The sequence below is a fragment of the Amycolatopsis ruanii genome (genome assembly GCF_003385175.1).
In the GTDB taxonomy this organism is placed as follows: Bacteria; Actinomycetota; Actinomycetes; order Mycobacteriales; family Pseudonocardiaceae; genus Amycolatopsis_E; species Amycolatopsis_E thermalba.
On the sequence record NZ_PQHY01000009.1, the window covers coordinates 113,013 to 156,609 of the forward strand.

The 43,597-nt window shown below is 72.8% G+C and carries 47 protein-coding genes, 1 pseudogene and 1 riboswitch (1 of these 49 running past the window's edge); of the genes and pseudogenes, 19 read left to right on the top strand and 29 right to left on the bottom strand.

Features of this window, described 5'->3' with window-relative positions; all coding sequences use genetic code 11:
• A protein-coding gene (locus tag D0D28_RS37290) for a helix-turn-helix transcriptional regulator (RefSeq protein ID WP_116110151.1) crosses the window boundary here: on the bottom strand, nucleotides 1–1,141 show its 5' portion. Its footprint begins 1,463 nt before the window's first position; only the first 1,141 of its 2,604 coding nucleotides appear in the window; the start codon lies at nucleotides 1,139–1,141; the stop codon falls past the left edge of the window.
• Between the two features lie 142 nt (nucleotides 1,142–1,283).
• Between D0D28_RS37290 and D0D28_RS07275 the strand changes: the two genes are divergently transcribed.
• Genes D0D28_RS07275 through D0D28_RS07285 form a run of 3 tightly spaced genes read left to right on the top strand, consistent with a single transcriptional unit; the run spans nucleotide 1,284 to nucleotide 2,617 of the window.
• A complete protein-coding gene (locus tag D0D28_RS07275) occupies nucleotides 1,284–1,946 on the top strand; it encodes a hypothetical protein (RefSeq protein ID WP_094005332.1) in 663 nt (220 codons plus the stop codon).
• Nucleotides 1,946–2,404 (top strand): cupin domain-containing protein, encoded by a 459-nt coding sequence (locus D0D28_RS07280; protein ID WP_116110152.1) that lies wholly within the window; start codon nucleotides 1,946–1,948, stop codon nucleotides 2,402–2,404. The genes D0D28_RS07275 and D0D28_RS07280 overlap by 1 nt, the downstream gene beginning before the upstream one ends.
• Nucleotides 2,405–2,407: 3 nt before the next feature.
• On the top strand, nucleotides 2,408–2,617 hold the full coding sequence (locus tag D0D28_RS07285; RefSeq protein WP_094005330.1) for a hypothetical protein: 210 nt from the start codon (nucleotides 2,408–2,410) through the stop codon (nucleotides 2,615–2,617).
• 46 nt (nucleotides 2,618–2,663) lie between these two features.
• Here the strand turns inward: D0D28_RS07285 and D0D28_RS07290 are convergent, their stop codons facing one another.
• The 6 genes from D0D28_RS07290 to D0D28_RS07315 all read right to left on the bottom strand — a co-directional run bounded on the left by D0D28_RS07290 (nucleotide 2,664) and on the right by D0D28_RS07315 (nucleotide 6,685).
• Entirely contained in the window at nucleotides 2,664–3,125 is a 462-nt protein-coding gene (locus D0D28_RS07290) for a DinB family protein (RefSeq protein ID WP_198958212.1), read from the bottom strand.
• Entirely contained in the window at nucleotides 3,122–3,913 is a 792-nt protein-coding gene (locus D0D28_RS07295) for an ArsR/SmtB family transcription factor (RefSeq protein ID WP_094005329.1), read from the bottom strand. The genes D0D28_RS07290 and D0D28_RS07295 overlap by 4 nt, the downstream gene beginning before the upstream one ends.
• A complete protein-coding gene (locus tag D0D28_RS07300; protein ID WP_205413200.1) occupies nucleotides 3,913–5,136 on the bottom strand; it encodes an MFS transporter in 1,224 nt (407 codons plus the stop codon). The genes D0D28_RS07295 and D0D28_RS07300 overlap by 1 nt, the downstream gene beginning before the upstream one ends.
• Nucleotides 5,137–5,338: 202 nt before the next feature.
• The gene (locus D0D28_RS07305) at nucleotides 5,339–5,695 is read right to left on the bottom strand and encodes a hypothetical protein (protein ID WP_116110154.1); all 357 of its coding nucleotides are present in this window, start codon (nucleotides 5,693–5,695) and stop codon (nucleotides 5,339–5,341) included.
• 67 nt (nucleotides 5,696–5,762) lie between these two features.
• On the bottom strand, nucleotides 5,763–6,299 hold the full coding sequence (locus tag D0D28_RS07310) for a sugar O-acetyltransferase (RefSeq protein WP_116110155.1): 537 nt from the start codon (nucleotides 6,297–6,299) through the stop codon (nucleotides 5,763–5,765).
• A gap of 41 nt (nucleotides 6,300–6,340) precedes the next feature.
• Nucleotides 6,341–6,685 (bottom strand): MmcQ/YjbR family DNA-binding protein, encoded by a 345-nt coding sequence (locus D0D28_RS07315; RefSeq protein ID WP_094005326.1) that lies wholly within the window; start codon nucleotides 6,683–6,685, stop codon nucleotides 6,341–6,343.
• A gap of 148 nt (nucleotides 6,686–6,833) precedes the next feature.
• On the opposite strand from D0D28_RS07315, the gene D0D28_RS07320 reads away from it, so the two are divergent.
• Complete coding sequence (locus D0D28_RS07320) at nucleotides 6,834–7,817, top strand: GlxA family transcriptional regulator (RefSeq protein WP_094005325.1); 984 nt, start codon at nucleotides 6,834–6,836, stop codon at nucleotides 7,815–7,817.
• A 71-nt stretch (nucleotides 7,818–7,888) separates the two neighbouring features.
• Nucleotides 7,889–8,488, top strand: a complete 600-nt coding sequence (locus tag D0D28_RS07325; RefSeq protein ID WP_116110156.1) for an isochorismatase family protein — start codon at nucleotides 7,889–7,891, stop codon at nucleotides 8,486–8,488.
• 25 nt (nucleotides 8,489–8,513) lie between these two features.
• Here D0D28_RS07325 and glpK (D0D28_RS07330) read toward each other — a convergent pair whose 3' ends face one another.
• Both glpK (D0D28_RS07330) and D0D28_RS07335 read right to left on the bottom strand, forming a co-directional pair.
• Nucleotides 8,514–10,418: a glycerol kinase GlpK gene (gene glpK / locus D0D28_RS07330; protein WP_116110170.1), complete on the bottom strand. Its 1,905-nt coding sequence runs from the start codon at nucleotides 10,416–10,418 to the stop codon at nucleotides 8,514–8,516.
• Between the two features lie 30 nt (nucleotides 10,419–10,448).
• Nucleotides 10,449–11,210 (bottom strand): IclR family transcriptional regulator, encoded by a 762-nt coding sequence (locus tag D0D28_RS07335; protein WP_116110157.1) that lies wholly within the window; start codon nucleotides 11,208–11,210, stop codon nucleotides 10,449–10,451.
• A gap of 153 nt (nucleotides 11,211–11,363) precedes the next feature.
• Between D0D28_RS07335 and D0D28_RS07340 the strand changes: the two genes are divergently transcribed.
• Genes D0D28_RS07340 through glpD form a run of 3 tightly spaced genes read left to right on the top strand, consistent with a single transcriptional unit; the run spans nucleotide 11,364 to nucleotide 15,414 of the window.
• The gene (locus tag D0D28_RS07340; RefSeq protein ID WP_094005322.1) at nucleotides 11,364–12,179 is read left to right on the top strand and encodes an MIP/aquaporin family protein; all 816 of its coding nucleotides are present in this window, start codon (nucleotides 11,364–11,366) and stop codon (nucleotides 12,177–12,179) included.
• Nucleotides 12,180–12,197: 18 nt separating this feature from the next.
• A complete protein-coding gene (gene glpK, locus D0D28_RS07345; RefSeq protein ID WP_116110158.1) occupies nucleotides 12,198–13,709 on the top strand; it encodes a glycerol kinase GlpK in 1,512 nt (503 codons plus the stop codon).
• A 19-nt stretch (nucleotides 13,710–13,728) separates the two neighbouring features.
• Entirely contained in the window at nucleotides 13,729–15,414 is a 1,686-nt protein-coding gene (gene glpD, locus D0D28_RS07350; protein WP_116110159.1) for a glycerol-3-phosphate dehydrogenase, read from the top strand.
• A gap of 49 nt (nucleotides 15,415–15,463) precedes the next feature.
• Here glpD and D0D28_RS07355 read toward each other — a convergent pair whose 3' ends face one another.
• Genes D0D28_RS07355 through D0D28_RS07365 form a run of 3 tightly spaced genes read right to left on the bottom strand, consistent with a single transcriptional unit; the run spans nucleotide 15,464 to nucleotide 17,551 of the window.
• Nucleotides 15,464–15,964: a hypothetical protein gene (locus D0D28_RS07355; RefSeq protein WP_094005319.1), complete on the bottom strand. Its 501-nt coding sequence runs from the start codon at nucleotides 15,962–15,964 to the stop codon at nucleotides 15,464–15,466.
• 23 nt (nucleotides 15,965–15,987) lie between these two features.
• Nucleotides 15,988–16,563, bottom strand: a complete 576-nt coding sequence (locus D0D28_RS07360) for a class F sortase (RefSeq protein WP_116110160.1) — start codon at nucleotides 16,561–16,563, stop codon at nucleotides 15,988–15,990.
• Between the two features lie 4 nt (nucleotides 16,564–16,567).
• Complete coding sequence (locus D0D28_RS07365) at nucleotides 16,568–17,551, bottom strand: Lrp/AsnC family transcriptional regulator (RefSeq protein ID WP_240323119.1); 984 nt, start codon at nucleotides 17,549–17,551, stop codon at nucleotides 16,568–16,570.
• A gap of 175 nt (nucleotides 17,552–17,726) precedes the next feature.
• Here D0D28_RS07365 and D0D28_RS07370 point away from each other — a divergent pair, with 175 nt between their 5' ends.
• Nucleotides 17,727–19,214, top strand: coding sequence for a peptide MFS transporter (locus tag D0D28_RS07370; RefSeq protein WP_233157244.1), 1,488 nt, complete (start codon nucleotides 17,727–17,729; stop codon nucleotides 19,212–19,214).
• A 10-nt stretch (nucleotides 19,215–19,224) separates the two neighbouring features.
• Here D0D28_RS07370 and D0D28_RS07375 read toward each other — a convergent pair whose 3' ends face one another.
• Complete coding sequence (locus D0D28_RS07375) at nucleotides 19,225–20,436, bottom strand: acetyl-CoA C-acetyltransferase (RefSeq protein ID WP_116110161.1); 1,212 nt, start codon at nucleotides 20,434–20,436, stop codon at nucleotides 19,225–19,227.
• Between the two features lie 101 nt (nucleotides 20,437–20,537).
• A complete protein-coding gene (locus tag D0D28_RS07380) occupies nucleotides 20,538–21,131 on the bottom strand; it encodes a TetR/AcrR family transcriptional regulator (RefSeq protein WP_094005315.1) in 594 nt (197 codons plus the stop codon).
• 83 nt (nucleotides 21,132–21,214) lie between these two features.
• Here D0D28_RS07380 and D0D28_RS07385 point away from each other — a divergent pair, with 83 nt between their 5' ends.
• Nucleotides 21,215–22,537, top strand: a complete 1,323-nt coding sequence (locus D0D28_RS07385; RefSeq protein ID WP_094005314.1) for a flavin-containing monooxygenase — start codon at nucleotides 21,215–21,217, stop codon at nucleotides 22,535–22,537.
• Nucleotides 22,534–23,622, top strand: coding sequence for a serine hydrolase domain-containing protein (locus tag D0D28_RS07390; protein ID WP_094005313.1), 1,089 nt, complete (start codon nucleotides 22,534–22,536; stop codon nucleotides 23,620–23,622). The genes D0D28_RS07385 and D0D28_RS07390 overlap by 4 nt, the downstream gene beginning before the upstream one ends.
• Here the strand turns inward: D0D28_RS07390 and D0D28_RS07395 are convergent.
• From D0D28_RS07395 to D0D28_RS07405, 3 genes are all read right to left on the bottom strand, one after another.
• Nucleotides 23,589–24,761, bottom strand: coding sequence for a GDSL-type esterase/lipase family protein (locus tag D0D28_RS07395; protein WP_116110162.1), 1,173 nt, complete (start codon nucleotides 24,759–24,761; stop codon nucleotides 23,589–23,591). The genes D0D28_RS07390 and D0D28_RS07395 overlap by 34 nt on opposite strands.
• The gene (locus D0D28_RS07400) at nucleotides 24,758–25,336 is read right to left on the bottom strand and encodes a TetR/AcrR family transcriptional regulator (protein WP_116110163.1); all 579 of its coding nucleotides are present in this window, start codon (nucleotides 25,334–25,336) and stop codon (nucleotides 24,758–24,760) included. Before D0D28_RS07400 ends, D0D28_RS07395 begins: the two co-directional genes overlap by 4 nt.
• 141 nt (nucleotides 25,337–25,477) lie before the next feature.
• Entirely contained in the window at nucleotides 25,478–25,948 is a 471-nt protein-coding gene (locus D0D28_RS07405; RefSeq protein ID WP_094005310.1) for a nitroreductase family deazaflavin-dependent oxidoreductase, read from the bottom strand.
• Between the two features lie 160 nt (nucleotides 25,949–26,108).
• On the opposite strand from D0D28_RS07405, the gene D0D28_RS37580 reads away from it, so the two are divergent.
• Nucleotides 26,109–26,561, top strand: coding sequence for a transposase (locus D0D28_RS37580; protein WP_429727768.1), 453 nt, complete (start codon nucleotides 26,109–26,111; stop codon nucleotides 26,559–26,561).
• Nucleotides 26,562–27,030: 469 nt separating this feature from the next.
• A pseudogene (locus D0D28_RS07415) lies at nucleotides 27,031–28,016 on the top strand (IS481 family transposase).
• Here D0D28_RS07415 and egtD read toward each other — a convergent pair.
• From egtD to D0D28_RS07435, 4 genes are read right to left on the bottom strand one after another with little or no spacing between them, the layout of a single operon-like run.
• Entirely contained in the window at nucleotides 28,013–28,987 is a 975-nt protein-coding gene (gene egtD, locus D0D28_RS07420; RefSeq protein WP_116110164.1) for an L-histidine N(alpha)-methyltransferase, read from the bottom strand. The pseudogene D0D28_RS07415 and the gene egtD sit on opposite strands and share 4 nt — an antisense overlap.
• Nucleotides 28,987–29,745, bottom strand: a complete 759-nt coding sequence (gene egtC / locus D0D28_RS07425) for an ergothioneine biosynthesis protein EgtC (protein ID WP_116110165.1) — start codon at nucleotides 29,743–29,745, stop codon at nucleotides 28,987–28,989. The genes egtD and egtC overlap by 1 nt, the downstream gene beginning before the upstream one ends.
• 1 nt (nucleotide 29,746) lies before the next feature.
• Nucleotides 29,747–31,108, bottom strand: a complete 1,362-nt coding sequence (gene egtB / locus D0D28_RS07430; RefSeq protein WP_205413201.1) for an ergothioneine biosynthesis protein EgtB — start codon at nucleotides 31,106–31,108, stop codon at nucleotides 29,747–29,749.
• Complete coding sequence (locus tag D0D28_RS07435; RefSeq protein WP_116110166.1) at nucleotides 31,105–32,358, bottom strand: glutamate-cysteine ligase family protein; 1,254 nt, start codon at nucleotides 32,356–32,358, stop codon at nucleotides 31,105–31,107. The genes egtB and D0D28_RS07435 overlap by 4 nt, the downstream gene beginning before the upstream one ends.
• A gap of 166 nt (nucleotides 32,359–32,524) precedes the next feature.
• Between D0D28_RS07435 and D0D28_RS07440 the strand changes: the two genes are divergently transcribed.
• From D0D28_RS07440 to D0D28_RS07455, 4 genes are all read left to right on the top strand, one after another.
• On the top strand, nucleotides 32,525–33,118 hold the full coding sequence (locus tag D0D28_RS07440; RefSeq protein WP_094005306.1) for a TetR/AcrR family transcriptional regulator: 594 nt from the start codon (nucleotides 32,525–32,527) through the stop codon (nucleotides 33,116–33,118).
• 191 nt (nucleotides 33,119–33,309) lie between these two features.
• The gene (locus D0D28_RS07445; protein ID WP_094005305.1) at nucleotides 33,310–34,644 is read left to right on the top strand and encodes a hemolysin family protein; all 1,335 of its coding nucleotides are present in this window, start codon (nucleotides 33,310–33,312) and stop codon (nucleotides 34,642–34,644) included.
• Nucleotides 34,641–35,684: a hemolysin family protein gene (locus tag D0D28_RS07450; protein WP_094005304.1), complete on the top strand. Its 1,044-nt coding sequence runs from the start codon at nucleotides 34,641–34,643 to the stop codon at nucleotides 35,682–35,684. The genes D0D28_RS07445 and D0D28_RS07450 overlap by 4 nt, the downstream gene beginning before the upstream one ends.
• Nucleotides 35,684–36,544: a 3-methyladenine DNA glycosylase gene (locus tag D0D28_RS07455; RefSeq protein WP_116110167.1), complete on the top strand. Its 861-nt coding sequence runs from the start codon at nucleotides 35,684–35,686 to the stop codon at nucleotides 36,542–36,544. Before D0D28_RS07450 ends, D0D28_RS07455 begins: the two co-directional genes overlap by 1 nt.
• A 392-nt stretch (nucleotides 36,545–36,936) precedes the next feature.
• Here D0D28_RS07455 and D0D28_RS37295 read toward each other — a convergent pair whose 3' ends face one another.
• Nucleotides 36,937–37,068 (bottom strand): hypothetical protein, encoded by a 132-nt coding sequence (locus D0D28_RS37295; RefSeq protein WP_275895889.1) that lies wholly within the window; start codon nucleotides 37,066–37,068, stop codon nucleotides 36,937–36,939.
• 85 nt (nucleotides 37,069–37,153) lie between these two features.
• On the opposite strand from D0D28_RS37295, the gene D0D28_RS36605 reads away from it, so the two are divergent.
• Complete coding sequence (locus tag D0D28_RS36605) at nucleotides 37,154–37,840, top strand: substrate-binding domain-containing protein (RefSeq protein ID WP_116110172.1); 687 nt, start codon at nucleotides 37,154–37,156, stop codon at nucleotides 37,838–37,840.
• 91 nt (nucleotides 37,841–37,931) lie between these two features.
• Here D0D28_RS36605 and D0D28_RS07465 read toward each other — a convergent pair whose 3' ends face one another.
• Nucleotides 37,932–38,696 (bottom strand): helix-turn-helix transcriptional regulator, encoded by a 765-nt coding sequence (locus tag D0D28_RS07465; protein WP_094005469.1) that lies wholly within the window; start codon nucleotides 38,694–38,696, stop codon nucleotides 37,932–37,934.
• 124 nt (nucleotides 38,697–38,820) lie between these two features.
• On the opposite strand from D0D28_RS07465, the gene D0D28_RS07470 reads away from it, so the two are divergent.
• Nucleotides 38,821–39,183 carry a nuclear transport factor 2 family protein gene (locus D0D28_RS07470; RefSeq protein ID WP_094005302.1) on the top strand — a complete coding sequence of 121 codons (363 nt, stop codon included), beginning with the start codon at nucleotides 38,821–38,823 and terminating at the stop codon, nucleotides 39,181–39,183.
• A gap of 162 nt (nucleotides 39,184–39,345) precedes the next feature.
• A riboswitch (glycine riboswitch) is annotated at nucleotides 39,346–39,446 on the bottom strand.
• Nucleotides 39,447–39,488: 42 nt separating this feature from the next.
• Here the strand turns inward: D0D28_RS07470 and D0D28_RS07475 are convergent.
• The 6 genes from D0D28_RS07475 to D0D28_RS07500 form a co-directional block, all read right to left on the bottom strand.
• Entirely contained in the window at nucleotides 39,489–40,055 is a 567-nt protein-coding gene (locus D0D28_RS07475) for a MerR family transcriptional regulator (protein ID WP_094005301.1), read from the bottom strand.
• A 375-nt stretch (nucleotides 40,056–40,430) separates the two neighbouring features.
• Nucleotides 40,431–40,904 carry a bifunctional nuclease family protein gene (locus D0D28_RS07480; RefSeq protein ID WP_017988091.1) on the bottom strand — a complete coding sequence of 158 codons (474 nt, stop codon included), beginning with the start codon at nucleotides 40,902–40,904 and terminating at the stop codon, nucleotides 40,431–40,433.
• 247 nt (nucleotides 40,905–41,151) lie between these two features.
• Nucleotides 41,152–41,901: a transcriptional regulator FtsR gene (locus D0D28_RS07485; RefSeq protein WP_162831004.1), complete on the bottom strand. Its 750-nt coding sequence runs from the start codon at nucleotides 41,899–41,901 to the stop codon at nucleotides 41,152–41,154.
• Nucleotides 41,898–42,362, bottom strand: a complete 465-nt coding sequence (gene garA, locus D0D28_RS07490; protein ID WP_017988089.1) for a glycogen accumulation regulator GarA — start codon at nucleotides 42,360–42,362, stop codon at nucleotides 41,898–41,900. The genes D0D28_RS07485 and garA overlap by 4 nt, the downstream gene beginning before the upstream one ends.
• A gap of 104 nt (nucleotides 42,363–42,466) precedes the next feature.
• A complete protein-coding gene (gene gcvH, locus D0D28_RS07495; RefSeq protein WP_094005300.1) occupies nucleotides 42,467–42,850 on the bottom strand; it encodes a glycine cleavage system protein GcvH in 384 nt (127 codons plus the stop codon).
• Between the two features lie 58 nt (nucleotides 42,851–42,908).
• Nucleotides 42,909–43,520: a CDP-alcohol phosphatidyltransferase family protein gene (locus tag D0D28_RS07500; RefSeq protein ID WP_094005299.1), complete on the bottom strand. Its 612-nt coding sequence runs from the start codon at nucleotides 43,518–43,520 to the stop codon at nucleotides 42,909–42,911.
• Nucleotides 43,521–43,597: the final 77 nt, after the last annotated feature.

Consider the following 43,597-nt stretch of genomic DNA (forward strand, 5'->3'; position numbering starts at 1 on the left):
CGTCGACGGCCGCCCGCGCCAGCCGGGCGGCGAGCGGGACGTCGAGCAGCGCGATGGCCCGCTGCGCGGCGAGCGTGTGCAGCCGGGGGTCCGGATCGAGGTCGGAGTCCACGACGAGCACTGCCCGCCGCATCGTGTCGTCGGCGCGCCGGGCGCCGGTGTCCTGCAGCGCCCGCGCGATCCGGCCGCGCAGCCGCCGCGCCCGCAGCACGCCCAGCGCCTCGCGGCGCACCTCGCCGTAGAGCGGGTGCGCCAGCCGGGCCTCCAGCCGGCGGCCGTCCGGTTCGACCGCCACCAGGCCCTCGGCTTCGGCCTGCTCCACGCCGTCGGCGCTGGTCAGGGCCACGAGCACGGGCACGCCGAGGGGTTCGCCGAGCGCGAGGACGTCCACCACGTCGCGGACCGCGCCGGACAACCGGCCCATGCGGGTGTTGACCAGGTCGGCCAGGCCGGGCGAGAGCGCGGGCCGCCCCGACCAGCGCCACACCCCGCGAACCAGGCGCAGCCCGCCGCCGGCCACTTCGCCGTCGACGAGCTGGCGCAGGTAGAGCGCGTTGCCGCGGCAGAGCGTCCAGAGCCGGGCCGCGCCGGCGCTGTCCACCGGGCCGCCGAGCACCGCCTCCAGCAGGGCCACGGTCTCCGCCTCGGACAGCGGCTGGACCTCCAGCCGGTCGAGGTGACCGTCCTTCCACAGCGCGGTCACCGCGTCCGGCACCGGTTCCCCGCTGCGCACCGTGAGCACCACGGTGGCGACCCGGCGCAGCACGAACTGGTGCACCAGCGACGCGGACAGCGCGTCCAGCAGGTGCGCGTCGTCCACCGCCACCACGACGTCACCGCGGGCGGTTCCGGTGAGCGCCTCGGCGGCCTGCCGGAGCAGCTGGGTCGCGTCCCCGCTCACGTCGGTGAGCACGGCGGCGAACGCCCCGAGCGGGACGGCACGGGCCGACGCGGTCGCGGCGACCCACACCGTCCTCGCGTGCCGCCGCCTGGCCGCCGCCACCGCTTCCCGGGTGAGGCGGGTCTTGCCGACCCCGGCCGCGCCCGCCAGCACCACGCCGTGGCCCGCGCCGCGCCGCACGACCGCGTCGACGAACCGCAGCTCTTCCGCCCGGCCGGTCAACGGCCAGTTCAGGCCCACGACACGGGACGGTAGACGGCCGCTGTCCCGGCGTCTTCCACCCCGCGGGCGATTTCCGAGTACCGCACTACTCGTGTGCCCGGCCCGAGGCCGGATCAGGCTGGGCGCGTCAGGGTTCCGCCGTTCCCGAAGGAGGGACGTCATGGTCGCTGTGCACACCGGGCCCCGGTCCGGCCTCGCCCTGCCGCCGGTGGCGAGGTACCTCATGGGCGCGTCCGCCGTGCTGGCCCCGCTGCTGGTCGCCGTGAGCCTGGCGCTGGACCTGGACATCGCCGGCACCAGCAACACCGCGATCGCGCAGCGGATGGCCGCCGATCCGGACGGCTACCCGGCGACGGCCTGGCTGGCCGCGGTGTCCACGCTCCTGTGGGTGCCGGCCGTGCTCACCGCCGGCCGCGTGGCCCGCCGGAACGCGCCCACGCTCGGTCTGGCCGGCACCGTGCTGGCGTTCGGCGCGGCGCTCCCGGTCGGTCTGGACACCGAGGCGCTGGCCTACGTCGCGCTCAAGAGCGGCGTGCCGGTGTCCACGACGGTGACCATGATGGACACCGCGGAGGACATCCCGTCCGGCATCCTCGGTTTCGTCTTCTTCGCCGGGCTCGCCGGCCTGATCCTGCTCGGTGTCGCGATCGTGCGCGGGCACGCGGCGCCGGTGTGGGCCGGTGCCGCGCTCATCCTGGCCGCGGTGGCGATCCCGGTCTCGTGGTTCTCCGGTTCCGGCATCGCGGCACTGGTCGCCTGGCTCGTCCTCGCGGCCGGCTTCGCCGGGTGCGCGCAGGCCCTGATCACCCAGCAGGAGGCGTGATGACCGGCAAGATCCACCTCACCGGGCCCGGCGCGGGTGTGCCGCTCGCCATGCCGGACGGGGTGCACACGGTCAAGGCGGGCGCGGAACACACCGGTGGGGTGTACGAGGTGTTCGAGGTCGAGGCGCCGCGGGCACCCGCGGGACCGCCGCACCGGTCGCCGTGGGCGGGGACGATGTACGTCGTCGAGGGGGACGTGACGGTGCACGCCGCCGGCGAGGTCCACGACCTCGGCCCGGGCGCGGCCATCACGATTCCGGCCCGGTGCCCCTTCACCTTCGAGGTGACGAGCAAGGCCGCACGGGTGCTCGCGATCACCACCGGCGACGGCGCGGGCCGGTTCTTCGCCGACTTCGCGGCGACGGTGCCGGCGGGCCGGCCGATCGAGGAGGTGCTGCCGGCGGTGCTGGAGGTGATCCGCCGGCACGGCGTCAGCCTCCTGGAACCGGGCAGCTGAGAGGTGGCAGGGCGCCCGTCCGGCGATCCACCGTCCACGCGGGACGCGGCGATCGCGCGGCTGCCGGACGCCTACGCCGAGGCGCTGCGGCTGCGCGACGCCGGCGTCCCGCGAGCCCGGATCGCCGCGCGGTTGCGGGTGGAGCCCCAGTCGCTGGACGCGTTGTTCGCGATCGCGGAGGCGAAGCTGGGCACCTTGCTCGACGACGCTTGAGCCGGGGTCCACGAGGAACGCTTCGCGTCATCCTCGTCGCACTGTCCTAACCGGACCGCAGCGCGAGCAACTGCTTGGTGTGGCCCGGCAATTCGGTCTCCGCCAGGCCGGTGATCAGATCCCGCAGCGGCAGCGGCCGGTCCACCAGCACCGCGTCACCGGACACCAGCCGCGCCGGGACCGGGGTGTCCAGCTCGGCCTCGCTCAGCGCCGAGGTGAGGGTGCACAGCGCCTCGCCCTGGCGGTGGATGCGCTCGCGGAGCCCGGCGCTCCCGCCGGCCAGCTCGATGATCCGGGACAGCGTCCAGCGGTCCTGGGCGACGCGGTTGTCGTAGGTGGTGTGCTCACCCGCGGCGACGGCCGAGACCGCCCCGATCGTCACCGCGCTGACGATCGAGACGTGGGCCAGGATCTGGCCCGCGCTCCACTCGCCCGCGGGCGGTTCGGTGAACCGCCCGGCGGCGGCGTCGAGCAGCCCGCGGCAGGCGTCGCGCAACCCCGCGATCACGCGTGCGCCGCCGACATCTCCCACGGCGCCTGCGGCAGCACGTCGCCGGTCTCCAGCAGCGACTTCAGGTTCGCCAGCACCGCCGGCCACCCGGCGGAGATCCCGTTCAGCATCTCCCGGTTGGGCAGCTTCTCGTGGGTCACGGTGAGCCGCACGATGTCCTGGTGCGGTTCGACGAGGAACGTGACCACCGACGGCTCCCGCGACTCTTCGGGTGAGTCCTCGAACGTGATGACCAGACGCGTCGGCGGCTCGGACTCGATCACCTTCCCCACGACGTCGGCCGCGCCCGATCCGTCCGTGCGGCGGTGCTCCCAGGGCGAGCCGGGCTGCCAGTCGGAGACGTTGGAGTGCCCCCAGTACCGCGCGGTCAGGTCCGCGTCGGTGAGGGCGTGCCACACCTGCTCGGCGCCGGCGCGGATGTAGGTGACGTAGACGTAGGTCGGGATGGTCATGGCGGACTCCTCTGCCTGGGCTTTGATGGCCGCGAGCGCGCGCAGCCGGGGCTTGTCGAACTCGGCGATCCAGCGCTGCTCGATCTCGTGGATCGGCGCCGGGTTCAGGTAGTGCAGGCGCTGCCGCCCGCGGCGCACGACGGTCACGAGACCGGCCCGCACCAGGACGTCGAGGTGCTGGGTCGCCGACTGGCGGGCCATGCCGAGCCGCTCGCACACCTGGCTCAGCGTCTGTCCGTTCTGTTCCCGCAGGCGGTCCAGGAGCAACCGCCGGGTGGGGTCGGCCAGCGCCTTGAACACCGCGTCCATCGCTTCCGCGCTCACGCCGACCATTATGCAGGTAAATACCTGCCTTTTGTCAACCGTCCGGGCAGCAGGACCGGCGTGGCGAGCAGGACGACCCCCGCCAGGGCCAGCGCCGCGCGCGGTCCGACGGCCTGGGCGAGCAGCCCCCACAGCACCGTGACGACGGCGATCGCGGCGCTGGAGCTGATCGACCACGCGGTGAGCACGCGGGCGTGCCGCCCGGTCTCGACGTGGTTCAGCCGGTGGGCGGCGAGGACGGAGTTGTAGACGCTGAGGCAGACGATGAGCCCGAACTGGGTGCCCATGACGATCACCAGCCCGGCCGGTCCCGGCTGGACGGCGGCGAGCCCCAGCGGCCAGACCACGCGAAGCGTGCCGAAGACCCGCAGCACCCGGTGTTCCCCGAGGCGGGCGGCGATCCGGCGGGCCAGGCGCGACCCGATCAGGCCGCCGAGGCAGGGCACCGCGAACGCCAGCCCGTACTGCCAGGCCGGGAACCCCAGGTGGGCGAGCATGAGCACGGACACGATCGGCTCGCCTGCCATGATCAGCGCGTTGACGGCGATGGTGTTGGCGAAGAGCCGGCGCAGCGTGGGGTGGGCGAGGATGAGGCGCCACCCCTCGGCGAGGTCGCGCCACCGGCGGGTGGCCGTGGTCCCGCGCGGGGGCGGTTCGCGGTGCCGGATCGCGGCGAGGCCCAGCGCGGACAGCAGGTAGCTCACGGCGTCGGCGAGGACGGTCACCACCGGGCCGAGCACCCCGATCGCCGCGCCGCCCAGCGGCGGTCCGACGACCGTGGCCGACCAGGTGGTGGACTCGAACCGGCTGGTGGCGACGAGAAGCCGGTCGGCGGGGACGAGGGTCTTGAGGTAGGCGCCGGCGGCGGCCATGAACGCGATCTTCGCCGCGCCCGCGATCACCGCGACCACGAGCAGCTGCGCGAAGGACAGCACGCCGAGCCAGTGGGCGAGCGGGACCGAGGCCAGCGCGGCGAAGCGGACCAGGTCCATCGCGATCATGACCGGCCGCTTGGCGCGCCACTCCATCCACGGCCCCAGCGGCACAGCCAGCAGCGCGCCGATCGCGAGCCCGGACGCCGACAGGGCCGAGACCTGCGCCGGTCCCGCGTGCAGCACATCGACGGCGACGACCGTGAACGCGCCGAAGCCGAGCCCGGTCCCGTAGGCGCTGACCGCGTAAGCGGCCCACAACCACGCGAACGGACGGCCGAGGTTCGTTGATTTCCGCACCGGGACAGGCAAGCCGAACCCGGGGTGGCACCACCAACAACGCACCGGGCGGCGTGTCACAACCGGCCGTTGTGACAGGAGGTCCACGGCTCGCTCGACGTGGGGAGACCTTCGCCGCCGCCCAGGCCGGGCCGGCTCGTGGTTCGGGACGTGGCGGCACCTTGCGGCGCCGCCCGGGCGGGACCGGCTCGCGGTGTGACCGTCAGGCGGCGCGCCGCCTGGCGCGGGTCGCCGCGGTGAGGCTCGCCTCGCAGGCGGTGATCAGCTGGGCGTCGGCGCGGGTGTGGCTTCCGCGGGCGCACCCGGGGCAGCGCAGGGTGACCGTGCCGAGCACCTCGTCGACCGCGACCTCCAGCGCCCGCCGGCACGGGCGGCACCAGCGGTGCCCGCTGACCTGGCTGACGTGCAGGTCGCTGTGGCAGCACTGGTGGATCCAGCGGCGGTGCACCGGGCAGGTGATCCGGTCCAGCGGGTCCAGGAAGCCGCTCTCCTCGGCGTGGTCCTCGGCGACGAGCGCGTCGTCCAGGGCGATCCGGCTCAGCAGTGTCGTGGTGGTCATCGCTCTCGTCCTCCTCCTCGTGCCTGATACCGGTACGTCGAACCACCACGCGCCGGATCGACAGGACTCAGAGCGTTTTCACCACCCGCGCCGGGTTGCCCACCGCCACCACGCCCGGCGGCAGGTCGCGCGTCACCACCGCGCCCGCGCCCACCACGGTGTCCGCCCCGATCGTCACGCCGGGGCACACGATCACCCCACCGCCCAGCCAGACGTTGTCGTGCACCGTGACCGGCTTCCCGGCCTCCCACTTCGCCCGCCGCAGCTCCGCGTCGAGCGGATGCGTCGGGGTCAGCAGCTGGACGCCGGGGCCGATCTGCACGTCCGCGCCGATCGTGATCGGGGCGACGTCGAGCAGCACCACGCCGTAGTTGAGGAACGTGCGCGGCCCGATCGTGACGTGCGAGCCGTAGTCGACGTACAGCGGCGGGCGGACCTCGACGTCCTCCCCCACCGACCCCCCCAGCTCCCGCAGCACCGCCGGGTCCGCGTCCGTGTTGAACCGCCGCTGCAACCCGGCCGCGCGGCACAACCCGGCCTGCAGCTCCGGGTCGTCGGCGCGGTACAGCTCGCCCGCGAGCATCCGGTCCCGCTGATCACCCACGCGTCACCACACTGCCAGTGGCCGCACCGGCGCGCCAGCCGCTACCGCGGCAGCGGCTGCGCGTCGATCAGCTCCTCCGGCGCGGACAACCGCCACGCCTCGTAGACCAGTTCGGCCAGCTCGTCGGCGTCGATGCCGGCCAGGTGGACCACCACCCAGCCGAAGCCGCCCGCCGTGAACTGCTCCTCGAACACCTCCGGCCGCTCCGCGACCAGCGCCTGCTGCTCGATCAGCGTCTGCTTCAGGCCCACGGTCTCCGTCCGCGGCCAGTAGTAGCCGAACCGCTTGCCGCGCACGCTGAAGGACGTGTACTCGCTGCCCTTGCCGCGCTGGACCTCCGCCAGCGCGTCCACCATCCGGTGGAACTCCGCAGCACGCACGCTCATCCGCACACCCCCACTGTCCGGTCCCAGCCTAGACAAACCGGGCGCCGCGCCAGGATTCGGTCCAGGGCCGAGGTCTCTTCGCCACGTGTCCGGATCTGACAGAACACCGTCATTGCCGCCACGCCCCTCCAGCGGTCACGATGGGTACATGGCAACCACCCGCCGCATCGTGATCGCGGTCTTCCCCGACGTCGACCTCCTCGACGTCACCGGCCCGGCCGAGGTGTTCGCGCTGGCCAACCGGGAGACCGGCGGCGCCGCGGGCTACCGCGTCCAGCTCGCCGGGCCGGACTCCGGCGTGATCACCACCTCGGCGGGCGTGCGCCTGGTGACCGACCTCGCCTTCGCCGACGTGGACGGCGCGCTGGACACGCTCCTGGTGCCCGGCGCGGTCGACCTGCACCCGGACGGGCCGGTCGCGCGGATCGACCCGGAGGTGGTGGCCTGGGTGAAGGCGACCGCGCCGCTGGCCCGCCGGGTGGCGTCGGTGTGCGTGGGCGCGCACGTGATGGCGGCGGCCGGGCTGCTGGACGGCAAGACCGCCACCACCCACTGGTCGACCGCGGCCCAGCTGGCCGCCGACCACCCGGCGGTGCGGGTGGACCCCGACCCGATCTTCGTGCGGTGCGGCAACGTCTGGACCGGCGCCGGGATCAGCGCCTGCATGGACCTGTCGCTCGCGCTGGTGGCCGAGGACCTGGGCGAGGAGGTCGCCCTGGCGGTGGCCCGGCAGCTGGTCATGTACCTCAAGCGCCAGGGCGGGCAGAGCCAGTTCTCGGTGCCGCTGAGCCGGCCACCGGCCTCCCGCCGGGACATCGACGAGCTGCGCCTGTTCATCGCCGACCACCTCGACGGCGACCTGTCCACCGCGGCGCTGGCGGCCCGGATGTGCCTGAGCGAGCGGCACTTCGCCCGGGTCTTCCGGCAGGAGACCGGCGACACCCCGGCCGCCTACGTCGAAGCCGCCCGGGTGGAGGCGGCCCGGCGCCTGCTGGAGAGCACCGACGAACCACTGGACCGGGTCGCCGCGGTCTGCGGGCTCGGGTCGGTGGAGACCCTGCACCGGGCGATGCGCAAGCAGATCGGCACCACCCCGGCGGCCTACCGCCGCCGTTTCCGCACCACCGTCTGACCCGATTCCCCAGTCTCCGGGCCCGGCAATCCCGCCGCACCCGTCGTTTCCCCTGCCCAGAAGGAGTTCACATGATCGTGTCCGCGACCCTGCGTGAGGTGATGGGCCTCGGCAAAGAGCTGCCCCGGCTCGCCGACGCCACGCTGGTCCTGATCGACTACCAGAACACCTACCGCACCGGCGTGATGGCCCTCGCCGACGCCGAACCCGCCCTCGCCGCCGGCGCCCGCCTGCTCGCCGCCGCCCGGCAGGCCGGATCCCGGGTGGTCCACGTCGTCAACGACGGCGGCCCGGGCAGCCCCTACGACATCCGGGCCGAGATCGGCGCGATCAGCCCGGAGGTCGCCCCCGCCGACGGGGAACCCGTGGTGGTCAAGCAGATGCCGAACGCGTTCCACGACACCGAGCTGGACAAGACGCTGCGCGAGCTGGGCGCGGGGCCGGACCTGGTGCTGGCCGGTTTCATGACCCACATGTGCGTCATGTTCACCGCCCAGGGCGCCTTCAACCTCGGCTACCGCCCGACGGTCGTCGCCGAGGCCAGCGCCGCCCGGACCCTGCCCGGCCCGGACGGCACCCCCGTGGCGGCCGGCGCGCTCCACACCGCGGCCCTGACCACGATCGGCGACCTGTTCGGCACGATCGCCCCCACGGTGGACGACCTGATCTGACCGGTCACCGGCGCGGGCTGCCCCGTCACAGGCGCAGCCCGCGCCCCGGATCCGGCGTCGCGTCCAGGCGGCGCGCTCGTTCCGCCGCGTACGCCCGGCCCAGGCTCAGCCGCTCCGCCGGGGACACCGTGCGGCGCAGGTCGTTGAGCAGCCCGCGCTCCTCCGCGCGAATGTGGTCATCGACGGCGGATTCCAGGCGCAGCAACGCTTTCTCCGAACCGGACTCCACCAGCGCGAGCACGTCGGCGGCGAGGTCCACCCCCGGCTCGGCCGGGTGGAGCACACGCGAAGTCGCCGCGGCGTGGGCGGTCAGCAACGCGGCCAGCTCGCCCGCCAGCGCCGCCCGGTCGGTTTGGTCGTTGCGCAGCTCCCGGAACAGCTCCTCGAACCGCCGGTGGTCGGCCTGCACCAGCTCCGTCACGTCGGTGCCGGGGGTCGCCGCCGGGGACGGGCGCGTCCAGCCGAACGTCAGCCCGACCGCCTGCCGCCAGTGCGCGTACTCCCGCTCGCGGCGGGCCGGGTCCATCTCCGGCAGCCACTGGCCCGCGCGGTGCCAGTTGCGCCGCAACCCCTCCAGGTCCGGCCAGTACCCCACCGACAACCCCGCCGCGTACGCCGCGCCCAGCGACACCGTCTCGGCCACCATCGGCCGCACCACCGGCACGTCCAGCACGTCCGCGACGAACTGCATGAGCAGGTTGTCCGCGGTCATCCCGCCGTCCACCCGCAACGTGGACAGCGCGATCCCGGAGTCGGCGTTCATCGCCTCGACCACCTCGCGCGTCTGCCACCCGGTGGCCTCCAGCACCGCCCGCGCCAGGTGCCCCTTCGTGATGTAGGAGGTCAGCCCGGCGATCACGCCCCGCGCTTCGCTGTGCCAGTGCGGCGCGAACAACCCGGAGAACGCCGGCACGATGTAGCACCCGCCGTTGTCCTCGACCGTCCGCGCCAGCGTCTCGATCTCCGGCGCGCTGCCGATCAGGCCCAGCCCGTCGCGGAACCACTGCACCAGCGACCCGGTGACGGCGATCGAACCCTCCAGCGCGTACACCGCGGGCTCGTCCCCGATGCGGAACCCGACCGTGGTGAGCATGCCGTGGGTGCTCAGCACCGGCGTGGTCCCGGTGTTGAGCAACAGGAAACTGCCGGTGCCGTAGGTGCACTTCGCCTCTCCGGGCGCGAAACACGTCTGCCCGAACAGCGCGGCCTGCTGGTCACCGAGCGCCGCGGCGATCCGGATCCCCGGCACCACCCGCGACGTCGTCCCGTACACCTCGGTCGACGAGCGGATCTCCGGCAGCATCGCGCGCGGCACGTCGAAGAACTCCAGCAGCTCGTCGTCCCAGGACAGCGTGCGCAGGTTCATCAGCATGGTGCGGGAGGCGTTGGTGACGTCGGTGACGTGCACGCCGCCCTCCGGCCCGCCGGTGAGGTTCCAGATCAGCCAGCTCTCGATGGTGCCGAACAGCACGTCACCGCGCTCGGCCCGCTCGCGCAGACCGGGCGTGTGCTCCAGCTGCCAGCGGATGCGCGGCGCCGAGAAGTAGGTCGCCAGCGGCAGCCCGCACAGTCGCCGGACGCGGTCCGCGCCCGGTTCGCGGGCCAGCGCCTCGACCATGCCGTCGGTGCGGGTGTCCTGCCACACGATCGCCCGGCCGACGGGCACGCCGGTGTGCCGGTCCCACAGCACCGTGGTCTCGCGCTGGTTGGCGATCCCGAGCGCGGCGACCTGTTCCGCGCCGATCCCGGCGTCGGCCAGCGCCTGCGCCACGATCCGGGCGAGGTTGCGCCAGATCTCGGTGGCGTCGTGCTCGACCCAGCCGGGGCGCGGGAAGTGCTGCTGGTGCTCGCGCTGCGCCACCGACACCAGCCGCCCGCGGGCGTCGAACAAGATGCACCGGGTGGACGTGGTGCCCTGGTCGACCGCCATCACGTAGTGCTGCACCGCCTCACCTCCTCCTCACCGGGACGCGACGAGGTCGCGCGACACCGCCCTGGCCGCGTCGCGGACCTGCTCGGCCAGCCGCGGTTTCGGCGTCCCGCTCGGCTCGCAGATCCGGTCCTCGGCGCCGGAGACGCCGATCGCCCCGACCACGATGCCACCGTGGCCCCGGATGGGCGCGGCGATCCCGGCCTCGCCCGGCACCATCTCGCCGCGCTCGGCCGCCCACCCGGCCCGGCGGACCTCGGCCGGTGCCCGGGTGAGCGCGGCCGGCGCCAGCGTGCGGCGGGTGTAGGCCTCCGGCTCGGCCGAGCGCCACGACGCCAGGAGCGCGGCGTCGTAGGCGAGCAGGACCTTGCCCAGCGCGGTGGCGTGCAGCGGCAGCAGCGAGCCGGTGTCGAGGGTCTGCGGGCTGTCGTCCGGGCGGAACACGTGGTGCACCACCAGCACCCGGCCCTGGCGCGGGGCGCCGATCCGCACCGCCTCACCGCTGCGGGCGGCCAGCGCGTCGGCCCAGTTGATGGCCCGCGAGCGCAGCTCGTTGACGTCGAGGTGGCTGCTGCCCAGGTGCAGCAGCGCCGCCCCGAGCCGGTACTTGCCGGTGTCGCGGTCCTGTTCGACGAACCCGACGCCGGCCAGCGTGCGCAGGATGCCGTGGGCGGTGCCCTTGGCCAGCTCCAGCGACTCGGCGATCTCGACGACGCCGAGGCGTCCGGAACCGCGCGCCAGCAGCCGCAGGATCGCGGCGGCGCGTTCGATGGACTGGATCGGACCGGGCACAGCGGGACCCTAACGCGGCGGGACGGAGTTCGACAATGTCGAACCGCCTCTCCGGGTGTTCGGCAATGCCGACCGCGGCGCGTTGCCCCGGTCTCCCCGCGGTCATAGCTTCGGCGTCACCAATGGGGGAACCGGTCCTTTGTGGAGGAAGCAATGACGCGAAGCCTCAAGGCTCACGGGCTCGCCGGCGAACTCGCCGCCGAGTTCGTGGGGACGATGATCCTCATCCTGTTCGGATGCGGGGTGGTGGCGCAGGTCAGCGCCGCCGGAATCGGGGACCACGACAGCATCGCCTGGGCCTGGGGCATCGGCGTCACGCTGGGTGTCTACGTCGCCTCGCGGATCAGCGGCGCCCACCTCAACCCCGCGATCACCGTCGCGCTGGCGGTGTTCCAGGGGTTCTCGTGGCGCAAGGTCGCCCCCTACGCCCTGGCCCAGACCGCCGGCGCGTTCGTCGCCGCGCTGCTGGTGCGCTGGAACTACACCGAGGTGCTCAACGCCGTCGACCCCGGCCTGACCATCAAGACCCAGGGCGTGTTCTCGACCCTGCCCGGCAACGGCGCGCTGCCGGTGGGCGACTGGGGCGCCTTCCGCGACCAGGTGATCGGCACCGCGATCCTGGCCCTGGTCATCTTCGCCATCACCGACCTGCGCAACACCGCGCCCGCCGCGAACCTCGGCCCGGTCGTCGTCGGCTTCCTGGTGGTGGGGATCGGCATGGCGTGGGGCACCAACGCCGGCTACGCCATCAACCCGGCCCGTGACTTCGGCCCGCGCCTGGCGTCCTGGCTGACCGGCTACGACACCGCGTGGAACGACCAGTACGGCAGCCCGTACTGGTGGGTGCCCGTCGTCGCGCCGATCGTCGGCGCGGTGATCGGCGGCGCGATCTACAAGTACTTCATCAGCCGCCACCTGCCCCGCACCGAGGACATCGGGCCCGCCAAGGCCCTCGAGCCCACCGCCTGAGTTCACGAAGGAGTGACCATGCCCGATTTCGTCGGTGCCGTCGACCAGGGCACCACCAGCACCCGTTTCATGATCTTCGACCACGGCGGCAACGAGATCGCCCGCCACCAGCTCGAGCACGAGCAGATCCTGCCCCGGCCGGGCTGGGTCGAGCACAACCCGACCGAAATCTGGGAACGCACCCGCGCGGTGATCGCCAGCGCCCTGACCAAGGCGAACCTGACGGTGTCCGACCTGGCCGCGCTGGGCATCACCAACCAGCGCGAGACCACCGTGGTGTGGAACCGGCGCACCGGCCGCCCCTACACCAACGCGATCGTGTGGCAGGACACCCGCACCGACCGCATCGCCTCGGCGCTGGAGCGCGGCGGCCAGGGCGAGGTGATCCGCCGCAAGGCCGGGCTGCCGCCCGCCACGTACTTCTCCGGCGGCAAGCTCCAGTGGATCCTGGACAACGTCGAGGGCGTCCGCGTGGACGCGGAGAACGGCGACGCGTTGTTCGGCACCACCGACAGCTGGCTGATCTGGAACCTCACCGGCGGGGTGGACGGCGGCGTGCACGTCACCGACGTCACCAACGCCTCCCGTACCATGCTGATGGACCTGGAAACGCTGGACTGGGACGACGAGCTGCTGTCGTTCTTCGGCATCCCGCGGCGGATGCTGCCGGAGATCAAGCCGTCGTCGGGCCACTTCGGCACCACCCGCGCCGACGGCCCGCTCGGCGGGGAGATCGCGATCACCGGGGTGCTGGGCGACCAGCAGGCGGCCACCGTCGGGCAGGTGTGCTTCCGGCCGGGCGAGGCCAAGAACACCTACGGCACCGGCAACTTCCTGCTGCTCAACACCGGCCACGAGCTGGTCCGGTCCCAGCACGGGCTGCTCACCACGCTGTGCTACCAGTTCGGCGACGACAAGCCGGTGTACGCGCTGGAGGGCTCGATCGCGGTCACCGGGTCGGCCGTGCAGTGGCTGCGGGACCAGCTGGGCATCATCAGCGGCGCGTCGCAGAGCGAGACGCTGGCCCGGCAGGTCGAGGACAACGGCGGGATCTACTTCGTGCCGGCGTTTTCCGGGCTGTTCGCGCCGTACTGGCGCTCGGACGCGCGCGGCGCGATCGTCGGCCTGACCCGCGCCACCACCAACGCCCACCTGGCGCGCGCGACGCTGGAGTCGATCTGCTACCAGACGCGCGACGTGGTGGAGGCCATGCAGAACGACTCCGGCGTCACGCTCGACGTGCTGCGCGTGGACGGCGGCGTCACCGCGAACGAGCTGTGCATGCAGCTGCAGGCCGACATCCTCGACGTGCCGGTGTCGCGGCCGGTCGTCGCCGAGACCACCGCGCTCGGGGCCGCCTACGCGGCCGGGCTGGCCGCCGGGTTCTGGCGGTCGACCGGCGAGCTGGAACAGAACTGGAACGAGGACCGGCGCTGGGAACCGTCCTGGAGCGACACCCAGCGCGCCGAGGGTTACGCCGGCTGGCAGAAGGCCGTCGGCCGCACCCTCGACTGGGTCGACGTCGACTGACGATCACGAGGAGAAAGCCGTGTCCCAACCCCTGTCCCCCGCCTACCGCGGCGACTCGCTGCGTCGCCTGGCCAACGAAGAGTTCGACGTGCTCGTCGTCGGTGGTGGTGTCACCGGCGCGGGCGCCGCGCTGGACGCCGCGTCGCGCGGGCTGTCCGTCGCGCTCGTCGAGGCACGTGACCTGGCGGCCGGCACGTCCAGCCGGTCGAGCAAGCTGATCCACGGCGGGCTGCGCTACCTGGAGCAGCTGGACTTCAAGCTGGTGCGGGAGGCGCTTCGCGAACGCGGGCTGCTGCTGCGCACGCTCGCGCCGCACCTGGTGCGCCCGGTGAAGTTCCTGGTGCCGCTGCGGCACCGCGTCTGGGAGCGCGGCTACATCGGCGCCGGGGTCACGTTGTACGACACGCTCGGCGGGGCGCGGGCGCTGCCGCGGCACCGTCACCTGAGCCGGCGCCGCGCGTTCGAGGTGGCGCCCGGCCTCGCCGACGACGCGCTGATCGGCGCGATCCAGTACTACGACGCGCAGGTCGACGACGCCCGGCACACGATGATGATCGCCCGCACGGCCGCCGACCAGGGCGCGGCGGTGGTCACCCGGGCGCGGGTCACCGAGCTGGTGCGCGACGGCGAGCGGGTCACCGGCGCGCGGGTCACCGACCGGGAGAGCGGCGCGGAGATCACCGTGCGGGCGCGCGTGGTGATCGCCGCGACCGGGGTGTGGAGCGACGACATCGCCGAGGCCGCGGGCATCGAGAAGCCGTTCACGGTGCGCGCGTCGAAGGGCATCCACCTGGTGGTGCCGCGCGAGAAGATCGACCTGGACACCGGGCTGATCCTGCGCACCGAGAAGAGCGTGCTGTTCGTGATCCCGTGGGGACCGCACTGGATCGTCGGCACCACCGACACCGACTGGGACCTGGACCGCGAGCACCCGGCGGCCAGCCGCGCGGACGTCGACTACGTGCTCGGCCACGTCAACGCGGTGCTGCGCAAGCCGTTGACGCACGACGACATCGAAGGCGTGTACGCGGGGCTGCGGCCGTTGCTGGCGGCGAAGGCGACCGCGACGACCAAGCTGTCCCGGGAGCACGCGGTGGCGCACCCGGTGCCGGGGCTGGTGGTCGTGGCCGGCGGCAAGTACACGACGTACCGGGTGATGGCGGCGGACGCGGTGGACGCCGCGATGTCCGATGTGGACCGCCCGGCGCCGCCGTCGTGGACGGACCGGCTGCCGATCGTCGGCGCGCGCGGGTACGCGCGGATGTGGGAGGACCGGTACGCGCTCGCCCGGCGCGCCGGGCTGCCGGTGTCGCGGATCGAGCACCTGCTGGGCCGCTACGGCACGGCGGCCGAGGAGGTCCTGGAGCTGGCCGGTGAGCGGCCGGAGCTGGGCGAGGAGATCCCGGGCGCGCCGGAGTACCTGAAGGCGGAGGCGGTGTACGCCGTCACGCACGAGGGGGCGCTGCACCTGGAGGACGTGCTGACGCGGCGGACGCGGATCTCGATCGAGCAGCGGGACCGCGGCCTGGCGGCGGCGCCGGTGGTGGCCGGCCTGATCGCGCCGGAGCTGGGCTGGTCGCCCGAGCGCCGCGACCGCGAGGTGGCCCACTACCGGGCCCGCGTCGAGGCGGAGCGCACCGCCCAGGAGGCGCCCGACGACGCCACCGCGAACGAACGCCGCCTGGCGGTCCCCGCGCTGGGGTGAGCCGGCCCCGGGTGATCCGACGAGGGGTGGGATCACCCGGGGCTCGGCCTTACCCCGCCAACGTGCCGTCGCCGGTTTCCGGGGCGCCCTTCGGCAGCACCTTGACCTGCGGGGCCTTCGGGGTGGTCTTCGAGGGGGCCGGCGTGCGGGTGGCCGTCGGCGTGTCCGGCCGGGGTTTCGTCGTCGTGGTGGGCGTGGGGCCGGTGATCGTGAACGTGACGGTCGCCGTGCCGTTGCCGGCCGGGCCGCCGCTGCCGGAGCAGGTGAAGGTGGCCGCGTGGCTGCCGGGCTTGGCGGCGGCCTTCCCGGTGCCGGCGTAGCCGTCGAGCGTGCGGGTCATCGTGACCGGCGCGGCCAGCCCGGGCGAGGTCACGGTGCTGGCGTTGCCCGCACAGACCGCGGTGAACTCCAGCACCTCCCCCGCCGACACCGAGGACGGGGACACGCTCAGCTTCGGCGGCGGCGCGGTCGCGCCGGCCGCGGGCGTGTTCAGCATCCCCGCCGCGAACGCCAGCAGCCCGGCGCCGGCGAGAATTCTCTTGTGCTGCATGGTTTTCCTCCCAGAATCGGTCTTCACCGGAGCACGGCGAAGACGATGATGTTGTCCCGGTAGCTGTGCGCGGCCCGGTCGAAGCTGCCCCCGCAGGTGATCAGGCGCAGCTCGGGCCCGGCGGTGTCGCCGTAGACCGCCTCGGTGGGGAACTCGTCCTTGTCGATCTGCTCGACGCGGGACACCGCGAAGCGGACGACCGAACCGTCCTTTCGCGACACCGCCACCTCGTCCCCCGGCGCGAGTTCCTTCAGCCGGTGGAAGATCCCCTTCTGCCCGCCACCGTCGACGTGCCCGAGGATCACGGCCGGTCCCGCCTCGCCCGGTGCCGGCCCGTGGCGGTACCAGCCCGCCTGCATCGGCTGGGTCACCGGCGGCACCTCGATGGTGTCGTCGGCGTTGAGTCCCAGCGGGACGAGCGTGGAGCGCGCGCCGATGCGCGGGATGTCGACGAGTTCCGGCTCCACCGGCGCGACGGCCTCCGCGGTGGTCTCCGCGGTGGTCACGCCGGGCGGCACCGGCACCGGCGCTTGCTGCGCGGCGCACCCGCCGAGCAGGAGCAGGCCGAGCAGCGCGACGAAAACCCTCACGGCAACCATGCCGCTAACTCGCTCCCCGGCCCGATCCGGTTGCCACCGACACCGAACCGTGACGTGCACCCTGGCCGGCCAGGGGCAGCGCCCGGTCGTTCTCCTCCTTGATGGCACGCAGGTGCGTCCACGCTTCGACCGTCCGCACGCCCGGCAGGCCGCGCACCCGCTCCAGTGTGGCGAGCACGTCGTCGAGCGAGCCGGCCCGGATGGTGCCGATGCCGCCGCACCAGCCGATCCCGGTCGCCAGGCAGTCGATCTCCGGCAGCGCCGCGATCTTGCGCGCCACCGGTTCGATGTCGCCGTTGACGTGCAGCGCGAACCCCATCGTGTGGACGCGGCTCAGCGGCGTCATCCGCACCAGCGCACCGATGTGCACCACGCCGGTGTCCAGCAGCCGCAGCACCCGGGCCCGCGTGGCCCCCGGGGACAGGCCGGTGACGCTCGCCAGCTCGGCGAAGGACCAGCGGCCGTCGACGCGCAGGTGCGCGAGCAGCGCGTGGTCGGCGGCGTCGAGGTCGATGTGCGCGAGCGGGCCGGGGCTGTCCAGCGGCCCCGGCGGGAAGTAGGGGTCCTTCCAGATGCGCAGGAAGGTCATCGTCTGCAGCGCGCGCACCCCGGGCACGGCCTGCACGCGTGCGAGGCCGCGGGCGAACGACTCCAGGTCGGCGGCGCGCAGCTCGGCGGTGACCGCGAACCGGCCGGCCGTGGTGGTGACGAAGGAGACCTCGCCGAGTCCGGCGATCTGCCGCGCGACCGGGACGGCCGGACCGCCGGTCTCGATGGTCACGTGACCGAGCTGGTGCAGCCCGAACACCGCGGGGTGGATCGCGCCGACCACCCGCAGCGCGCCGTCGGCGAGCAGGCGCTGCACGCGGGCCTTGGTGGTCGAGCGGGCGAGCCCGGCCAGGCGGGCCAGCGTCTCGTAGGAGGCCCGGCCGTCCTCGTGCAGGGCGCGGACGAGCAGCTCGTCGATCTCGTCCAGGTTCCCGGGCACGGGAACAACCTAACGCACGCCGGACCCGATCGCCGATCGAATCGCGCGGAACGCCCTGGCGAAGTCGTAACAGCGAGTATTCGCCGACCGGACCACCGAATCATCCATTGATCACCGCTGGCGGCGGATGTATCGTCTGCGCCCATTGGACGCGGGTCGGAGGGTGGGCGTGGCCGTGGCGAGTACGGATCGGATGTTCTTCGGCCAGCCGCGCGGGCTGGTCGGGCTGTTCTTCGCCGAGGCGTGGGAACGGTTCTCCTACTACGGCATGCGCGCGCTGCTGCTGTACTACATGACCGACCGGATTCTGGACGGCGGGCTCGGCATCGACCCGGGCAGCGCGAAATCGCTGATCGCGGTCTACGGCTCGGCCACGTACATGGCGGCGATCCTGGGCGGCTGGATCAGCGACCGGCTGCTCGGGGACCGGCGGGCGACGCTGACCGGCGGTGTCCTGATCATGTGCGGGCACGTCTGCCTGGCGATCCCCGCCGGCGCCGGCGCGTTGTTCGCGTCGATGATCTTCATCGCGAGCGGCACCGGGCTGCTGAAGCCGACGATCTCCTCGTCGGTGGGCGACCTCTACGCGCCGGACGATCCGCGGCGCGACTCCGGGTTCAGCATCTACTACATGGGGATCAGCGTCGGGGCGGTCGCCGCGCCGCTGATCGTCGGCACCGTCGGCGAGAACTACGACTACCACCTCGGGTTCGGTCTCGCGGCGATCGGCATGGCGCTCGGCCTCGTCGTCTACGTGCGCGGCCAGCGCCACCTGAGCCCGCTCAGCTACGCGCCGAAGAACCCGCTGCGGCTGGGCGAGGTTCCCCGGGCGCGGCTGGCCGCGGTGGCAGCCGGGATCGCGGTGCTCGTCGCCGTGCTGTCCGTGGCCGTGGGCACCGGTGCGCTCGGCCCGGGCCGGATCGTCGACCTGATCAGCGTGCTCGCGATCGCGCTGCCCGTCGGCTACTTCACGGTCATGCTGCGCAGTAGGCGCACGACGGCGGCCGAGCGGGCGCGGGTGCGCGGCTACATCCCGATGTTCGTCGCCGCGGTCGCGTTCTGGTGCATCCAGGAGCAGGGTGCGACGGTGATCGCCCAGTACGCGGACGAGAGCACCGACCTGGGCGCGTTCGGGTTCACCATCCCGGCGTCGTGGTTCCAGTCGGTCGGGTCGCTGGTGCTGATCGTGCTGACGCCGGTGTTCGCGGTGATGTGGCTGCGCCTGGACCGGTCCGCCCGCTCCCCCGCCACGGCGCACAAGTTCGCGGCCGGCCTGGCGATCGCCGGGCTGTCGTACCTGATGCTCGTGGTCCCGGCGGCCAGCCCCGGCCAGACCAGCCCGCTGTGGCTGATCGGCAGCCTGGCGGTGGTCACGATCGGCGAGATGTGCCTGTCCCCCATCGGTTTGTCCGCGACGACCCGGCTGGCGCCCGCGGCGTTCGCCACGCAGACGATGGGCCTGTGGTTGTCGTCGAACGCCGCCGGGCAGGGCATCGGGGCGCAGCTGGTGAAGTTCTACGACGCCGGGTCGGCGGCCGCCTACTTCGGCCTGCTCGGCCTGGGCGCGGTCGTCCTCGCCGCGATCCTGTTCGCGCTCGCGCCACTCATCCGGCGGCTCACCGAACGCCGGGTGTCCACAGTGGAGCACCAGGGGCGGCGATGAACCACGCCGGTCAGGCCACGCGCTCGAACACCGCGGCCAGGCCCTGGCCGCCGCCGATGCACATCGTTTCCAGGCCGTAGCGCGCCTCGCGGCGGGTGAGTTCCCTCGCCAGCGTCGTCAGGATCCGGGCGCCGGTCGCGCCTACCGGGTGGCCCAGCGACACGCCGGAGCCGTTGACGTTGAGCCGCTCGTCGGTGTCGCTCAGGCCGAGCGTGCGGGTGCAGGCCAGCACCTGGGCGGCGAACGCCTCGTTCAGCTCGATCAGGTCCAGATCGCGCAGCGACAGCCCGGCCTTGTCCAGGGCCGCCCGGGTCGCGGGCACCGGCCCGATCCCCATCGTCTCCGCGGGCACGCCGGCGCGCGCGAACGACACCAGCCGCACCAGCGGGCGCAGCCCGAGCTTCTCGGCGGTCTCCCGGCTGGTGACCAGGCACGCCGCCGCCGCGTCGTTCTGGCCGCTCGCGTTGCCCGCGGTGACCGTCGCCTCCGGGTCGGTGCGGATCATGACCGGCTTCAGCTTCGCCAGGCCCTCGGCCGTGGTGTCCGGGCGCGGGTGCTCGTCGGCGTCGACCACCGTCTCGCCCTTGCGGGAGCGCACGGTGACCGGGACGATCTCCTCCTTGAACAGCCCGCCCTCGATCGCCCGGGCCGCCCGCTGCTGCGAGCGCAGCGCGAGCGCGTCCTGGTCCTCGCGGGAGATGCCGTGCTCGCGCCGCAGGTTCTCCGCGGTCTCGATCATCCCGCCCGGGATCGGGTGGTGGACCCCGCCCGCGGTGGCCCGGCCGCGCGCCAGCGAGTCGTGCAGCTGCAGCCCGGCGCCCTTGATGCCCCAGCGGCCCTCGTGCGTGTAGTACGGCGCGGCGCTCATCACCTCCGCGCCACCGGCGAGCACCACCTCGCTGAACCCGGCGCGGATCTGCATCGCGGCGTCCAGCACGGCCTGCAGGCCCGAACCACAGCGGCGGTCGATCTGGATGCCGGTGACCGTGTCCGGCAACCCGGCGTCCAGAGCAGCCACGCGCCCGAGCGCGGGCGCCTCCGAGGTCGGGTAGGCGTGCCCGAGGATGACCTCGTCGACGCGCTCCGGGTCCACGCCGGTGCGCTCCACCACGGCGGCCAGCACGTGCGCGGCGAGCGCGGCAGGGGTCTGCCCGGCCAGCGCTCCGCCGAACCGGCCGATCGGCGTGCGCAGGGGCTCGCAGATCACGACATCCACGGACATCCGTCGTCCTTTCACGGCTGGGCAGAGATGCCTCCGACCATCGCACCCCGGCACCGAGATGTCCAATATCCGATTGGCATCCGACTGAGACGGCGACCGTCTCAGCGCGGTGGCCGCAGGGCCGGGAACCAGATGTCGCTGAGCACCTGCGCGGCCTCGTCGGCCGTGGAGGTGATCGTGCCCTGCACCGCCCACCGGGTGAAGAACCGCTCCAGCTGGCTGACCAGCAGCTCGATCCGCAGGTGCGCCTCGGCCCGGCGGTCCGGCCCCCAGCGGGCCAGGTAGCGCGGCATCGCGGCGGGCAGCTCGTCGACCGCGCGCTTGGCGATCGCCCGGAACTCCGGTTCGAGCGCGACCGCCTCGTCCCACGCCGGCAGGATCGCCTGGTTCTCCTCGAACCACGCCACCGCGCGCCGCATCCACCGGGTGAACTCGGCACGCGACCCGGAGTCGAGCACCTCGTCCAGCTCCGCGTACACCGCCACCGCGCGCCGCGCCATCGTCTCCGCGCCGATCTTCTGCAGCACCTCGGGCTTGCCGGTGAAGTGCAGGTAGAACGTCGCACGGCTGCAGCCGACCGCGGAGACGATGTCGTCGATCGTCACCGCCGCGTAGCCACGCTCGACGAACAACGCCTTGGCCTGCTCCAGCAGGTCACGCCGGGTCTGCTGCTTCTGCCGCTCGCGCAGGGTCATAACGGTCAGCCTACTCACTGGACACAGCGTCAGCGAACGTGCCACAGTGACTGCGGCATCGTGGCCGGCACAGGAGGTACGCGTTGAGTTCACTCCCGACCGTCTGCATCATCGGCGCCGGCTGCTCCGGCTTCACCACCGCGAAGCGGCTGCGCGACCACGGCATCCCCTACGACTGCTTCGAGATGTCCGACGACGTCGGCGGCAACTGGTACTTCGGCAACCCCAACGGGCGCTCGGCCTGTTACGAGTCGCTGCACATCGACACCTCGACCACGCGGCTGCAGTTCGAGGACTTCCCGGCGGGCGAGGACTGGCCGCACTTCCCGCACCATTCGCTGATCCACCAGTACTTCCGCGACTACGTCGACCACTTCGGCCTGCGCGACACGATCACCTTCAACACCGCCGTCGAGCACGCGGCACGGCAGTCCGGCGGCACCTGGCGGGTCACCCTGTCCACCGGCGAGACCCGGACCTACGACGCGCTCGTGGTCGCCAACGGCCACCACTGGAACCCGTACCTGCCGGACTACCCGGGCACCTTCGACGGGCCGGTCCTGCACAGCCACGCCTACCGCAGCCCGTTCGACCCGGTCGACATGCGGGACAAGCGGATCGTGGTGGTGGGCATGGGGAACTCGGCGCTGGACATCGCCTCCGAGCTGTCGCACCGCGCGATCGCCCGGCACGTCTGGGTGTCCGCCCGGCGCGGGGTGTGGGTGCTGTCCAAGTACCGCGGCGGGAAACCGGCGGACAAGATGATGATGCCGCCGTGGATGCCGAAGAAGCTCGGCCTGGCCCTGTCCCGGCGGGCCATCAAGAAGACGCTGGGCAACATGGAGGACTACGGGCTGCCCAAGCCGGACCACGAGCCGCTGTCCGCGCACCCGTCGGTGAGCGTGGACTTCCTCGCCAAGGCCGGCTCGGGCGATCTGACGTGCGTGCCCGCGATCGAGCGGCTGGACGGCGACGCCGTGGTGTGCGTGGACGGCACCCGCATCGAGGCCGACGTGATCGTGTGCGCGACCGGCTACCGGATGGCGTTCCCGTTCTTCGACGACCCGGAGCTGCTGCCGGACGCCGAGCACCGGATGCCGCTGTTCAAGCGGATCGTCAAGCCGGGCGTCGGCAACCTGTACTTCGCCGGGCTCGCGCAGGCGTCCCCGACGATCGTGAACCTGGCCGAGCAGCAGAGCAAGCTGATCGCCGCGCACCTGACCGGGGAGTACGAACTGCCGGCCGTGGCGGAGATGACGGCGGTCATCGCGCGTGACGAGGCCAAGCACCTCGGGCAGTACTACTCCGCGCCGCGGCACACCATCCAGCTCGACTTCGCCCGCTACGTCCGGGACCTGCACCGGGAGATCGAGGCGGGCCGGAAGCGGGCGGCGGCCCTGACGTGAACGGGCACTGCGACGCGCGGTTCGCCGCGCTCGGCGACCTGCTGGCGAAGCGGTTGCGCGACGGCGACGAAGCGGGCGCCTCGGTCTGCGTGATCGCCGACGGCGTGGTGGCGGTGGACCTGTGGGGTGGCTTCGCCTCCCCCGGCGTGCCGTGGACGCGGGACACGCTGGTGACCACGTACTCGCTGACCAAGACCATGGTGGCGCTGGTGGCGCTCGCGCTCGCCGACCGGGGCCTGCTGGATCCGGACGCGCCGGTGGCGCGGTACTGGCCGGAGTTCGGCGCCGCGGGCAAGGAAGGCGTGCTGGTGCGGCACGTCCTGGGCCACACGTCGGGCGTGTGCGGGTGGGACGCGCCGGTGACGCTGGACGACGTCTGCGACACCACGCGAGCGGCCGCGTTGCTGGCGGCCCAGGAGCCGTGGTGGACACCCGGCGACGGCTCCGGCTACCAGGCGGTCAGCCACGGGCACCTGGTCGGCGAGCTGGTCCGGCGGGTGACCGGGCGGTCGCTGGGCACGGTGCTGCGCGCGGAGTTCGCCGAACCGCTCGGGGCGGACTACTGGCTGGGCGCCCCGCCGGACCTCGATTCCCGGCTCGCCACGCTGGTTCCGCCGCCGTCGTCCGGGGTGGACTACGCCGCGCTCGGCGCGGTGGCGATCCGGACGCTGACGAATCCGCTGATCCCGCCCGCGGTGACGACCACCCGGCCGTTCCTCACGGCCGAGCTGGGCGGGCTGAACGGGCAGGGCAACGCGCGTTCGGTGGCGCGGCTGCAATCGGTCGTCTCCCACGGCGGCGTGATCGACGGCAGGCGTTACCTGTCGGAGTCCACTGTGGACCGGATCTTCGACGTGCAGGCCGATGGCGTGGACCGGGTGCTGGGCGCGCCGGTCCGGTTCGGGCTCGGCTACGCGGTGGACGGCCGGACGTGCTGGTGGAGCGGCTTCGGCGGCTCGGTGGTGGTCAACGACCTCGACCGGCGCCTGACCTTCGCCTACGTCATGAACCGGATGGCGCCGGGCCTGCTGAACGCGCCGAACACGACCGCCTACCTGGACGCGCTGCGGTCCTGCCTGGACTGACGCGCCGCGAACGGGCCGGTGAAGGCGAGCCCGGCGAACCGCTCCCCCATGCTCCGGTGGGTGTCCGCGTCGGGGTGCAGGCCGTCGGGCAGGGGGCGTCCGGCGTAGTCGGCCTCGCCGTACAGCTCGCGTCCGTCGAGGTAGTGCAGGTTCTCGTCGGCGCGCTGCTCGACGATCCGCGCCAGCTCGTCGCGGATGACGCGCAGCGTGAGTTTCCCCGCGGCGGCGTCCGCGGGGTCGCCGGTGGCCCGGAACCGCACGACGCCCGCCCGCAACGCGGCGAGGTCGAACGCGCCGGGGCCGGGCGTGTCCTCGTGGATCGGGCAGTGGATCGGCGAGACGACCAGCAGCGGCACGTCCGGGTGCCCGTCGCGGATCGTGTCGAGGAACCCGTGCACCGCCGGGGTGAACGCCCGCAGCCGCATCACGTCGCTGTTCACCAGGTTGATCCCGATCTTGACGCTGATCAGGTCGGCGGGCGTGTCGCGCATGACGCGCGCGGTGAACGGGTCGAGCAGCGCGCTGCCGCCGAAGCCCAGGTTGACCAGCTCGGCGCCGCCCAGCCGGGCGGCGACCGCTCGCCACGTGGTGGCGGGGCTCGCGGCGTCCGAGCCGTGGCTGATCGAGCTGCCGTGGTGCAGCCACACGCGGCCCCGCGACGGCGACGGCTCGACCGGCGCGTCGGTGCGCAGCGCGATCAGCTCGGTGATCTCGTTGTGCGGCAACCAGATCACCACGTCCTTGTCCGCGCCGGGCAGACCGTCGAACCGCACGGTGCCGGGCGGCCCGGGCTCCATCCGGGCGGCGCCGCTGGACAGGTCGAGGTGGACGGTGTTGCCGCCGCCGACGCCGCGCTGGGCGGTGAACCGGCCGTCGACGAACAGGTCGTACACGCCGTCCGGGCGCGGCGGGGCGCCCACGTACGCGCGGGCGGTGCGCAGCGCGTCCAGCTCGACGACGGTGGCCCGGGTCCGGATCGCCAGCCGCACGCCGGAGGGTTGCGACTCCGCCATGGCCAGCTGCGCGTCGGCCCTCGCGCGCGCCCACGCGGGCAGGCGGTGCGGCAGCAGGCCGTGCGCGGTGGTTTCCAGGTCCAGCGCGCCGCGCAGCAGGTCCGCGGTCAGCGGTGTGGTGATCATGATCCGGTCCGTTCCGGCCAGTTTCGCAGGGTGGCGTCGAGGACCTCGAGGATTCGCGTCCAGGATTGGCCGGCGCCGGGCGCGCTGTGGCCGAACCCGCCGCCCGATTCGAGCGCGACGAAGCCGTGGAAGACGCTGCCCAGCAGACGGACGGCGTGCGGGTGGTCGGCTTCCGGCACGTCGTAGCCGCGCAGGATCGCCCGCATCATCCGGGTGTGCTCGGGTCCCGCGCTCGCGGCGGCGTGCTCCGGGTCGAGCCGGAACTGCGCCGCGGCCCACCGGCCGGGGTGCCGGCGGGCGTAGTCCCGGTAGACGCCGGCGAACGCGACCAGGGCGTCCTTGCCCGAGCGCCCGGCCAGCGCCTCGGCGGCCCGCGCGGCGAGTTCCCCCAGCGCGAGCAGCGCGATGCGGACCTTGAGGTCGTGGGCGCTGCGCACGTGCGAATACAGGCTCGCCACCTGAACCCCGAGGCGCCGCGCCAGCGCCGACGGGGTCACCGCGTCGAACCCGGCCTCGTCGGCCAGCTCCGCACCGGCCTGGGCCACCCGCTCCGCGGTCAGTCCCGCTCGCACCATGCCTAAAGGCTATCAGATACTTCCTAAAAGTTTTAGGAAGGTCGCGCCGTATAGGTCGTTATACACAAATTGGGTGCGGAAGGCGTGCCAGCGGCGGCAGGCCAGGGCGTTGCCGGTCCTGACTCCCCATGATCCCTCCAGCTAGCGGCGCGTGAGCAGGAAGATCGGCAGCTCCCGGCCGGCGGCGAGGCGCTCCATCTCGTAGCCGGGCCAGAAGTCGAGCAAGCGCTGCCACATGCGGTCGTAGTCCTCGCCCTTGACGGGCTTCGCCGTCACCGGGATCTCGCGTCCGCGGATGGCGACCGTGGCCTCGGCGTGCTCGCGCAGGTTGTAGGTCCAGCCGGGATCGCGGGGACGGCCCCAGTTGGAGCCGACCAGCACGAAGCCGTCCTCGTGCGGGAAGTACAGCAGGTTCGTGCTGCGGGGCAGTCCGCTCTTGCGCCCCAGGGTGGTCAGCCGCAGCGACGGCAGGCCCGCGATGCCGACCAGGCTGACCCGCCCGCCGAACAGGCCGTGCAGCCGCTTGTCGGCCCAGATGATGACCTTCGCGAGCCGCATCAGCCACGGCCGGGTGCCCAGCCTGCGGGCCAGGAGCGGAAGCGGATTCTTCACGACCCCTATTGGACCACCCGCCCGCTCCCGCCACCGATCACCCCGCATTGGGGTGCCGGTCACCACCGCGGCTAGCGCGTGTTTCAAAGCTGGGAGCTGGTGTGATGGCGATGACGATTGCGTCGGGGCGTGACGGGGCGAGCGGACCTGACCGACGGCATTGGACGGCACTGGAACCACTGCTGCGCATCGGCAGAAAGCCTGGCCGCTCGCGAAGTGGACCGAACGGTCGCTGATCAACGGGATCCGCTGGCGGATCCGGGTCGGTGCACCCTGGCGAGACATCCCCCAGGTCGATGGGCCGTGGCAGACGGGGTACGGGTTGTTCCGACGCTGGCAACGTGACGGCACGGGGAAGCGGATCCTCCCCGGCCTGCAGGCTCGCGCGAATGCCGCCGGATTGATCACCTGGGCTGTGAGTGTGCATTCCACGACCAGCCGGGCGCCCCAGCATGCGGCTGGCGCACGGCCAAGGGGGATCCGCAGGTCGAACCGCCCGCCGGGATCGACGCCGAACCTGCTGAACACGGGCTCGGCCGCTCCCGGGGCGGGTTCACGACGAAGACTCATCTGGCTACCGAGCAGGGCCAGAAGCCGTTGCCGTTGCTGGTGACCGCCGGACAACGAGCCGACAGCCCTCAGTTTCCGGTGGTGTCGGAGGGTGTTCGGGCGGCCCGTATCGCCGGTGGTCGAGCACGGACCCGGCCGGATCGGGTGCTGGCCGACAATGCCTGCAGCTCCCGCGCTGACCGCGGCTACCTGCGGCGTTGTAGCCGTGTGGCTGGCCGGCCACCAGCGTTCGATCCAGAGGTCTCCAAGCAGCGGCACGCGGTGCTGCATCAACCGGCTCAAACGCAACCGGGCAGTGGCCACCCGCTACGACAAGCTCGCCGCGCGTTTTCGAGGCGGTACCGATGATCGCCTCGATCAACGCGGGGCTGCCCCGCTGACAAAACACGCACTAGCTGTACTGCCCGGGGAGTTGTGGACGTGGAGATGTGTAGATGATGATCTTGAAATAGGGAGGGCCTCCGGGTTCGGTGTGGATCACCACAATCTGCACCGCACCTCGGGAGGTCCTCGTGTCTCACGGTAACGCCCCGTTGACCCCGACCGGTCGGCTGCGTCTGGCCCGGTGTGTCGCGGAGGAGGGGTGGCCGCTGCGGCGGGCGGCGGAGCGGTTCCAGGTGTCGGTGGCCACCGCTAAGCGGTGGACTGACCGCTACCGCGCTGAGGGTGAGGCCGGGATGGTGGACCGCTCCTCACGGCCACACACCTGTCCCCACCGGACCCCGACACGCACCGAGCGCCGGATCATCAAGGTACGGGTGCTGCGCCGGTGGGGACCCGCCCGCATCGCTGCCCTGCTGGGGTTGGCCGCCTCCACGGTGCATCGGGTGCTGGCCCGCTACGGCCTGGCGCGGCTGGCTGATCTGGACCGGGCCACCGGGCGGGTGGTGCGCCGCTACGAACGGGCCACCCCGGGCGAGTTGGTGCACGTCGACATCAAGAAGCTGGGCAACATCCCCGACGGCGGCGGCCACAAGATCTGCGACCGCGCCACCGGCAACCAGCACCGCAAGGCCACCACCACCGCCCGTTACCCCCACGGCAAACCCCAGATCGGCTACAGCTACCTGCACAACGCCGTGGACGACCACTCCCGCCTGGCCTACACCGAGATCCTGCCCGACGAGACCACGACCAGCGCGGTCGCGTTCTGGACCCGGGCCCAGGCGTTCTTCGCCTCCCACGGCATCACCGTGCAGCGGGTGCTGACCGACAACGGCTCCTGCTACCGCTCACGCGACTGGCGCGACACCCTCACCGCCGCCGGCATCCAGCACAAACGCACCCGCCCCTACCGCCCCCAAACCAACGGCAAAGTGGAGCGCTTCAACCGCACCCTGCTCAACGAATGGGCCTACGCCCACCCCTACCACACAGAAACCCAACGGCGCGCCGCCTTGCCCCACTTCCTCCACCACTACAACCATCACCGACACCACACCAGCATCGGCGGCCCACCGCCACCCGCATACCCAACCTCACGGGACAGAACAGCTAGCTCACCGCGCGCGCCAGGGACACCCCGAAGCGCCCCTGGGCGTCGGTCCACCAGTGCGCCACCTCGAAGCCCGCGACGGCCAGTTCGGTGGTCACTCCTTCGCGACGGAACTTCGCCGAGATCTCCGTCCGGATGTACTCCCCGGCCTCGAACGACACCTCCATGCCCGCGCCCGGGATCGACACGCGCACCGCCTCCGGGGCGCGCAGCCGCATCTCGATCCACTCGTTCCCGGCGTCCCAGTGGGCCACGTGCTCGAAGGAGTCCGGGTCGAAGTCCGCGCCCAGCACCTCGTTGACCACCCGCAGCACGTTGCGGTTGAACTCCGCCGTCACCCCGGCCGCGTCGTCGTAGGCGCGCACCAGCGTCTCCGCGTCCTTGACCAGGTCGGTGCCCAGCAGGAACCACTCACCACCGGCGAGCACGTCCCGCACCGAGCGCAGGAACTTGCCGCGGTCGGCCGGCAGGAAGTTGCCGATCGTGCCACCGAGGAACGCCACCAGCCGCGGCGGCTCACCGGGCAGCAGGCCCAGGTGTTCGGTGAAGTCGCCGACCACCCCGCGCACGTCCAGCCCCGGGTAGCCGGCCTGGATCGCCTCCACCGCCTCGGCCAGCGCCGACTCCGACACGTCCAGCGGCACGAACGTGCGCAGGCTGCCGTGATCGCGCAACCCGTCCAGCAGCAGCCGGGTCTTCTCGCTCGACCCGGAACCGAGTTCGACCAGCGTGTGCGCGCCGGTGATCCGCGCGATCGCCCCGGCCTCCCGCGCCAGCACCTCCCGTTCGGACCGCGTCGGGTAGTACTCGGGCAGCGCGGTGATGTCCTCGAACAGCCGGCTTCCCGTCGCGTCGTAGAACCACTTGGACGGCAGCCACTTCTGCTCGGCCGACAGCCCCTCCCGCACATCCGCGCGCAGCGCCTCGGCGATGTCGGTGGCGCTGCGGTGAATGTCCAGTTCGGACTCGGTCATCAGGGAACACTCCGATCGGCGTTGAGGGGGATGACTTCGACGGCGCCGTGCTCGGCGCGGACCAGGTGCCGGTCCGGCACCTCCGACCAGCCGGGCGCGTCGTCGAGCGGTTCGGACGCGAACAGGACGGCCTCGCCCTCGACCCGCACCGACAGGGCGTGGGTCCAGGCCGTGCCGACCAGCACGGTGCCGTCGGTGAGCAGGAAGTTCAGCCGCGACCCCGGCGCGGCCCGCTCGACCTGCGCGATCAGGTCGGCGACCGCCCCGGCGGGGTCCTCCCCCGCCGCGAGCCGCTCGCGCAGCAGCGCCCACAGCACCGCCGAGTCGGTGGGCGCCTCCAGCGTCATCAGGTCGGTGACGGGCAGCTTCCCGGCGAGCACGGCGAGGCTGTCCGGCCAGCCGCGCACCATCCCGTTGTGGCTGAACAGCCACCGGCCCCCGGTGAAGGGCGCGCACGCGCCCTCCCCGGACGGCATGCCGGTGGTGCCGTTGCGCACCGCGGCGACGAACGCGCCACTGTGGACCGATCGCGCCAGCCGCGGCAGGTCGTGGTCGCTCCACAGGGGAACCGGTCGCCGGTACCGCACCGGCTCCGGCCCGTCGTCGTACCAGCCCAGCCCGAACCCGTCGGCGTTCACCACACCACCGCCGCGCATGTCCCGCGGCGCGTAGGTCTGGCGCAGCAGCGAGTACGGCGCGTCGAACACCGCGTCCACCGGCGAGCGGGGCGGGCCCAGGTAACCCACGTGACGGCACATCTCAGGCCCGCTCGCCCGGCGGGACGTCCCGCGCGCACCGGAACCCGGAGAAGATCTGCCGCCGGATCGGGTAGTCCCAGTTGCGGAACGGGCCGCGCGCGTCCGCCGCGTCGGTGCCGAACGAACCGCCGCGCAGCACCTTGTACTCCGGCCCGAAGAACACCTCCGAATACTCCCGATAGGGGAACGCGCGGAAGCCCGGATAGCCGGCGAAGTCGGTGCTCGTCCACTCCCACACGTCGCCGATCAGCTGGTGCACGCCGAACGCCGAGGCACCCTTCGGGTAGGCGCCCGCTGGGGCCGGGGACAGGTGCCGCTGGCCCAGGTTCGCGTGCTCGGGCGTGGGATCGTCGTTGCCCCACGGGTACCGCCGGGACTCCCCGGTCGCCGGGTCGAACCGGGCGGCCTTCTCCCACTCCGCCTCGGTCGGCAACCGCTTGCCGGCCCACTTCGCGTACGCCTCGGCCTCGTGGAACGACACGTGCACCACCGGCTGACCGGCCGGCACCGGTTCGTGCACCCCGAACCGGACGCGCCACCAGCCGTCCGGTTCGCGCCGCCAGAACCGCGGCGCGGTGATGTCGTGCGCGGTGCGGTACTCCCAGCCCGCCGCGCTCCACCACTCGCGCTGCTCGTAGCCGCCCGCCTCGAGGAACTCCACGTACGCGCCGTTGGTCACCGGCACCGTGTCCAGGTAGAACGCGTCCACGTGGACCTCGTGCGCGGGGCGCTCGTTGTCCAGCGCCCACGGCTCGAGCGAGGTGCCCATCACGAACGGGCCGGCCGGGACCAGGACCTCCCCGGGCAGCGGCCCGGACCGGGCGGGCGGCGGCTCGGGCGCGTGCAGCACCGGATCGCCCCGGCGCAGCTGGTGGGTGGCCAGCATGGTCTCGTCGTGCTGCTGTTCGTGCTGGGTGATCATGCCGAAGGCGAACCCGGCCTCGGTGAGCGGGCGGCCGGTCATCGGGGCGCGCTCCAGGACGTCGAACGCCTTGGCCCGCACCTCGGCGACATACGCGCGCGCCTCCGCCGGGCCCAGCAGCGGCAACGACGGCCGGGTGGCGCGCGGGTGCTGGAAGGCGTCGTAGAGGTCGTCGATGTCGGGCCGCAGCGGCTCCCGGCCGCCCACGTCCCGCACCAGCCACAACTCCTCCTGGCTGCCGATGTGCGCGAGGTCCCAGACCAGCGGCGACATCAGCTTCGAGTGCTGGCGGACGAGGTCGTCGTCGTCCACCGCGCCAGTGAGCGCGGTGCTGCGGGCGCGGGCCCGCTCCAGCGCCGCGGCCGCGCGGGACCGCAGGGCCTCGGCGGGCAGGTCCCGCACCGGGTTCGGCGCCTCGGTCAGCGGCGACACCTCGGTCATTTCGTCCCCTCCCCGGCGTGCGCGAGCCGCTGCACGCCTTCGCTGATCCGGTCGACGGTCTCCTCGGTCAGATCGGTGCGGCCGAGCTCGGCGCACCCGAGGTCGGCGACCTCGCGGGCCACCGCCGCGATCAGCGGGTCGGCCATCCCGGCGCGCGCGGCCCTTTCCCACTCCCCTTCGACGGGCGCGCACACCTCGCGCACGCGGTCCACAGTGGACGGCCGGTCGAGCAGGGCGGTCAGCAAGGCGACCGGGTGCAGCCAACGGTGCCGCGGCTGGGCGTCGAGGTAGCGGACCTCCAGGTAACCGTGGGGCCGCACCGGGGTGAACATCGTGGACAGGTGGTAGTCGAGGTCGGCCAGCGTCGGCCGCCGCAGGACCCGCCCGGCGCCGCGGCCGGTGGCCCAGCCGGCGAAGCTCAGGTCCTCCGGCGCGTCCCACGGCTCCCCGCCCCGGCGCACCACCAGCAGCGGCGTGTCCAGGACGCGGCGGGACCAGCTGTCCACCGGGTCCGGGCCGCACGCGGCTGCCGCGGTCCGGCACGGTTCGGTGTTCATCACCGCGAGCCAGCGGGCCGAGGCCGCGCCGGTGTCGCGGCCCGCGTGCCGCCGCGAGTTGGCGAACAGGGCCAGCAGCGGCGGCCCGAGCGCGTGGATCGCCGCCCAGCGGGCCGGGAACGTGTCGGCTTCCCCGGCGTCGACGCAGACCTGCAGGCCGGCGGTGCTGCACATCATCGTGACCCCGCCGGGGCCCATCGGGGCGAACCGGCGTTCCATCGCGGCGTAGCGGGGGGTGTCGAGCAGCCGGGCCGGTGCGCGGTGGGCGTCGATGCCGTCGTCGCGCAGGACGAACCCGTGGCGGGCGAGGAGTCCGGTGAGGTGTTCCAGATCGGCGGTGACCGCCGCGGCGAGCTCGCGGAGCGAGGCCTGGGGCAGGGCGGAGATCTCCACCTGGCCGCCGGGTTCGAGAGTCAGCGGGGAGCCGGCCGGCAACGGGCGGGCCGGGCTGTCGGGACTGAGGGTGCGCGGGGCGTGCGGGCCGAGCGCACGGGCGAGGTCATCAGGGTCGAGTGGTCTTCGGGGGGCGCCGGCGTAGTGCACGGTGTACTCCAGCTCCACGCCGAGCAGGCGCGGTGGGCCGTGCTTGAAGCACACGGACGCCACGTACGCCTCACCCTCGGCGCGGTCGGAAACCACCTTCGCCGCCACCGCCCCGCCCGGGGCGGGAGAAACGGGCCGAGCCGTTGTCATGTCGTGTCCAATCTCTGCGGAGCACTCGTCTTCGGAAGCTACACGCGGGCACCGACAATTTCAGGCGTCGAACGGACCGGACAGGCCACGGCGCGGGAGATCCGGAAGAATTGCAGTAAGTACGTACGGTTTGCGAAAACCGGGCACCCGGTGTCAGGATCTAGCCATGCCCCGGGTGAGCCAGGACCACCTCGAAGCGCGCAGGCGCCAGATCCTCGACGGTTCCCGTGTCTGTTTCGCCCGGTACGGCTACGAGGGTGCCACGGTACGCAGGCTGGAGGAAGCGACCGGGCTGTCCCGGGGCGCGATCTTCCACCACTTCCGTGACAAGGAGTCACTCTTCCTCGCCCTCGCGGAGGAGGACGCCGCCCGGATGGCCGACGTCGTGGCCCAGCAGGGCCTGGTGCAGGTGATGCGCGACCTGCTCGCCGAGGGCAGCGACCACCCCGCCGACTGGCTGGGCACCCGCCTGGAGGTCTCCCGGCGGCTGCGCACCGACCCGGAGTTCCGCGGCCGCTGGGCCGAGCGCTCGCAGCAGCTGACCGCCGCGACCCGGCAGCGCCTGCAGTGGCAGCGCCAGGCCGGCAACCTCCGCGACGACGTGGACGTGGACGTGCTCACCGCGTACCTGGAGCTGGTCCTGGAGGGCCTGGTCTCGCACCTGGCGATGGGCCTGCCCGCCGACGACCTCGGGCCGGTGCTCGACCTGGTCGAGGAGAGCGTGCGACGGCACCGGGCGCGGGCCGCCGCCGAGTCCTGACACGCTCACCAGCGCCGATACCACTCGTGCGCACGCGCGGGCGGGTATCATGGCGGCACACTTTCAGCCAACTCCCAAGGAGTGACTTCTTTCGTGCGCGACGCGCAGTCACCTGGTGACAGTACGAAGCCGGGTGGCGAACCCGGCGTTCCCGAGCACCTCCCCGGCCCGGTTCAGGACCGTGATGGCCGATGATGGAAGTGCTCCTCTCCGTTCTCGGAGTCGTTTTCTTCGTGTTGCTCACCGTCGGCACCGGTCTCGCGGTGGCCGCCGAGTTCTCCCTCACCGCCCTCGAGCGCAGCACCGTCGAGGCGCACGTCCGCCAGGTCGGTGACAAACGGGCCCACACGGTCCGCAAGGCGCATTCGACGCTGTCGTTCCAGCTCTCCGGCGCGCAGGTCGCGATCACGCTGACCACCCTGGTCACCGGGTACGTCGCGGAGCCCCTGATCGGCAACCTGGTCCGCCCGCTGCTCACCGGCGCCGGGCTGTCCGACGGCCTCGCCGCGGGCACGTCCCTGGTCATCGCGCTGCTGCTGGCGACGATCCTGTCGATGGTGCTGGGCGAGATGGCGCCGAAGAACCTCGCCGTGGCCAAGCCGCTGGAGACCGCGCGGGCCGTGATGGGCTACCACTCCCGGTTCTCGGCGCTGTTCCGCTGGCTGATCACGCTGATGAACAACAGCGCCAACTGGGTCGTGCGCAAGTTCGGCATCGAGCCGCAGGAGGAGCTGCGCTCGGCGCGCTCGCCGCAGGAGCTCGGCTCGATCGTGCGCACCAGCGCGGAAAGCGGCACGCTCGACACCTCGACCGCGCAGCTGCTGGACAAGTCGCTGCGCTTCGGCGACCGCACCGCCGAGGAGCTGATGACCCCGCGCGTGCAGGTCCAGTCGCTGACCGTCGGCGAGACGATCAACGACCTCGTCGAGCTGTCCCGGCGCACCGGGTTCTCGCGGTTCCCGGTCTACACCGAGGACCTGGACGACGTGCAGGGCGCGGTGCACGTGAAGCAGGCCTTCGCGGTGCCCGCCGCCGAGCGCGGCACCGTGCGGATCGGCTCGGTGATGCGCCCGGTGCCCACCGTGCCGGAGTCGCTGCCGGGTGACGCGCTGCTGTCCCGCCTGCGGGACTCGCGCTTCCAGCTGGCCATGGTCGTCGACGAGTACGGCGGCACGGCCGGCCTGGTGACGCTGGAGGACGTGGTCGAGGAGATCATCGGCGACGTCCGCGACGAGCACGACACCGGCGAGGCGCCGTCCTCGCAGCGCGTCGGCACCGACACCTGGCTGGTGTCCGGGCAGCTGCGCGCCGACGAGGTCACCGAGATCACCGGGTTCCGGATGCCCGACGGCGACTACGAAACGATCGCGGGCCTGATGCTGGAGCGGCTCGGCCGCATCCCCGAGCCGGGTGACTCCACCGAGGTCGACGGCTGGCGGCTGACCGTGTCCGCGATGGACCGGCTGCGGATCGCCGAGGTGAGCCTGCGGCCGCTGGCCGGGGCGCGGCCGGAGGTGGCGCGGTGAACGACGGGCTCGCCATCTTCCTGATCGTCGTCCTGCTGCTGCTCAACGCGTTCTTCGTGGGCGCGGAGTTCACCCTGATCTCCTCGCGCCGCGACCGCCTGGAGGCCCTGCTCGAGCAGGGCAAGACCCGGGCCCGGATCGTGATCAACGCGAGCAGGCACGTGTCGCAGATGCTCGCCGGCGCCCAGCTGGGCATCACGATCTGCTCCCTGCTGCTGGGCCGCCTCGGCGAACCGGCGGTGGCACACCAGCTCGAGGGGCTGTTCGAGCTGATCGGCCTGCCGGACGTGGTGCTGCACGCGGTGTCGTTCGCGATCGCGCTGGCCTTCATCACGGTCCTGCACGTGCTGATCGGCGAGATGGTGCCGAAGAACCTCGCGATCGCCGAACCGGAGCGGCTGGCGCTGTGGCTGGTGCCGATCCACGTGGGCTGGGTCAAGCTCACCAACCCGTTCGTCTGGCTGCTCAACGCCATGGCCAACGCGCTGCTGCGGGTGGTCCGCGTCGAGCCCAAGGACGAGCTGGAGACCGCCTACACCTCCGACGAGCTGGCCGAGCTGCTGTCCGAGTCGCGCCGGGAGGGCCTGCTGGAGCAGTCCGAGCACGAGCGGCTGAGCCAGACGCTGTCGTCGGTGGAGAAGACCGTGGCCGACGTCTTGGTGCCCACCGCGGAGCTGACCACCCTGCCGAGCGCGCCGACGGTGGGCGAGGTGGAGGCGGCGGTGTCCTCGACCGGCTTCTCGCGCTACCCGCTGCGGTCGGCCGGCGGTGAGCTGATCGGGTACCTGCACGTCAAGGACGTGCTCGACCAGATCGGCGAGCCCGCGGGGAGCACGGTCCCGGCGGACAGGACGCGGCCGCTGACCGATCTGCCGGTGCACGCCCGCCTGGACGAGGCGCTGTCCGCGATGCGGCGCGAGGGCAGCCACCTGGCCCGCGCGCGGGACGCCGACGGCACGATCATCGGTGTCGTCGCGCTGGAGGACCTGGTCGAGGAGTACGTGGGCACGGTGCGCGACGGGACGCACGTGACGGCGTGATGCGGGTGCTGACCGAGGACGAGTGGCGGGCCCGGGAACGCGAGCACGTCGCGCGGGTCCGCCGCTGGACCGTGCCCTACCAGGAGCGCCGGTCGCGGGGCGAGAAGCACCCGGTGCACGACTTCCTGTTCCAGTACTACCCGCACCGCCCCGCGCACCTGGAGCGGTGGAGCCCGGGGCCGGGTGTGGTGCTCGCGGGCGCCCGCGAGTTCCTGGAGCGGCCGGGTTTCCGGGAGGCCGAGGGGGGCGTGGTGGTCGGCGAGTTGTCGGCCAAGCGGGTGGCGACGGTGCGGGCGCTGCTCGTGCTGCTGGAGGCCACCGCGTCCCGCGCGCCGCGGCTGAGCTGTTTCGGGTTGCACGAGTGGGCGATGGTGTACCGGCAGCCGCCCGGGCAGGTGCGGCACAACCAGCTGCCGCTGCGGCTCGGGCCGGCGGGCACCGACACCGTGGTGGAGTCGCTGGAGCTCCGTTGTGGACACTACGACGCGTTCCGGTTCTTCACCCCGCCGGCGCGGCCGCGCAACGCGCTGGAGCCGTCGCGGGAGCGGCAGGTGGAGCTGGAGCAGCCGGGGTGCCTGCACGCCAACATGGACCTGTACCGGGCGGCGTTCAAGCTCGACCCGTTCGTGCCGTCCGAGCTGGTCGCGGACTGCTTCGAGCTGGCGGTGGAGATCCGGGAGCTGGACATGCGGGCCAGCCCGTACGATTTGTCCGGGCTCGGCTACTCCCCCGTGCGGATCGAGACCGCCCGGGGGCGCGCGGAGTACGCGCGTGCCCAGGCGGCGTTCGCGGCCCGGGCGGACCCGCTGCGCACTCGGCTGATCGAGCACTGCCGGACGCTGCTCGCAGCAGAGCGGTAACGCTCAGTCCTGCGATTTTCTTGGGTTCATCACGTTTCGCTAACGGCGAACCCCTGTTAGGGTGAACATCGTTTGTCGGAGCACACGGAGAGTTGAGGAAGAGCACGTATGGGGCGACACAGCAGGGGCGACGACCCCGCTCACGGCCGTCCTGAGACTCGGACCGCGGCGCCGCGGCCGGGCGAGGTCGTGGGGGCCTTCCCAGTGGATCCCGGCCCGGCGAGCGGGTACCGGCGCGTGCCGGACGCTCCTGGTGAGACGACGGGCCGCCGCACTCCGGGCGCCGTCGACGGGAGCGGCTATCGGCCGGGTTTCCGCGCAGCGGGTGAGGCTTCCGGCTACCGCACCACCCCCAGTGAGGCGACAGGCAGCCGCCGCGCCCTCGACTCCGGCTACCGCACCGCGCCCGGCGAAACCACCGGCAGCCGCCGGGCGATCACGGCCGACACCACCGGCAGCCGCCGCGCCGCCGTGGGCGTCTCCGAAACCACCGGCAGCCGCCGCGCGGGCGCCGCTGAGTTCACTGGCAGCCAGCGTGCGGTGGGTGAGGCGTCGGGCTCGCGGCGTGGCCGCGCGGGCCGGAGCGCCGGCACCCGGCAGGTCCTCGCGGTGGATGGGCGTCCCCAGCTCGGCCGCCGGCGGGCCTCGCCGGGCGAATCGACCGGCTCGCACCGCGTCGCGCCGCCCGGGGAGGCGACCGGCTCGCACCGCGTGCTCGGCGAGACCAAGCGCGGCATCGCGAAGTGGCCGATCGTCGCCGCGAGCTTCGTCGTGCTGCTCGTCCTGGGGCTCCTCGGCTGGGGCTGGGCCGACAGCATCCTCAACAGCCGCGCCGAGGCCCAGGCCAGCGCCTGCGCCGAGGGCGACTCCACCCTCAGCGTGGTCGCCGCCCCGTCCGTGGCGCCCGCGGTGACCGCCGCCGCCGAGCGGTGGAACCAGGCGAGGACCGTCGTGCGCGCGCACTGCGTCCACGTCCGGGTGCAGGCCATCGACGACCAGCGCGTCCTGCTCGCCCTGACCGGCCGCGGCAACCTCGACTCGATCGGCGGCCAGCCCGCCGTGTGGATCCCGGAAACCACGGCGACGATCACCCAGCTGAGCGCCGCCCGGCCCGCCCTGCTGACCTCCCCGGCCGAACCGCTGGCGACCACCCCCACCGCCGACTACCCGTGCGCGGTGCTCACCGCCGACGCCGTGGACGAGGTCCAGCAGCGCGCCTCCCAGGTGTTCCGCAACTACCTGCAGGAACCCGCGCAGAAGGCCGACTTCGCCCGGGTGCTCACCCCCGGCGCCTGAGGACCCGGACCGGCTCCGCCCTCCGGGCCACCACCGCACCGGGCAGATCCGGCGCCCCGCACCGGCCCGGGCCGGTGCGGGGCGCCGGTGGTCACGCTGACCGGGTGAGCACCTCGCGGGTGGCCGCGTCCGCCGGGTAGAACGACTCGATCACCAGCTCGGCCAGCGTGACGTCCAGCGCGGTGCCGAAGGTCGCGACCACCGACAGCAGGGTCAGCTCGGCGTCCCCGCGGCGCAGCCGCACCGGCACGAACACCGACCCGGCCGGCGCCTCGTCCACCGGATCGTCGCACGGGTACCCGCTCACCTCGGTCAGCAGGCCGGCCAGATCGGGGTCCCCGGTGATCTCCACCTGGCGCCGCAGCCGTCCCAGCAGCTCGGCCCGCCACTGCCCCAGGTTGATCACGTGCGGCGCCAGGCCACGGGGGTGCAGCGCGATCCGCAGGACGTTGGCCGGCGGCTCCAGCAGGGCCGGGTCGGCGAGATCGGTCAGCAACGCGATGCCGCTGTTGCTCTCGACGAGGTCCCAGTTGCGGTCCACGACCACCGCCGGGTACGGCTCGTGCCCGGCGAGCAGGTGCCGGACGGCGTCGAGCGCCGCGCCCACGTCGGGCAGCGGGGTCTCCGGGAACACCGGGGCGTAGCCGGCGGCCAGCAGCAGCCGGTTGCGTTCCCGCAGCGGCACCTCCAGCCGCTCCCCCAGGCGCAGCACCATGTCGCGGCTGGGCTGGGACCGGCCGTTTTCCAGGAAACTCAGGTGGCGCGTGGAGATCTCGGCGGACAGGGCGAGGTCGAGCTGGCTCAGCCGTCGGCGTTCCCGCCAGTTCCGCAACTGCTCGCCCACGGGGCGCTGCATGGTCGTCACCCGTGCGAAGTTACGGGGTTCGGGGGCACGGCCGCCATTACCTCCGGCGTAATCGACGCGCCGCGCGTTCCGGGAGATCGTGATCAGGTCACACCGACCACATCAGGAGGATCGAATGTCCGACTACACCACCCTCGCCCACCGCTACATCGACGTGTGGAACGAGACCGACGCCGACAAGCGCCGGGCGCTGGTGGAGGACCTGTTCACCCCGGACGCCACCTACACCGACCCGCTGGGCGCGGTGCGCGGCACGGACGGGATCGACGGGTTCGTCGCCGGAGCGCAGGCGCAGTTCGCCGGGCTGACCTTCAGCCTCGGCGGCGCCGTAGACGGCCACCACGACCAGGCGCGGTTCACCTGGCACCTGGGCGCGCCCGGTGCCGCGGAGCCGCTCGTCATCGGCTTCGACGTGGTGGTGATCGACAACGGCCGCATCAGCCAGGTGCTGGGATTCCTGGACAAGGTGCCCAGCTGACGCGCAAGCCGCCGGCCGGCCCGGAACCCCCAGTTCCGGGCCCTCCCCACTCTGTCGTGCCCCGTCAGGGCGCCTGAGAGGTTCACCCGAGAGTTGAGCCGGGTTTGCACCTTCGGCGGGGCCGGACGGAGTTGTGCCCGTCGGCCCGCTTTCCAGAGGCGTCTCGTCCGCGCGGTCCAGGGTGCCTGAGAGGTTCCGGGGAGGATTTGCTCCTTCGGCGCCGGGCGCGCTGGTGGTGGCCCGGTCTCTCCCGCGCGGCTTCGGCGACCGCGATCAGTACCCTACTCCCCGGTTCGGCCGGACGATCACCCGGTCCGGCGAGCGTTGCGGCGCTGGGTGAGTTCGTCGGGTACGACCGATTCGACCTCGCCACCGTCGGCGCGCTCGGCCGGGAAGTCGTGGATCGTGCCGCTGATCTCCTGCATCGGCACCTTCACCGCGATCCCGAACACGCCCTGGCCGCCCTGGAGCAGATCCACGATCTCCTCCGGCGAGGTGCACTCGTAGACCGTGGTGCCGTCGGAGACCAGCGTGACCTTCGCCAGGTCACGCGCACCGCGTTTGCGCAGGTGCTCGACGGCCACGCGGATGTTCTGCAGCGAGACGCCCGTGTCGAGTAAACGCTTGACGATCTTGAGGGCGAGGATGTCCTTGAACGAGTACAGCCGCTGCGAGCCCGAACCGTGGGCGGTGCGGATGCTCGGCGCGACCAGCCCGGTGCGCGCCCAGTAGTCCAGCTGCCGGTAGGTGATGCCGGCGATCTGACAGGCCGCGGGACCCCGGTATCCGACCAGCTCGTCAGGCAGGGACGAGTCCGGGAAGAGCTCACCCTGCTCCCCGGGCACGACCTGAACCGGCCTTTCGTCGACCACGCATGCCTCCCCTCGCCCGGCCGGTGCGGCCGGTCGAAACAAGCACCCGGGGCCCTGGACAGGACCCGCGGCAGTGGTAAACCGCCCCGCGCTCGTGACCGCACTGTGCCCCAGTGACCGCGCCGCGGCCGAATCACACCGAAGCGATTTACCGCCATCGACGGTATGCGTGGGCGCGCCCCTGGTCAACGCGACGCGCGGCCCGCCTCGACGGTGTCTCGAGAGTTGACCGGTCAAGACGCCCCGACCACGGTTACCCGGACGGGTAATTTTCCGCCGCCGGCACCGTGCGCGGCCCCGGAACGCGCCGAAGGGGCCCTCCCGGCCGGTGCTCGAGCCGGGAAGACCCCTTCGGCGCCGCCGGAGGGCGGGCGGTCAGGTGTCCGCGCCGCGGAAGTCCTCCGGCGAGACGGATTCGAGAAATTCGCGGAACTTCTCGACTTCGTCCTCCTGCTCGTCCGGGATGATGAGCCCGGCCTCGTCGAGCACCGCGTCCACCGCGTGGATCGGCACCCCGACGCGCAGGGCCAGCGCCACCGAGTCGCTCGGCCGCGCGGACACCCGGACGTTGCCGTCGAAGACCAGTTCGGCGAAGAACGTGCCTTCGCGCAGGTCGGTGATCACGACCTGCTCGAGCTCGCGGCCCAGCGCGCCGATGACCTCCTTGAGGAGGTCGTGGGTCAGCGGGCGGGCGGGGCGGACGCCCTGCTGCTCGAGCGCGATCGCGGTGGCTTCCACGGACCCGATCCAGATCGGGAGGTACCGCTCACCCTGCGCCTCCCGCAGCAACAAGATCGGCTGGTTCGCGGGCAACTCCACCCGCACGCCGACGACGCGCATTTCGCTCATCGGGCTTCGCCTCCCTCTCGTGTGCGCGGGCCGCAGCGCTGGTCCGAGGGCCCCGCATCGACATCTCCGACGCTACCCGCCATCCCGACGCCGTGCTCGCTTTCGGGAACCGTGTGGCAGTCGCATGGACCGTTCCGGCAAATCCATCACCAACGGTACGGCATCGGCGGCCCGCTGCGGAGCCCCGAAACCATGTCATTACCGTCGCGAGCCGCGACCAGCGGAGATCCAGACCGGCCGGTCGCGCTCATCTGTCCGTCACGTCCCGGATGCCCGCTTTGACCAGCAGCGTGTGCAAGGTCACGGACAGCGCGGCGAGCTGGCGCGCCAGTTCGTCCGCGCGCGCCTTGGCGTCCGCGTCCCGGTGCCGGGCCACCGGCCGCACGATCTGCTCGAGCAGCCCGACCTCGCGGTCGGCCGACGAGCGGAAGGCGCGCAGATGCCGCGGTTCGATGCCGAACTCGGTCATGGCGCGGACCGTGCGGGCCACCAGCACCGCGTCCGGGTCGTAGAACCCGGCGGCGCCGGGGCGGATCAGCCCGTACTGCTCCAGCTCGGCGAGCAGGCCGCCGTCGACGCCGGCCTCGGCGAGCAGGTCCTCCCGGGTCAGGCGGACGTCGCGGCCCGGCGCGAAGTCGTCGGGCCGGGGCAGGCCGTCCCCCGCGCCCGGGGTCGCCGGGAGCGGGACCAGCTTGCGGGGCAGTTTCCCGAGGGGCTGGCCGTCGGTCAGGCCGCGGTCGGCCGCGTCGAGCTGTTCCTTGATGACCTTGAGCGGCAGGTAGTGGTCCCGCTGCGCGGCCAGCACGAACCGCAGCCGTTCGACGTCCGCCGCGGAGAACTGCCGGTATCCGGACGCGGTCCGGCCCGGGCGGACCAGTCCCTCGGACTCGAGGAACCGGATCTTGGAGATGGTGACATCGGGGAAGTCCGGGCGCAGCTGCGCCAGTACCGCCCCGATGCTCAGTCCATCACGCTGTGGCCGCCCGGCAGCCGTCACCGCGCCCCCTGGCCCCCGTGCCCCGGGCCGGTCAGGAAGACCAGGCGGAACTTGCCGATCTGCACCTCGTCACCGCCCGCGAGCACCGCCTGGTCGACCGGCTCGCGGTTGACGTAGGTGCCGTTGAGGCTGCCCACGTCGATGACGACGAACTCCCCGCCCTCGCGGCGGAACTCCGCGTGGCGGCGGGACACCGTGACGTCGTCGAGGAAGATGTCGCTGTCCGGGTGGCGCCCGGCGCTCGTGGTGTCCCGGTCGAGCAGGAAGCGCGAACCCGCGTTCGGGCCCCGCTTGACCACCAGCAACGCCGTACCGGCCGGCAGCGCGTCGACACCGGCGACCGAAGGCTCCGGCGTCGGCGCCTCCTGACCCTCCACGTCCGCCAGGAAGTCGGCCCGGAAGACCGAGGTCCGCTCCGGAGACTGCTCCGGGGGAACGCCGGGCCCGTCGTTGGTGCTCACCTGAGCTCTCCTCACCACTGATGTGTCGCTGGCTGAAAACCTGTGGCTGCCAACGTACCGTGCCTGATCGATTCGGCCCCCGCGGCTCCCCCCAAAACGCGGTCCTAGCCTGCGGTCAGCCGGTTGTAGGCGTCGGCGTCGAGCAGTCCCGCCACGGCGTCGGCGTCGCTCACCTTGATCTCGACGAGCCAGCCCTCGCCGTAGGGGTCGCTGTTGATCAGCTCGGGCGAGTCGGCGACCGCGTCGTTGACGGCGACGACCTCGCCGTCGACCGGGGCGAACAGCTCGGACACGCTCTTGGTCGACTCGACCTCGCCGAACGGCTCGCCCGCGGTGACCGACTTGCCGGCCTCGGGCAGGTCGACGAACACCACGTCACCCAGCTGGTCCTGCGCGTACTCGGTGATCCCCACGCGGACCACGTCGTCGGCACGGGTGGCCACCCACTCGTGCTCCTCCGTGTAGCGCAACTCTTCTGGCGCGGACACTCCACGTCCCCTTTCCTGCCCCGGCTCGCGCGAGGCGTCGCGATGCTCGCGCGCAGTCTTACATCCGCGCGCCCGCCCTGGCACGCCGGACCGCCCAGAAGGTCTGCAGCAGGTACAGCACGCCGGACCACACGTACAGCACGGTGCCCCACGCGGTAAAGGAGTAGGCGATGGGCCGGGCGATCGCGGCCGCGGTCGAAGCGCCCTGCGTGAGCAGCAGGAACGGGAAGGCGTACATCAGCACGAAGGTCGCGGCCTTGCCGATGTAGGTGACCTCGGGCGGGGCGTAGTCGTGGCGGCGCAGGACCAGCAGGGCCACACCGACGAGCAGCTCGCGCCCGACGAGCACCGCGACGAGCCACCAGGGCACGATGCCGCGGACCAGGAAGGCGACCAGCGTGGCGACGATGTAGAGCCGGTCGGCGGCCGGATCGAGCAACTGCCCGAGGCGGCTCGTCTGGTCCAGCCAGCGCGCGAGCTTGCCGTCCAGCCAGTCGGACAGGCCGCTGAACACCAGCAGCGCGAGGGCCCAGCCGTCGGCCTTCGGGCCGAGCAGGAGCCACAGGAACACCGGGACGCCCGCCAGCCGCAGCAGGGACAGCAGGTTCGGCACGGTCCACGCCTGCCGCAACAGGCTGGGCTCGGCCGTCTCGGTGCGCGGTTCGATCACGGGATGAGCCTAATCGGTGGTGCGGGGGCGGGTTCACCCCTTCGGGCCAGGCGGGCACCGCGGGGGTGATGGTGGGG

Excerpts from the sequence above, each read along its gene's own strand:
- D0D28_RS07275 (WP_094005332.1), top strand. The coding sequence starts at position 1,284 with ATGGTCGCTGTGCACACCGGGCCCCGGTCCGGCCTCGCCCTGCCGCCG.
- D0D28_RS07280 (WP_116110152.1), top strand. The coding sequence starts at position 1,946 with ATGACCGGCAAGATCCACCTCACCGGGCCCGGCGCGGGTGTGCCGCTC.
- D0D28_RS07295 (WP_094005329.1), bottom strand. The coding sequence starts at position 3,913 with ATGGTCGGCGTGAGCGCGGAAGCGATGGACGCGGTGTTCAAGGCGCTG.
- D0D28_RS07305 (WP_116110154.1), bottom strand. The coding sequence starts at position 5,695 with ATGACCACCACGACACTGCTGAGCCGGATCGCCCTGGACGACGCGCTC.
- D0D28_RS07315 (WP_094005326.1), bottom strand. The coding sequence starts at position 6,685 with ATGAGCGTGCGTGCTGCGGAGTTCCACCGGATGGTGGACGCGCTGGCG.
- D0D28_RS07320 (WP_094005325.1), top strand. The coding sequence starts at position 6,834 with ATGGCAACCACCCGCCGCATCGTGATCGCGGTCTTCCCCGACGTCGAC.
- D0D28_RS07325 (WP_116110156.1), top strand. The coding sequence starts at position 7,889 with ATGATCGTGTCCGCGACCCTGCGTGAGGTGATGGGCCTCGGCAAAGAG.
- glpK (WP_116110170.1), bottom strand. The coding sequence starts at position 10,418 with ATGGCGGTCGACCAGGGCACCACGTCCACCCGGTGCATCTTGTTCGAC.
- D0D28_RS07340 (WP_094005322.1), top strand. The coding sequence starts at position 11,364 with ATGACGCGAAGCCTCAAGGCTCACGGGCTCGCCGGCGAACTCGCCGCC.
- glpK (WP_116110158.1), top strand. The coding sequence starts at position 12,198 with ATGCCCGATTTCGTCGGTGCCGTCGACCAGGGCACCACCAGCACCCGT.
- D0D28_RS07355 (WP_094005319.1), bottom strand. The coding sequence starts at position 15,964 with ATGCAGCACAAGAGAATTCTCGCCGGCGCCGGGCTGCTGGCGTTCGCG.
- D0D28_RS07360 (WP_116110160.1), bottom strand. The coding sequence starts at position 16,563 with ATGGTTGCCGTGAGGGTTTTCGTCGCGCTGCTCGGCCTGCTCCTGCTC.
- D0D28_RS07375 (WP_116110161.1), bottom strand. The coding sequence starts at position 20,436 with ATGTCCGTGGATGTCGTGATCTGCGAGCCCCTGCGCACGCCGATCGGC.
- D0D28_RS07380 (WP_094005315.1), bottom strand. The coding sequence starts at position 21,131 with ATGACCCTGCGCGAGCGGCAGAAGCAGCAGACCCGGCGTGACCTGCTG.
- D0D28_RS07395 (WP_116110162.1), bottom strand. The coding sequence starts at position 24,761 with ATGATCACCACACCGCTGACCGCGGACCTGCTGCGCGGCGCGCTGGAC.
- D0D28_RS07400 (WP_116110163.1), bottom strand. The coding sequence starts at position 25,336 with ATGGTGCGAGCGGGACTGACCGCGGAGCGGGTGGCCCAGGCCGGTGCG.
- egtD (WP_116110164.1), bottom strand. The coding sequence starts at position 28,987 with ATGACCGAGTCCGAACTGGACATTCACCGCAGCGCCACCGACATCGCC.
- egtC (WP_116110165.1), bottom strand. The coding sequence starts at position 29,745 with ATGTGCCGTCACGTGGGTTACCTGGGCCCGCCCCGCTCGCCGGTGGAC.
- egtB (WP_205413201.1), bottom strand. The coding sequence starts at position 31,108 with ATGACCGAGGTGTCGCCGCTGACCGAGGCGCCGAACCCGGTGCGGGAC.
- D0D28_RS07435 (WP_116110166.1), bottom strand. The coding sequence starts at position 32,358 with ATGACAACGGCTCGGCCCGTTTCTCCCGCCCCGGGCGGGGCGGTGGCG.
- D0D28_RS07440 (WP_094005306.1), top strand. The coding sequence starts at position 32,525 with ATGCCCCGGGTGAGCCAGGACCACCTCGAAGCGCGCAGGCGCCAGATC.
- D0D28_RS07445 (WP_094005305.1), top strand. The coding sequence starts at position 33,310 with ATGATGGAAGTGCTCCTCTCCGTTCTCGGAGTCGTTTTCTTCGTGTTG.
- D0D28_RS07455 (WP_116110167.1), top strand. The coding sequence starts at position 35,684 with ATGCGGGTGCTGACCGAGGACGAGTGGCGGGCCCGGGAACGCGAGCAC.
- D0D28_RS07465 (WP_094005469.1), bottom strand. The coding sequence starts at position 38,696 with ATGCAGCGCCCCGTGGGCGAGCAGTTGCGGAACTGGCGGGAACGCCGA.
- D0D28_RS07470 (WP_094005302.1), top strand. The coding sequence starts at position 38,821 with ATGTCCGACTACACCACCCTCGCCCACCGCTACATCGACGTGTGGAAC.
- D0D28_RS07480 (WP_017988091.1), bottom strand. The coding sequence starts at position 40,904 with ATGAGCGAAATGCGCGTCGTCGGCGTGCGGGTGGAGTTGCCCGCGAAC.